This is a genomic window from Microbulbifer variabilis, from assembly GCF_052467165.1.
The window spans coordinates 4810859-4868529 of sequence record NZ_CP174301.1 but is presented as its reverse complement, the minus strand read 5'-3'; the positions used below and the strand labels follow the sequence as shown (position 1 = coordinate 4868529).

50 protein-coding genes and 1 tRNA gene (2 of these 51 running past the window's edge) are annotated in these 57671 nt (G+C 51.4%); 26 read left to right on the top strand and 25 right to left on the bottom strand.

The annotated features are described in order from the left end of the window. The 3 genes from gpmI to ACJJIP_RS21670 all read left to right on the top strand — a co-directional run. A protein-coding gene (gpmI, locus tag ACJJIP_RS21680) for a 2,3-bisphosphoglycerate-independent phosphoglycerate mutase (protein ID WP_020414075.1) crosses the window boundary here: on the top strand, positions 1–556 show its 3' end. 992 nt of this gene lie to the left of the window's left edge; only the last 556 of its 1548 coding nucleotides appear in the window; its start codon lies off the left edge, out of view; the stop codon is at positions 554–556. Continuing rightward, positions 556–1683, top strand: coding sequence for a murein hydrolase activator EnvC family protein (locus ACJJIP_RS21675; protein ID WP_444945972.1), 1128 nt, complete (start codon positions 556–558; stop codon positions 1681–1683). Before gpmI ends, ACJJIP_RS21675 begins: the two co-directional genes overlap by 1 nt. 293 nt (positions 1684–1976) lie before the next feature. Beyond that, positions 1977–3335, top strand: a complete 1359-nt coding sequence (locus ACJJIP_RS21670; protein ID WP_020414073.1) for a S41 family peptidase — start codon at positions 1977–1979, stop codon at positions 3333–3335. A gap of 80 nt (positions 3336–3415) precedes the next feature. Here the strand turns inward: ACJJIP_RS21670 and hisF are convergent, their stop codons facing one another. Genes hisF through hisB form a run of 4 tightly spaced genes read right to left on the bottom strand, consistent with a single transcriptional unit; the run spans position 3416 to position 6198 of the window. After that, positions 3416–4177 carry an imidazole glycerol phosphate synthase subunit HisF gene (hisF, locus tag ACJJIP_RS21665; protein WP_020414072.1) on the bottom strand — a complete coding sequence of 254 codons (762 nt, stop codon included), beginning with the start codon at positions 4175–4177 and terminating at the stop codon, positions 3416–3418. Next, positions 4177–4908, bottom strand: coding sequence for a 1-(5-phosphoribosyl)-5-[(5-phosphoribosylamino)methylideneamino]imidazole-4-carboxamide isomerase (gene hisA, locus ACJJIP_RS21660; protein ID WP_444945971.1), 732 nt, complete (start codon positions 4906–4908; stop codon positions 4177–4179). Before hisA ends, hisF begins: the two co-directional genes overlap by 1 nt. 52 nt (positions 4909–4960) lie before the next feature. Then, on the bottom strand, positions 4961–5611 hold the full coding sequence (gene hisH / locus ACJJIP_RS21655; RefSeq protein WP_020414070.1) for an imidazole glycerol phosphate synthase subunit HisH: 651 nt from the start codon (positions 5609–5611) through the stop codon (positions 4961–4963). Then, positions 5611–6198, bottom strand: a complete 588-nt coding sequence (hisB, locus tag ACJJIP_RS21650; RefSeq protein ID WP_444945970.1) for an imidazoleglycerol-phosphate dehydratase HisB — start codon at positions 6196–6198, stop codon at positions 5611–5613. The genes hisH and hisB overlap by 1 nt, the downstream gene beginning before the upstream one ends. Before the next feature lie 125 nt (positions 6199–6323). On the opposite strand from hisB, the gene ACJJIP_RS21645 reads away from it, so the two are divergent. From ACJJIP_RS21645 to ACJJIP_RS21610, 8 genes are all read left to right on the top strand, one after another. Continuing rightward, positions 6324–6614 carry a hypothetical protein gene (locus tag ACJJIP_RS21645; RefSeq protein WP_211214936.1) on the top strand — a complete coding sequence of 97 codons (291 nt, stop codon included), beginning with the start codon at positions 6324–6326 and terminating at the stop codon, positions 6612–6614. A 64-nt stretch (positions 6615–6678) separates the two neighbouring features. Beyond that, positions 6679–8832: a TonB-dependent receptor gene (locus tag ACJJIP_RS21640; RefSeq protein ID WP_444945969.1), complete on the top strand. Its 2154-nt coding sequence runs from the start codon at positions 6679–6681 to the stop codon at positions 8830–8832. Between the two features lie 174 nt (positions 8833–9006). Then, entirely contained in the window at positions 9007–11157 is a 2151-nt protein-coding gene (locus ACJJIP_RS21635) for an AsmA family protein (protein WP_444945968.1), read from the top strand. 241 nt (positions 11158–11398) lie between these two features. After that, positions 11399–11926, top strand: a complete 528-nt coding sequence (locus tag ACJJIP_RS21630) for a hypothetical protein (protein ID WP_444945967.1) — start codon at positions 11399–11401, stop codon at positions 11924–11926. Between the two features lie 73 nt (positions 11927–11999). Then, positions 12000–12152 (top strand): hypothetical protein, encoded by a 153-nt coding sequence (locus ACJJIP_RS21625; RefSeq protein WP_353375913.1) that lies wholly within the window; start codon positions 12000–12002, stop codon positions 12150–12152. A gap of 76 nt (positions 12153–12228) precedes the next feature. Beyond that, entirely contained in the window at positions 12229–13314 is a 1086-nt protein-coding gene (mutY, locus tag ACJJIP_RS21620; RefSeq protein WP_444945966.1) for an A/G-specific adenine glycosylase, read from the top strand. A gap of 15 nt (positions 13315–13329) precedes the next feature. Further along, on the top strand, positions 13330–13605 hold the full coding sequence (locus ACJJIP_RS21615) for an oxidative damage protection protein (protein ID WP_444945965.1): 276 nt from the start codon (positions 13330–13332) through the stop codon (positions 13603–13605). A 126-nt stretch (positions 13606–13731) separates the two neighbouring features. Beyond that, positions 13732–13807, top strand: a tRNA-Phe gene (locus tag ACJJIP_RS21610). Positions 13808–13959: 152 nt separating this feature from the next. Here the strand turns inward: ACJJIP_RS21610 and ACJJIP_RS21605 are convergent. The 3 genes from ACJJIP_RS21605 to ACJJIP_RS21595 are packed head-to-tail and all read right to left on the bottom strand — an operon-like array spanning position 13960 to position 14823. Further along, the gene (locus ACJJIP_RS21605; RefSeq protein ID WP_444945964.1) at positions 13960–14106 is read right to left on the bottom strand and encodes a hypothetical protein; all 147 of its coding nucleotides are present in this window, start codon (positions 14104–14106) and stop codon (positions 13960–13962) included. Beyond that, a complete protein-coding gene (locus ACJJIP_RS21600) occupies positions 14093–14281 on the bottom strand; it encodes a hypothetical protein (protein ID WP_252083780.1) in 189 nt (62 codons plus the stop codon). Before ACJJIP_RS21600 ends, ACJJIP_RS21605 begins: the two co-directional genes overlap by 14 nt. Continuing rightward, the gene (locus ACJJIP_RS21595; protein WP_444945963.1) at positions 14278–14823 is read right to left on the bottom strand and encodes a hypothetical protein; all 546 of its coding nucleotides are present in this window, start codon (positions 14821–14823) and stop codon (positions 14278–14280) included. Before ACJJIP_RS21595 ends, ACJJIP_RS21600 begins: the two co-directional genes overlap by 4 nt. 958 nt (positions 14824–15781) lie before the next feature. On the opposite strand from ACJJIP_RS21595, the gene ACJJIP_RS21590 reads away from it, so the two are divergent. The 8 genes from ACJJIP_RS21590 to ACJJIP_RS21555 all read left to right on the top strand — a co-directional run bounded on the left by ACJJIP_RS21590 (position 15782) and on the right by ACJJIP_RS21555 (position 27181). Continuing rightward, positions 15782–16696 (top strand): restriction endonuclease, encoded by a 915-nt coding sequence (locus ACJJIP_RS21590; protein ID WP_444945962.1) that lies wholly within the window; start codon positions 15782–15784, stop codon positions 16694–16696. A gap of 87 nt (positions 16697–16783) precedes the next feature. After that, positions 16784–18475 carry a class I SAM-dependent DNA methyltransferase gene (locus ACJJIP_RS21585; RefSeq protein WP_444945961.1) on the top strand — a complete coding sequence of 564 codons (1692 nt, stop codon included), beginning with the start codon at positions 16784–16786 and terminating at the stop codon, positions 18473–18475. Further along, a complete protein-coding gene (locus ACJJIP_RS21580) occupies positions 18468–19895 on the top strand; it encodes a restriction endonuclease subunit S (protein ID WP_444945960.1) in 1428 nt (475 codons plus the stop codon). The genes ACJJIP_RS21585 and ACJJIP_RS21580 overlap by 8 nt, the downstream gene beginning before the upstream one ends. Positions 19896–19903: 8 nt before the next feature. Next, the gene (locus tag ACJJIP_RS21575; protein ID WP_444945959.1) at positions 19904–21199 is read left to right on the top strand and encodes an FRG domain-containing protein; all 1296 of its coding nucleotides are present in this window, start codon (positions 19904–19906) and stop codon (positions 21197–21199) included. Beyond that, the gene (locus ACJJIP_RS21570) at positions 21196–24360 is read left to right on the top strand and encodes a type I restriction endonuclease subunit R (protein WP_444945958.1); all 3165 of its coding nucleotides are present in this window, start codon (positions 21196–21198) and stop codon (positions 24358–24360) included. Before ACJJIP_RS21575 ends, ACJJIP_RS21570 begins: the two co-directional genes overlap by 4 nt. Positions 24361–24944: 584 nt before the next feature. Next, on the top strand, positions 24945–25370 hold the full coding sequence (locus tag ACJJIP_RS21565) for an acyl-CoA thioesterase (protein ID WP_444945957.1): 426 nt from the start codon (positions 24945–24947) through the stop codon (positions 25368–25370). A 167-nt stretch (positions 25371–25537) separates the two neighbouring features. After that, positions 25538–25966 carry a DUF1810 domain-containing protein gene (locus tag ACJJIP_RS21560; protein WP_020414059.1) on the top strand — a complete coding sequence of 143 codons (429 nt, stop codon included), beginning with the start codon at positions 25538–25540 and terminating at the stop codon, positions 25964–25966. Between the two features lie 225 nt (positions 25967–26191). Next, the gene (locus ACJJIP_RS21555; protein WP_444945956.1) at positions 26192–27181 is read left to right on the top strand and encodes a right-handed parallel beta-helix repeat-containing protein; all 990 of its coding nucleotides are present in this window, start codon (positions 26192–26194) and stop codon (positions 27179–27181) included. Positions 27182–27283: 102 nt separating this feature from the next. Here ACJJIP_RS21555 and ACJJIP_RS21550 read toward each other — a convergent pair whose 3' ends face one another. The 3 genes from ACJJIP_RS21550 to ACJJIP_RS21540 form a co-directional block, all read right to left on the bottom strand. Then, positions 27284–28621, bottom strand: a complete 1338-nt coding sequence (locus ACJJIP_RS21550; RefSeq protein ID WP_051089520.1) for a dicarboxylate/amino acid:cation symporter — start codon at positions 28619–28621, stop codon at positions 27284–27286. A gap of 235 nt (positions 28622–28856) precedes the next feature. Next, on the bottom strand, positions 28857–29855 hold the full coding sequence (locus tag ACJJIP_RS21545; RefSeq protein WP_444945955.1) for a YHYH protein: 999 nt from the start codon (positions 29853–29855) through the stop codon (positions 28857–28859). Between the two features lie 100 nt (positions 29856–29955). Continuing rightward, positions 29956–30876, bottom strand: coding sequence for a LysR family transcriptional regulator (locus ACJJIP_RS21540; RefSeq protein ID WP_353375908.1), 921 nt, complete (start codon positions 30874–30876; stop codon positions 29956–29958). A 108-nt stretch (positions 30877–30984) separates the two neighbouring features. Here ACJJIP_RS21540 and ACJJIP_RS21535 point away from each other — a divergent pair, with 108 nt between their 5' ends. From ACJJIP_RS21535 to ACJJIP_RS21525, 3 genes are read left to right on the top strand one after another with little or no spacing between them, the layout of a single operon-like run. Further along, the gene (locus tag ACJJIP_RS21535) at positions 30985–31899 is read left to right on the top strand and encodes a CmcJ/NvfI family oxidoreductase (RefSeq protein ID WP_020414053.1); all 915 of its coding nucleotides are present in this window, start codon (positions 30985–30987) and stop codon (positions 31897–31899) included. A gap of 58 nt (positions 31900–31957) precedes the next feature. Further along, the gene (locus ACJJIP_RS21530; protein ID WP_444945954.1) at positions 31958–33286 is read left to right on the top strand and encodes an aldehyde dehydrogenase family protein; all 1329 of its coding nucleotides are present in this window, start codon (positions 31958–31960) and stop codon (positions 33284–33286) included. A 26-nt stretch (positions 33287–33312) separates the two neighbouring features. Beyond that, entirely contained in the window at positions 33313–34140 is an 828-nt protein-coding gene (locus tag ACJJIP_RS21525) for a prolyl hydroxylase family protein (RefSeq protein ID WP_282952120.1), read from the top strand. A 47-nt stretch (positions 34141–34187) separates the two neighbouring features. Here the strand turns inward: ACJJIP_RS21525 and ACJJIP_RS21520 are convergent, their stop codons facing one another. Further along, a complete protein-coding gene (locus tag ACJJIP_RS21520; RefSeq protein ID WP_444945953.1) occupies positions 34188–34835 on the bottom strand; it encodes an SOS response-associated peptidase family protein in 648 nt (215 codons plus the stop codon). Positions 34836–35434: 599 nt separating this feature from the next. Between ACJJIP_RS21520 and ACJJIP_RS21515 the strand changes: the two genes are divergently transcribed. Further along, positions 35435–36913 carry a tetratricopeptide repeat protein gene (locus tag ACJJIP_RS21515; protein ID WP_444945952.1) on the top strand — a complete coding sequence of 493 codons (1479 nt, stop codon included), beginning with the start codon at positions 35435–35437 and terminating at the stop codon, positions 36911–36913. Positions 36914–37046: 133 nt separating this feature from the next. Here ACJJIP_RS21515 and map read toward each other — a convergent pair whose 3' ends face one another. Further along, positions 37047–37823: a type I methionyl aminopeptidase gene (map, locus tag ACJJIP_RS21510; protein ID WP_444945951.1), complete on the bottom strand. Its 777-nt coding sequence runs from the start codon at positions 37821–37823 to the stop codon at positions 37047–37049. After that, complete coding sequence (locus ACJJIP_RS21505; RefSeq protein ID WP_444945950.1) at positions 37816–38022, bottom strand: ParD-like family protein; 207 nt, start codon at positions 38020–38022, stop codon at positions 37816–37818. Before ACJJIP_RS21505 ends, map begins: the two co-directional genes overlap by 8 nt. A gap of 151 nt (positions 38023–38173) precedes the next feature. Here ACJJIP_RS21505 and ACJJIP_RS21500 point away from each other — a divergent pair, with 151 nt between their 5' ends. Further along, the gene (locus ACJJIP_RS21500; RefSeq protein WP_444945949.1) at positions 38174–39877 is read left to right on the top strand and encodes a phytoene desaturase family protein; all 1704 of its coding nucleotides are present in this window, start codon (positions 38174–38176) and stop codon (positions 39875–39877) included. A 77-nt stretch (positions 39878–39954) separates the two neighbouring features. On the opposite strand, the gene ACJJIP_RS21495 is transcribed toward ACJJIP_RS21500, so the two are convergent. The 6 genes from ACJJIP_RS21495 to ACJJIP_RS21470 all read right to left on the bottom strand — a co-directional run bounded on the left by ACJJIP_RS21495 (position 39955) and on the right by ACJJIP_RS21470 (position 46972). Further along, positions 39955–40527 carry an OmpA family protein gene (locus ACJJIP_RS21495; protein WP_020414045.1) on the bottom strand — a complete coding sequence of 191 codons (573 nt, stop codon included), beginning with the start codon at positions 40525–40527 and terminating at the stop codon, positions 39955–39957. A gap of 104 nt (positions 40528–40631) precedes the next feature. Further along, positions 40632–41279 carry an HAD family hydrolase gene (locus tag ACJJIP_RS21490; RefSeq protein WP_020414044.1) on the bottom strand — a complete coding sequence of 216 codons (648 nt, stop codon included), beginning with the start codon at positions 41277–41279 and terminating at the stop codon, positions 40632–40634. A 14-nt stretch (positions 41280–41293) separates the two neighbouring features. Further along, positions 41294–41659: a hypothetical protein gene (locus ACJJIP_RS21485; protein WP_020414043.1), complete on the bottom strand. Its 366-nt coding sequence runs from the start codon at positions 41657–41659 to the stop codon at positions 41294–41296. Between the two features lie 52 nt (positions 41660–41711). Then, complete coding sequence (locus tag ACJJIP_RS21480) at positions 41712–42458, bottom strand: 16S rRNA (uracil(1498)-N(3))-methyltransferase (protein ID WP_020414042.1); 747 nt, start codon at positions 42456–42458, stop codon at positions 41712–41714. Positions 42459–42593: 135 nt separating this feature from the next. Continuing rightward, positions 42594–45725 carry an efflux RND transporter permease subunit gene (locus tag ACJJIP_RS21475; RefSeq protein WP_282952117.1) on the bottom strand — a complete coding sequence of 1044 codons (3132 nt, stop codon included), beginning with the start codon at positions 45723–45725 and terminating at the stop codon, positions 42594–42596. Continuing rightward, on the bottom strand, positions 45725–46972 hold the full coding sequence (locus ACJJIP_RS21470) for an efflux RND transporter periplasmic adaptor subunit (protein WP_020414040.1): 1248 nt from the start codon (positions 46970–46972) through the stop codon (positions 45725–45727). The genes ACJJIP_RS21475 and ACJJIP_RS21470 overlap by 1 nt, the downstream gene beginning before the upstream one ends. A gap of 292 nt (positions 46973–47264) precedes the next feature. On the opposite strand from ACJJIP_RS21470, the gene ACJJIP_RS21465 reads away from it, so the two are divergent. Beyond that, a complete protein-coding gene (locus tag ACJJIP_RS21465) occupies positions 47265–49619 on the top strand; it encodes a Tex family protein (protein ID WP_444945948.1) in 2355 nt (784 codons plus the stop codon). 37 nt (positions 49620–49656) lie between these two features. Here ACJJIP_RS21465 and ACJJIP_RS21460 read toward each other — a convergent pair whose 3' ends face one another. The 6 genes from ACJJIP_RS21460 to ACJJIP_RS21435 form a co-directional block, all read right to left on the bottom strand. Beyond that, positions 49657–50118, bottom strand: coding sequence for a hypothetical protein (locus ACJJIP_RS21460; protein WP_444945947.1), 462 nt, complete (start codon positions 50116–50118; stop codon positions 49657–49659). Positions 50119–50251: 133 nt separating this feature from the next. After that, positions 50252–50932, bottom strand: a complete 681-nt coding sequence (locus ACJJIP_RS21455) for a pseudouridine synthase (RefSeq protein ID WP_444945946.1) — start codon at positions 50930–50932, stop codon at positions 50252–50254. Positions 50933–51012: 80 nt separating this feature from the next. Then, complete coding sequence (gene metF / locus ACJJIP_RS21450; RefSeq protein WP_020414037.1) at positions 51013–51852, bottom strand: methylenetetrahydrofolate reductase [NAD(P)H]; 840 nt, start codon at positions 51850–51852, stop codon at positions 51013–51015. A gap of 61 nt (positions 51853–51913) precedes the next feature. Further along, entirely contained in the window at positions 51914–53299 is a 1386-nt protein-coding gene (gene ahcY / locus ACJJIP_RS21445) for an adenosylhomocysteinase (RefSeq protein ID WP_026305161.1), read from the bottom strand. A gap of 103 nt (positions 53300–53402) precedes the next feature. Then, complete coding sequence (metK, locus tag ACJJIP_RS21440; protein ID WP_020414035.1) at positions 53403–54623, bottom strand: methionine adenosyltransferase; 1221 nt, start codon at positions 54621–54623, stop codon at positions 53403–53405. A 71-nt stretch (positions 54624–54694) separates the two neighbouring features. After that, positions 54695–55651 carry a metalloregulator ArsR/SmtB family transcription factor gene (locus ACJJIP_RS21435; RefSeq protein ID WP_020414034.1) on the bottom strand — a complete coding sequence of 319 codons (957 nt, stop codon included), beginning with the start codon at positions 55649–55651 and terminating at the stop codon, positions 54695–54697. 256 nt (positions 55652–55907) lie between these two features. Between ACJJIP_RS21435 and tkt the strand changes: the two genes are divergently transcribed. Next, positions 55908–57671, top strand: the 5' portion of a protein-coding gene (tkt, locus tag ACJJIP_RS21430) for a transketolase (protein ID WP_444945945.1). The gene runs 237 nt beyond the window's last position; the window shows 1764 of its 2001 coding nt (coding positions 1–1764); the start codon lies at positions 55908–55910; its stop codon lies beyond the right edge, outside the window.

Genomic DNA, 57671 nt, shown 5'->3' with positions numbered 1-57671 from the left:
CATTGCCGAGACTGAAAAATACGCCCACGTTACTTTCTTCTTCAGCGGCGGTCGCGAAGAGCCCTACAGCGGTGAAACCCGCGAACTGATCAAGTCCCCCGACGTAGCTACTTACGACCTACAACCGGAAATGAACGCGCCGAAAGTCACCGACAAGCTGGTGGCGGCGATTGAGAGCGGCGCATATGACGCCATTATCTGTAACTACGCCAATGGCGACATGGTCGGCCACACAGGGGTATTCGAAGCCGCTGTAAAAGCCGTGGAAGCCCTGGACCAATGTGTGGAACGTGTCGTAGATGCTGCCCTGGCCGCCGGCGGCGAAGTACTGATTACTGCTGACCACGGCAATGTAGAAGAAATGTTCGACGCCAACTCCGGCCAGGTCAGCACCCAGCACTCCACCCTGCCGGTACCATTTGTCTACATCGGTGAACGCAATGTACAAATGTGTGACGGAGGCAGTCTGGCGGACGTGGCTCCAACCATGTTAGCGTTGATGGATCTGCCACAGCCGGCAGAGATGACCGGCCACAGTTTGGTAAAAATGGACTGATGAAAACTCTCGTACTCTTCCTGATTGCCCTGCTGTCACTGCCCGCCTGGAGCCAGGCAGAAGCGGACCAGCAGGCACGCCTCGCGGAAATCAAGCAGCGCATCGAATCCCTGCAACTGGAACTTAACCAGGTGCGCGGGCAGCGCGACCAGCTGCTCAAGGATCTGGAAGAGAACGAGAAGGACATCTCAGGGCTTCACCGGCGGATAAACCAGATTAAAAAAGATATGCGCAGCCGCTCGGACAAGTTGCGTGAACTGCAGCGGGAACAGAAGCAGCTGCAGGAGGCGCGACGAAGTATGCAGCGGCGGGTCGAACAGGAGATCGCCGCCGCTTACCGACTAGGCCGACAAGAACAGATCAAGCTCCTGCTCAACCAACAAGATCCCCAGAACATCGCTCGCCAACTCCGCTATCACGATTACTTCCTCCAAGAACGCAGCCACACCATTGACAGCTACCTGGAAACCCTCGCGTCACTAGAGACCGTCAGCAGTTCTATTGAGCGTGAGCAGCTAGTTCTGCAGGGAGAACGGGAACAGCTGCAGGAGCGCCAGAGTAAGTTGCGCAGTGCCCAGAAGAATCGCAAACGCACCCTGGACAAGCTGGCTGCGAAACTCGCTGATGGCAGTGGCGAGCTTAAGCAATTGCAGGGCGATCGCTCACGCTTGCAAAAATTGATTGATGAAGTTGGCCGCGCCATCGCCTCTCTCGTGAATCCTGGGGATCAAAAGCCCTTTGCTCGCCAGCGAGGCAAGATGCAGTGGCCGGTAAAGGGGCGCCGCGCCAACGCCTATGGACAGCGCCGCACCAATGGCATCACCTGGAAGGGTGTAACTATCCGCGCAGCCGAAGGAGAGCCTGTGCGTGCTATACACCGCGGGCGAGTGGTATTTTCTGACTACCTGCGCGGCCACGGCATGCTGGTAATTCTCGATCACGGTGACGGCTATATGAGCCTCTATGCACACAACCAATCCCTTACCCGCAATATTGGCGAGTGGGTGGAGAGCGGTGAAACAATCGCGCGCGTGGGCAATACAGGCGGGCTTACTCAGAGCGGTGTCTATTTTGAGATCCGCCATCGCGGTAAGGCGAAAGATCCAACTGCTTGGTGCCGATCCTGATAAACTATCGGCGGCAGAGGCCCAATCTTTTGTCGCCATTTCACAACAATTGCTGTGATGAATAAGGTTTCAAGTGCACTTTCTTCTATCGAGTGTCCTTGCCTAACAAACCGCTAGGCCAGGAAGTCCAAAGACCCCGCCACCAGCTACTCAGCCCACCTGTAAGACAGTTCGTTTTATCGCGACTAAGCCTATGACATCGTAGAAATTGGCGTCATCTTAGAATCCCTGCCAATCTCTGCGGTCTACACTTTCGCAAAGCAGCGAAGAAATAAGGCAGAGGTCACAACAACATGTTCATACCCAAGGCGCTGACCACCTTTCTCGGCGCGGCCACCCTCGCAACCCTGCCTTTGATGGGTCTTAGCGAAGGAGGCAAGCAACCCGATGTCATCGCCGAGGCCGCCGGGCGCCTACCTCTAGAAGACTTACGCAGCTTTGCCAAAGTATTCGAGCAAATCCGCCAGGGATATGTCGAGGAAGTAGACGATCGTACCCTGCTTGAATATGCCATCAAAGGTATGCTGCAGGGCCTCGACCCTCATTCTTCCTACCTCGACCGCCGCTCCTTCGATGACCTGCAAGCCAATACCACCGGCGAATTTGCCGGCCTGGGTATCGAGGTTGGTATTGCGGATGACCACATTACCGTGGTGACACCGATGGACGATACTCCTGCCTCGCGCGCGGGCTTAAAGGCCGGGGATGTCATATTGCGCCTTGCGGGTAAATCCATGAAGGGTGTCAGCCTGGATGAGGCGGTGGAATGGATGCGTGGCCCCAAAGGCAGCAGTGTCACCCTGACTATCGCCCGCAAAGGCCACAAAGAACCTTTCGATGTCACCCTCAAACGCGACACCGTGCGTGTGCGCAGTGTGCGCAGTAAAGTACTCGATGAAGGCTACGGCTATTTACGTATCAGTCAGTTCCAGCTGGATACCGGCACCGATGTGGCGAAAGAGTTAATCAAGCTGCAGAAAAAGGGCCCTCTCAAAGGCCTGATTATCGATCTGCGCAACAATCCAGGTGGTGTCCTGCAATCTTCGGTTGAAGTAGTGGATGCTTTCCTGGAAGAAGGGCTGGTCGTCTATACCGAGGGCCGTAATGAATCCTCCAATCTGAGCTACTCTGCCGAACCCGGAGACCTGACAGAAGGTGCTCCACTAGTAGTGCTGATCAATGCCGGCTCTGCCTCGGCAGCGGAAATTGTCGCCGGAGCTCTGCAGGACCACCGCCGCGCCGTAGTAATGGGGACTGATAGCTTTGGCAAAGGCTCAGTGCAAACAGTGATTCCCATCACTAACGAGCGCGCAATCAAACTCACCACTGCACTTTATTACACCCCCAATGGACGTTCGATCCAGGCCCAGGGCATCACTCCGGATATTGTGGTGGAAAGGGTAAAGATCACCCGCCTGGAAAATTCCAAGCGCCCCACAGAAGCCGACCTTGCCGGACACCTGAATAACGGCAACGGCGGTGCCGATCGCACCTCTGAGGATCGCGCGCGGGAGCAGGAAGAGCGGGATAACTGGCTGGATCGTGACAACCAGATCTTCGAAGCACTCAATGTGCTCAAAGGGCTGAATCTCTACGCTCACAGGGACAGGGGTCTGCGCGAACGCTTCGCCCGCACAGACGAAAAGCTGTAACTGGCGCGCGGCGGGCCTCCCGGCCCGCCGCCAGCGCATAGCCCCGATTTAAACTCTGAATTTTCCCGCGATATACCTGGCTACAGGCGCATCTCTATCCCAGCTTCCTGCATATACGCCTTGGCCTCGGCGATGCTGTACTCACCAAAATGGAAGATACTGGCAGCCAACACCGCATCGGCACCACCCTGCAATACGCCTTCCGCCAAATGCTGAAGGTTGCCGACCCCCCCCGAAGCAATCACTGGAACCGGCACTGCCTCAGTCACGGCACGAGTCAGAGCCAGGTCAAAGCCATTCTTGGTTCCATCACGATCCATACTGGTGAGCAGTATTTCTCCAGCACCATACTCCGCCATCTGCCGCGCCCAGGCCACTGCATCAATGCCGGTCGGCTGACGCCCACCGTGGGTAAAGATTTCCCAGCGGTTTTCCCCCACCTGCTTGGCATCAATAGCCACTACGATGCACTGACTGCCAAAGCGTTCTGCCGCCTCGCGCACAAACTCAGGGTTCTTCACCGCAGCAGAGTTAATCGCCGTCTTGTCCGCACCAGCGTTGAGCAGATTGCGGATATCCTGCAAGGTGCGAACGCCACCACCGACGGTAAGTGGAATAAAAACCTCATGGGCCATTTTTTCCACTATATGCAGGATGGTATCTCGCTGCTCATGGGTAGCCGTGATATCTAGGAAAGTCACCTCATCGGCACCCGCCTCGTTATAGCGGCGGGCAATTTCCACCGGATCACCGGCATCGCGGATATCGACGAAGTTCACGCCTTTCACTACGCGGCCGGCATCGACATCTAGACATGGGATAATACGTTTCGCCAGAGCCATTATTTCTTCCGTTGATCGCAAAGCTGCTGCGCAGCGCGCAGATTCAACTTGTCTTCGTAAATTGCCCGGCCGGTAATCGCACCATATATCTCGCCGGTATCCAACAATTGTTCAATATCCTCAATACTGCTGACACCACCGGAAGCGATAATCGGCACCTGTACCGCGCGCGCCATTTCCAGAGTGGCCTCGATATTGACGCCCTGCATCATGCCGTCGCGGGCAATATCTGTGTACACGATCGAGCTGACGCCACAATCAGCGAAACGCTTGGCCAGTTCTGTAGCTTTCAGCTCAGATACCTCAGCCCAGCCCTCGGTAGCTACCAGCCCATCTTTGGCATCGAGCCCGACAATAATATGTCCTTCGAACTCACGACAGGCTTCCTCTACCAACTTGGGATCTTTCACCGCAGCAGTGCCAATAATGGCCCAGGTAACACCGGCATCCAGGTAGCGTTCGATAGTATGTAAATCCCGGATACCACCGCCGATCTGTACCGGCAGATCGGGAAACTGTCTGGCGATGGCAGTAACGGCCTCACCATTTACAGGGTTGCCGGCAAAGGCTCCGTTCAGGTCCACCAAGTGCAGGCGCCTGGCTCCCTCGTTTACCCAATGCTGGGCAGTGGCTAGGGGATCATCGGAAAATACGGTGGCGTCGTCCATTTCACCCTGGCGCAGGCGCACGCATTGGCCGTCCTTGAGGTCGATAGCGGGAATTACAATCATGCTCTGTCTTTCGTCGGCAGTAGTTATTGGAGTCAGGAAAATATGGCAAGCCTCAGGCCCGGCCATTCCAGCTGACAAAATTCTTTAGTAGTTGCAGGCCAGTATCGGCACTCTTTTCCGGGTGGAACTGGGTAGCAAAGATATTCTCTTGTGCTACTGCAGCCGCCAGAGGTACGCCATACTCAGTGTGCCCGGCGAGTACAGTATTATCCCCAGCCGGCACATAGTAGCTGTGCACGAAATAAAAGCGGCTGCCATCAGCTATGCCTGCCCACAGGGGGTGTTTGCGTGTCTGTTGCACGGTGTTCCAGCCCATATGCGGCACTTTCAGTCGCTCGCCATCCTGTACCACCGGCAGGTCACTGCCAAAAAATTTCACTGGCTGTGGGAAGATACCCAGACAGTCGACACCGTTATTCTCCTCGCTGTAGCGCATCATAATTTGCATACCCACGCAGATTCCCAGTATCGGGATATCGGCGGCGATAGCATCTTTGAGTAGCGGAGCAAAGCCCGCTTCAACAAACCCTGCCATGCAATCGCGAATGGCGCCGACTCCAGGGACTAATATGCGTTCTGCGCCCTCAGCCTGCTGAGGAGTTTGCGCCAACACAACCTCGACCTCCGGAGCCACTTTATTCAAAGCGCTGGCAACCGAGTGCAGGTTGCCCATACCGTAATCGAGTACTGCGACCTTACCCATCACAAGACTCCTTTGGTGGAGGGCATGGTGCCGGCCATACGCGGGTCCGGGGTTAGTGCCATACGCAGGGCGCGGCCGAAGGCTTTGAATACCGTCTCTACCTGGTGGTGGGCGTTATGGCCGCGCAGGCAATCGATATGCACCGTCACCAGGGCATGATTGACGAAGCCCTGGAAGAATTCAAAAAACAGTTCGGTATCGAAATTGCCGATACGCTTTTGAGTAAAAGGCACTTCCATCACCAGGCCTGGGCGCCCTGAGAAATCAATCACCACCCTGGAGAGGGCCTCATCCAAAGGCACATAGCTATGGCCATACCGGGTCATGCCCTTCTTGCCTCCCAATGCTTGGGTAATGGCCTTGCCGAGGGTAATGCCGATATCTTCCACCGTATGGTGGTCGTCAATATGAATATCGCCGTCGCAGCTAATGTCCATGTCGATCATGCCGTGGCGGGCAATTTGATCAAGCATATGCTCAAGGAAGGGAACCCCAGTCGCGAACTGGCCATGGCCCTGGCCATCCAGATTAACGCTGACTTGAATCTTGGTTTCCAAGGTGTCACGAGTGACGCTAGCTGTACGCATCGAAAGCGATCCTTATTTGCACGATAAGACAGAGGGCGCAAATTATAGGATGAATGACACCCCCTGTGGTCCGCTAGTGTCAGATGAAACTTGATTCATAATCACAACTACATATCATGCGCGGTATGGTTACTCTAAAGCGCCGAAAATCCCATTACTGGGCCAGCCTGTTTCTGTTACTCGCCGTAGTAGCAGCTCAGCCGCTGTGGGCGGAGCACTTCCACCTGGGCAACACCCAGGTGGAGATGTGTGACCTGTGCTGTATGCATTCACCTGCAGCACTCGGCAGCGAGCCATTGCTCGTACAGGCTGAGCCCCAAAGTCACTACGAACGGCCCTCTGCGCCAACAGCCCACAATTGCCAGCCAGAGCGCCAGAGTGCGCGCGCCCCTCCCTTCCCCCTGTCACTCAGTTAATACCCAAGAACCGATAATTTTTTAGTGAATGCCCACGCTGGAGCGCGTATGGCATTGTCCGCCTGTGACAGGAAAAAAACCAATGATTAAGTTCAATACTCTGGCCCTGGCCATTGCCAGCCTGGCCGCGCCCGCTATTTACGCCGCTGAAAACAACTCGACCCTGGAAGAGGTCAATGTCACTGTCTCGCCGCTGGATAAGCCCGCCGACGCAGTGGCAGCTCCGGTTTCTATTCTCTCCGGGGACGCATTGCGCAAATCCGCCGCGGCAACCCTGGGCCAAACTTTGCAAGACCAACCCGGTGTAGCCAATGCCTCCTTCGGCAGTGGCGTGGGGCTGCCGGTTATCCGCGGCCAGAGTGCCAACCGTGTAAAGATCTTGAGCGATAACCTGGATGTATCCGACGCTTCCAACACCAGCGCCGATCACGCCGCCAGTATCGAGCCACTGCTTGCGGAACGCATCGAAATACTGCGCGGTCCCGCCGCCCTGCGCTACGGCAGCGGTGCCGTGGGAGGGGTGGTGAACATCATCGACGGACGTATCCCCACTGCCGTGCCAGAGAAAGTGGAGGGCGCAGTTGAGCTGCGCCACAACACCGCCGACGGCCAGGACGCCTCAGTATTTCGTTTCACCGGTGGTGCTGGGCAGCTGGCGTGGTATGTAGACGGGGTTTATCGGGAAAACGACAATACCGAAATCCCGGGCCTGGCCATCGTTGAGCACGATGAGCATGAAGAACACGACGAACATGAAGAGCACGCCGGCGAAGAAGGCGAGCACGAGGACGAGTTCAACACCGATGGCTTCGTGGGCAATACCAATGCCCGCGCCCACAGCTATAGCGGAGGGGTTTCCTGGATCACCGACAGCGGCTTTATTGGCTTCTCCGTAAACCGGCTGGAAAACAATTACGGCATCCCCTTGGGCACTCATGAGCACCACCACGAAGATGAGGACCACGCGGGTGAAGACCACGACGACCACGAGGAGCACGCCGAGGCCGGTGAGGTCGATGCGGTACGTATCGACCTGGTACAAACCCGCTATGACCTGAAAGGCGAGCACCGCTTCGACGGCGATTACTGGGACAAACTGAGCCTGCGTATCGGCTACAACGATTACGAGCATGTGGAGCTGGATGCCGGCAATCCGAGCACCCGCTTCACCAACGAGGCCTGGGAGAGCCGTGTTGAAATAACCCACGATGCCGGCAACGGCTGGCGCGGTGCCTACGGACTGCAATTGACCGACAAAGACTTTGCCGCAAAAGACTTTTCCACAATTGGCAGTCACTCCTTTATCCAGCCCTCACATACCCGCAGTGCCGGCTTCTTTACTATGAAGGAGCGCCAATGGAGTAGCTGGCACTTAGATCTGGGCGCCCGGTTGGAGAGAGTGGATATAGACCCAGAAATTGGCAACGACCGCGATTACAATCTGATCGGCGCCAGCGCCACGCTGCAGTATTTCCTCGCCGAGCACCAGCATCTCAGCTTCGGCGCCACCCACTCCGAACGTGCACCCGTGGCCGAGGAACTGTTTGCCGATGGCGCGCACCTGGCGGAATCCCGCTATCTATTAGGCAACAGCGAGCTGGACAAAGAGAGCGGCGTCAACTTGGAGTTGGGTTATCACCACCATAACGAAGCGGCTAGCGGCTGGCACGCTGCGCGCATTGAGGCCAGCGTTTTCTACAACCAGATCAGTGACTACATCTACGCGCAGAACACCGGCGGCGAGGAAGAGGAGTTGCCGGTCTATGCCTATGCCAACCGTGATGCGACTTTCTATGGAGCCGAGGCCTCAGTGACCTTTCCCTTGCAGGGCGGCCACTATATAACGCTGTTTGGCGACATGGTGCGCGCTAGCTTCGATGATGCGATCATCGGTGAAAGCTCCGATGTACCGCGTATGCCACCGCTTCGGATGGGCGTGGCCCTGGGTGCCGATTACGACCAGTGGGGTTGGGAGTGGCGCACAGTCGAAGCTGCGGACCAGGATCGCGCCGGCGCCTACGAAGAGGAAACCGACGGCTATACCCGCATGGACCTGAGCGCCGAGTACAACCTCAATATCGGCGGCAGCAATGCGGTGCTCTTTGCCAGTGCACGCAACCTGCTGGACAAGGAAATCCGCAACTCCACCTCACTGCTACGCGACTATGCCCCGGCACCCGGCCGCAGCATCGAAGCGGGCGTACGGTTTATTTTCTAAGGCACAACTGCTTCAATGAGCCCCGCGGCGCGCCCAGCTCCACGGGGCTGCATCTCCTACACTTCCCGCATAACCTCTTTATAGAAGTGTGCGGGAACATCTAGTCGCACCGCGGCGTCTGATGTGTATCTGCACGACAAATCTTCTACGGAATAAACAGGGACAATCCACTCCATGGCCTGGATCAAGCGCACTTTTATCGCTCTATTGGTCGTTTTCCTGCTGCTCGCCGGTGCTGTCGCCTGGCTGCTGGCCGGCCTCGACGTAAACCAGTACAAACCACAGCTGGAAAAGCTCGCCGCCAAGCAGGGGATCTCCCTGCAATTGGAAGGTGATATCGGCTGGCAGTTATGGCCACAGGTTGGCCTGCAGCTGCGCGATGTAGCACTGGCACCGCTACAGCTGCCCAAAGAAACCCTGGTGCGCGCCGATAAAATCGCCATAGGTGTCGCCCTCAGGCCACTGCTACAGCGCCGCGTGCAGGCTCAGGAGATCGTACTGCTGGCGCCACAGATTGAACTCAGCGTTGACAAGGAAGGGCGCGGTAACTGGGAGCTGATCAGTGAAGCCCTGGAGGCTCAGAGCAAGCAACCTCCCAAACTGGAAATCCCCAGGGAGACAGAAGAGCCCGCCGAGCAACAAGTGCAGCTTAGCCTGGACAAGCTGCGTATTGAAAATGGCCTGGTATCTTACAGTGACGCCCGCACCGGAAAAGCCTACAAGGTCGAAGACCTGCGCGTGATAGCCGACAACCTGGTGCCAGGCGGCGAACCTGGGCAACTGCGTGCCGATGCCAGCATAAGCGGCAGTGACCTGCGCCACCCCCTCAATCTGACATTAGACAGCACCCTGGCCCTGGATGAAGGCCTCAACGGCCTGCGCCTACAACCCCTGCAGCTGACCTTTACTGCCGATAACAGTGCCAAAGCCACGATTCACTTGCGCGGTTACGTACGTCGTGACAACAACAACCAGCCCTGGCGCATACAGATGAATCTAAATGCCAGTGCCGACCCCCTGCGCCCCTGGCTTGAGCTGACCGGCACCGAAGTGATTACTCGCGATAGCGCTGTATTACAGAAGTTGAATATTGAAGCCAGCCTCGAAGGCACTGAGCAGAAACTCGATCTGACCCCACTGCAACTGCAGCTCGACAACACGACCTTCAGCGGCAATGCCCAGCTGCGCAACGCGGAGATGCCTGGGCTGGATCTGAGCCTGCGCGGCGGCGCTTTCAATTTGGATAGCTACCTGCCTCCTTCCAAAGAAAAGGAAGAAAAGCAGGGGGAAACCGCCCCCTCCTCCGAAGTAACGGCTCAAGACGAACAGACTACACACACTCAAACCGCACCTGAAACAGCAAAACCGCTGCAGGCGGAGAAGCCCACAACTAATGAACAACAGTTATCAGCCCAGCCGGTACCTGCAGAGCCTCTGCCTCTCAGTGCACTGCGCGGCTTTAATGCCAATATCAATGTGACCCTGGACCAGCTACTGGCAGCGGACCTGCAACTGGACAGTCCGGAAATACAACTCACCGTGGATAACGGCCTCTACCAACTGCAAAAACTCAGCGCAGACATCTATGGTGGACAGCTCAATAGCAATGGGCAGTTCAACGCCCGTGCCCAAACGGCTGAAGGCCAGGTACGTGGCGGCCTCAGCAATGTGGATATCGGCAAGGTACAGAAAGCGCTGTTCCCCAGTGAGAAAGTGCAGGTAGCCGGTGAAGCCAGTGTCAATTGGGATGGTCGCACTAAAGGAAAAACCTCCGAAGATCTGCAAAAAAACCTGGTCGCAGCCGTTAATATTTCCAGCAAGGAGCTCTCCATAGCCCCATTCAACCTTGAAAAGAGTATGTGCCAGCTATTTAGTTATGCGGAAAACACGCCTCTGCCAGACAGAGACTGGCCAGCACAGACTGGCCTGCAGGATGTGCGCGCTACTATTGCCGTGAAAGGCGATGAAGTGAAGGTGACCGAAATCCTTGCAGGAATCGAGAATATCGCCATGACAGGTGATGGCGAGATAGATTTACAAAAACAGGACTTCGACTTCGCTCTCGGCCTCGCCCTGGTCGGCGAGAGCACCTCCGCCGACGGCTGTACAGTGAGGAACAAGCGCTGGCGGAACCGCCCGTTGCCTTTACGCTGCAAGGGCGACTTCGATGATGTAGGCCCAGGCACTTGTAAACCCGACAGCCGCCGCCTCGACGACCTGGTACGTGAGGAACTGAAATACAAAGCCAAGAAAAAATATGGCGATAAGGTAGAAGAAAAAGTCGATGAGCTGAAAGAAAAATTGAAAAATCTCTTCGGTCGTTGATCAGAGCCGCACCGGGCCTCGCCCGGTGCGCAACTCCGGTCCTACTATCCCACTCCACTCAAGCTCTCACTACCTCCAACTCCAAATTAGTTTCAAGATTCCGCTCAGGGGGCAGCATTGTTGCAGGCTGCTTAGATTTTTTTTCCTACCACACCTCAACTTCCCTACTGTTTACACATTCTTTTCCCAATATCAGCCCGATCTCAACGAAATCAATTGGTCAGATAAAGGGAATAACAAAATGCCAATAATGGTCCGAGAGAAAGACAATAACTCCAAGCAGGTAATCGCGAGGCTGGCCACTGCTACCAAGCACCACAAGCCTGATGAGGTAGAGTGGGGTAATGACCGCGTTAACTGCTACGCCTGGGCTGCGAACTGCGAGACCCCAAACTCGGGCAAGCCCAATCCCGGCTCCAACGCCGGCTATGTCGCAACTTTGGAAGATGCCAGCCTGATTGAGGGAGCCAAGCGCGATGGTATGGCCTATGTGGCCAATGCCCCAGCAAACAAGCCACCGCCTTTTTCAGAGGGTTGCTACTGCGTTGCCCTGTATAAGTCCGCAACCGATCACCACTGGTACCGGCGGGACCCGAAAACCGGTACCTGGACTCACAAACCAGGTCCTCATGGGGTGAGAAACTACGGCCCCAATTTTGTGGTTCTGCCCGAGCAGCTGGAAACGGCAAACCATAACTACGGCCTGGCTGCCACCAATTATCGTTTTGTGGCCTATTTCTATGTGGTGGAAGAGGGCATTCAGGTCTGATGACTGCATCGTGAAGAACTAGTGCCGAGGCAACCGCCCACTGCCCCTCCGCTGCAAGGGCGACTTCGATAGTGTGATCCCAGGCTCATGCATACTCGACATCCGCCACCTGGACAACCTGATACGCGAGGAGCTGAAATACAGAGCCAGGAAAAAATATGGCAATAAGATGGAAGAAAAGGTCGACGAACTGAAAGAAAAATTGAAAAATCTCTTCGGCCGTTGATCATAGCCGCACCGGGCCCCGCCCGGTGCGCAACTCCGGCCCCAATATCCCACGCCAGCAACCTCGCAGTACCTTCATGACTCCAAAGCAGTTCCAAAATGCCGTTCTCAAGTGGTTCGATAAACATGGACGCAAGGACCTGCCCTGGCAGCAGGATATCAACCCCTACCGCGTATGGGTTTCCGAGATCATGCTGCAACAAACCCAGGTAAGCGCTGTAGTCCCCTATTTCGAGCGCTTTATGCGGAGCTTCCCCACCCTGGAAAGTCTCGCCGTTGCGCCGCTGGATAAGGTACTGGCCCACTGGAGCGGCCTCGGTTACTACGCCCGCGCGCGCAACTTGCACAAATGTGCGCAGACAGTTTTGCAAGAGTACGACGGGGAATTTCCACAGGATGTAGAAGCACTCATCGAGCTGAGCGGTATCGGCCGCTCCACTGCCGGCGCTATCGCCAGTATCAGCATGGGGCTCAGGGCACCGATCCTGGATGGCAACGTAAAACGGGTACTGGCCCGCTTTCACGCCGTGGCAGGCTGGCCGGGACAGACTGCGGTAGCCAACAAGCTGTGGGAACTGGCCGAGATTTATACCCCAGACAAGCGCGTCAACGACTACACCCAGGTCATGATGGACCTGGGTGCTACCCTGTGCACCCGTTCCAAGCCCAGCTGTAGCGACTGCCCACTAAAAAAATCCTGCGTGGCCCACGCCCAGGGCAATCCTCAAGATTACCCCGGCAAAAAGCCGCGCAAAGAAAAACCGGTGCGTAGCGCCACAATGCTACTGCTGGAGTACGAAGGTGAGATTTATCTGGAGCAGCGCCCCGCTACTGGAATCTGGGGCGGCCTATGGTGCCCTCCCCAGGCGGAAGATGCCAAGGCCTGGCTCAGGCAACAGCGCTGGCGCGCCAGTGAAATACAAGCGCTGCCGGTACTGCGCCATACCTTTACCCACTTTCATCTGGATATTTCCCCTGTATGGGTACAGCTCGACAAAGTCACCACACAGGTAGCGGAGAACGGCGCTGGCTGGTATAAACTGCGGCGTCTAAACCGCGCCCGCGCGGCCCAGGAACTGGGGCTACCCGCCCCGATCGTAAAGCTGGCAAAACAATTACTGGCGCTGCAGGCTCCCCTGCTCGCCCCAACGACGGCCGACTAAAACCAGGAGGAGTCCATGTCTAGAACCGTATTCTGCCGCAAGTACCAAGAGGAATTGGAAGGCCTGGACGCACCGCCCTTCCCCGGCCCTAAGGGCATGGACATCTTTGAGCATGTTTCCAAGAAGGCCTGGCAAGAGTGGATGTCTCACCAGACCATGCTGATCAACGAAAAACACCTCAACATGATGGAACCCTCCAGCCGCGCCTACCTGAGCGAGCAGATGATGAAGTTCCTAAGCGGTGAAGAATACGACGCAGCGGAAGGCTACGTTCCCCCGGAACAGCAGTAGCGGAGCCCTGTTTTCAACCCCCGCGAAAGCAAAAAAAACTTTTTACAATCAAGGGGTTGACTCCAGCATAAGGAACGGCTTTAATACGCGCCTCGCGACGCCGGGGAAGCCCAGCAAGATCGCAAAGCCCGGATAGCTCAGTCGGTAGAGCAGGGGATTGAAAATCCCCGTGTCGGTGGTTCGATTCCGCCTCCGGGCACCATATTCAAACCCGCGCAAGCACTCGCTTTCGCGGGTTTTTTAATGCTTGATCAAAGCACTAAAGTTCCCGGCAGCGCCTGGTTCAATTCCACCAAGCCCCCCGCCCCATCAACTAGAGGGTTTGTCAAAGAGGCATCAAATAGCAGCTACTGCCTATTTTTTCTTTCGGCTGTCACTAGCAAAGCGATTTTGATCTTTCATCAACTTCAATCCAAGCTCCACCTTCTTAGCTTTATCCTTCAGCACGGATTTTCTACTTTTTAACTGTGACTGAATATCTCTAATCTCATCTATCTTCATTTCGCTTTAAAATCCTTTTTACATGTATCTCACTAGGGTTTGTAAGCTTGCCTCTCGGCTCATTATCGACATCTTTTTTTGCAAGCTCTTTCAGCTCTTCTATCTCTGGACGTAGTTTTTTAAGAGATCTTTTTATCTCTTCTCGCCCTTCTTTTGTTGTTGGATCATGCTTCATAACAACCTTCTCTTTTTCATCTGTCCGGGCACCTTTTGATGGTAGTAGGTGCGAGGACCAAAACCTACTGACTTATAAGTCTCTTCTAAATGGACAAAAGGCTCAATTACCCATATTTCATCTGCACCGACAATATCAGCGAACAGGGTCGCGGCAGCGGAGATTACCGGAAGAGATCTCATCCCCAAAGGACTAGGCCTTACCGGTGTTGATTCAATAAAATCCAAGCGTACTTTTGAGCCGGCTCTAGAAGTTTGGCCATATGCCAGCGCACCCAATGTCCCAGCTGAAGTAAGAGCAATTTCGAACCGATTTGGCTTATTCTGATAAGATTTAAATAGCTCAACCCAATCCCAACCACCCCTATCTCTTCTATATCCTTTGCCTTGAAGGTTCTCCCAGTTATTTGCAAGCTGGCAATCTCGCAATGTCACTCCTTTAGCATTAACACCAAAATCATTTCGAATTTCTTCAAATACAATTTCCCGGATAGCATTATATTTCTGCTCCTTTATATTGTGATCATGGCGACGTGGATACACGCATACTCTCCTTTTATCTAATTAACCCATGGTGCTTCTTGCAGGGATAAGACTTACAAGTTTATCCAGGAGTATGAGGAGCTAGAACCATAAAGAAATTTAAAAAATAGTTTTATGACCACCTTGAGAACCAGGTCTCACCCAAGTATACATACAATAATTAATAGGCTAATTACTCATGCGCAACGTACGTACCACCTAAGTGTGTTTATCACTTTTACTTTCAGTACAAGAATACAATGCTCCGCAATCAGGGAAAGCTATGGACTCACCCCCACACGGAAGGCAAATGGAAAAAAACGTACAATTTATAATTCAATACGTGGTTAATAGGTTTATTTATGGGTATTTAAAAATACATTCCAGAAAAATTTAAAGACTTAACTGATTATAAGTGCCTGAAAAAATTATTGAAAATGGATAGGGAGGGTCACCAAAACAGCCCCTGAAGCACTCACACCATCTAAAGAAGATTTAAAAATATGAAGAAAAATGAAAATCTTGGGCTATTTAGCACAGTGCAAAAATAACAGCATAAACTGATGTCTTTGCTAATATGAGGAGACAATACCGTTCCTTCAATACTCCACCCCACTATATTGAATAGCGCTCAATTTTCTCCACTCAAACATCCAAAATATTTGACTACGAGAAAAATACTGCCATTTAGACCTGGCAATTTATTCTGCAAGCACCATTATTTCTTACTCTGTAGGCGCCGTAACTTGAAAGCCGTTTGCACTCTCATTCATCAAGCGGGCTCCACCAGCAACGTAAAGCTTACGCAGGCTCTCACTCTAGCTAAGTGGGCTTTGCTGTAATGGCTCCACCCTAACCCGTCGCTCAGGAGCAACAAGCCACTGCCGCAGCATGCAGTAATCCACATCTCCAAATACCCCAGCCTTCCCCAAAAATTTATGGTATTTTCTATTGCTAAAAACGGCGTCACTAAACCAAAATGCCAATCCCAACCTACCAGCAAATATTCCGCCCCTTGTTAGCCGCAATCGAAGATGGCCAGGTACACAGCGTGTCCGACCTTCACGACCGGATAGCTAACGCAATTGGGTTAACCGCAGAGGAAATCCAACAACGCGTCCCCAGCGGCCGACAAACCTATTTCCGCAACCGCCTCGGCTGGGCCCGCACTTATCTGGGCAAAGCAGGACTTATCGAAATCCCCGCACGCGGTAGCTACAAAATTACCGACCGTGGCCGGCAAGCATTGCTCGACTGCCCCAATGCCATTAGCAATGCCTACCTGCGCCAATACCCGGAGTTTCTAGAATTCACCCGCGGCTCCCGTGAAACCGCTGATAGATCCCAGGCAACCACCACCGACAACGACCTAACCCCAGAAGAACGGCTACGCAGCGCCCACGCCGAGCTCAAAGACACCCTGGCAGACCAGTTGCTTACCCATATCAAGCAGTGCAGCCCGCAGTTCTTTGAGCGTTTAGTCGTCGACCTGATGCTCGCTATGGGCTACGGCGGTACCGCCGAAGACGCGGGCCTTGCCACCCAATACAGCGCCGATGGCGGTATTGATGGCATTATTAAGCAAGATCCGCTGGGGCTAGACAGTATCTACCTGCAAGCCAAGCGCTACACCGAAAACACCATTGGCCGCCCAGAGATACAAAAATTCTGCGGCGCCCTGGATATGTGCCGCGCAAAGAAAGGGGTATTTATAACCACCAGCCGCTTTAGCCAGGAAGCCCAAGCCTTTGTGGGCATGATTGAAAAGAAAATTATCCTGATCGACGGTGACAAACTCGCCGACCTAATGATCACCTATGGACTAGGCACCAGCGTCAAAGAAACCCTGACCCTACAAGCCATAGACTCCGATTACTTTAGTGAAGACGATTAATACGGGCTCAAGCAAGCCCCAACAATCGATGCAAGTACTGGCGAACACACCGAACAACCACAAGATTTAACCAATAGCCGTAACTCCATGACCAACAGCGAAGAACAACAGTTTCTCAACGACCTCGAGAAAAAGCTCTGGAATGCCGCCGACAAGCTGCGCTCCACCCTGGATGCCGCCCAATACAAACACACCGTACTGGGCCTGATCTTCCTCAAATATGTCTCCGATGCCTTCGATATCCGCCGCGATGAACTCAAGCAGCAGCTCACCGACGCCGACCATGACTACTTCCTCGACCCAGACGACTTTGGCGGTGCCGACAGTGAAGACTACGCAGCAGAAATCGATATCGAACTGGAAGTGCGCGACTACTACCTGGAAACCAATACCTTCTGGGTGCCGCAGCAGGCCCGCTGGCAGTTTCTGCAAGACAACAACAAGGCCGTGATCGGCGGTGCCGAACTCAGCTTCCAGGACGAGCGCGGCGAGGACAAAACCCTCAAAATCAGCTCCGTCGGCCACCTGATCGATAACGCCCTGGAGGCCATCGAAGCCGACAACCCCAAGCTTAAAGGGGTGCTCAACAAACGCTACACCCAGCTGCAAATCGACCAGTCCAAACTGGGCGAGCTGATCGACCTGATCGCCACGGTGCCGTTCAACCACGCGAGCCTCAACAGCAAAGATATTCTCGGCCATGTATACGAATATATGCTCGGCCAGTTTGCCCTGGCCGAAGGCAAGAAGGGTGGCCAGTTTTATACGCCCAAGTCTATCGTCAGCCTGATTGTGCAAATGCTCGAACCCTTCAAAGGCCGCGTATACGACCCGGCCATGGGTTCCGGCGGCTTCTTTGTACAGTCCGAGCACTTTATTACCGAGCATCAGGGCAAGATTGGCGAAGTCTCTATCTACGGCCAGGAATACAACCACACCACCTGGCAGTTGGCCGCGATGAATATGGCCATTCGCGGTATCGACTTTAACTTTGGTAAAGAGCCGGCCAACACCTACACCAACGACCAGCACCCGGACCTGCGCGCCGACTTCGTTATGGCCAACCCGCCGTTCAATATGAAGGAGTGGGATACCGGCGTCGCCGAGGATGACAAACGCTGGCAATACGGCAGGCCGCCATCGGGCAACGCCAACTTCGCCTGGCTGCAACATATGCTGTTCCACCTGGCCCCCAACGGCAGTATGGGCCTGCTGTTGGCCAACGGCTCCATGAGTTCCAACACCAATAACGAAGGGGAAATCCGCAAGCGCCTGATTGAGGCCGACCTGGTGGAGTGTATGGTGGCCCTGCCCGGCCAGCTGTTTACCAATACCCAGATCCCCGCCTGTATCTGGTTCCTGAGCAAAAACAAAGGGGCGCGCGCCTCCGCTGCCGGCCGAAAGCTGCGCGATCGCCAAGGCGAAGTACTGTTTATCGACGCCCGCAACCTGGGTTATATGAAAGATCGGGTACTGCGGGATTTCGCCCAGGAAGATTTAAACCAGGTTACCGAGACCTACCACAACTGGCAGACCGGCGAAAACTACGAAGATGTACCGGGCTTTGTTAAAGCTGCCAAGTTGGAAGAACTACAAAAACACGATTTTGTGCTGACTCCAGGCCGCTATGTGGGCGCCGCTGCGGAGGAAGATGACGGTGAGCCCTTTGCCGAGAAGATGGCGCGTTTAACTGGCCAGCTGACAACGCAGTTTGCAGAATCGGATCGTCTAGAAGCGGAGATTAAAAAGAACTTGGCGGGGTTAGGTTTCGATGTCTGATTGGAAAGAATATCGAATTGAAGATATAGCCTTTAATTCTCCTCATGCAATGGCAACCGGCCCTTTTGGGTCTGCGATCAGTTCAAAATTCTTCCAGGATGAAGGGGTTCCCGTCATACGTGGAGGCAATTTGAGCACCAACGTGACAGAGCGGATGTCAGACGAAGGTCTAGTTTTTGTAAGTAGGGAAAAGGCTCGTGAGTTTAAGCGCTCACTTGTCAGAAAAGGCGATCTAATTTTTACTTGCTGGGGAACTATAAATCAGGTTGGCCTTATTACCGAAGACCTGAAATACCCTGAGTATATTATCTCTAATAAACAGATGAAGCTTACTGTAGATCCAAAAAAAGCTGATCCGTTATATCTTTACTATCTATTTTCGAGCCCATTAAAACAGGCAGAAATACTTAATAATGGTATTGGTGCTGCGGTTCCTGGATTTAACTTGGGGCAACTGAAATCACATATTGTCAGGCTACCTCCGGTTGAATTACAGAAAAAAATTTCAGCACTACTTAATTCTTTTGATAGAAAAATCAGCCTCAACCGCCAAACCAACCAAACTTTGGAACAGATCGCCCAGGCCCTTTTTAAAAGCTGGTTTGTCAACTTCGAACCCACCCGCGCCAAAATTGCCGCGAACCAGGCCGCCCAGCTGCGCCAGCAAGGCCAAAGCGACAGCGAAATTTTAAGCAAAATCCAGCAAGACCCACGCTGGAGCAGCGCCCAGGTCGCCATCATCGCCCAAGGCAACCCCGAGCAAGCCGCCATCGCCGCCCTTAACGGAGGCCAAGCCTTCGATACCCTAAGCGAAGCTCAACAAGCCAAACTTAAATCTACCGCTGCTTTGTTTGCGGATACGCTGGTGGACTCTGAGTTAGGTGCAGTTCCAAACGGATGGCAAATTAAACAAGTAGGGGATGTGGTAGAAAGATTAAAACCCTCTAAGCGTTATACAAAAAAGCAAGTTAAACCATTCGGTTTGATACCTGTTTATGAGCAAGGCACAAGTATACTCTTGGGCTATCACAATGATGAACCAGGCTTTCGTGCAACAACAGAAGAACCCTTGTTTATTTTCGGTGACCACACATGTGTAATTCATTTATCTTGTGAGAATTTTGATATATCTCAAAACGTAATACCTCTTTCTGGTTTCGAATATCCGACCATTTGGGTTTACTACGCCATTCAGGGAAAGCAAAATTTCCAAGAATATCGCAGGCATTGGTCAGAATTCGTTATCAAGAATGTAGTTTGCCCGGAAAAATCTCTGGCAAAAGTATTTTCTGATACTGTTACGACCTTATATAAGAAAAAAGAACAATCCGTTAGAGAAAATAAAGAACTGGAGCAGGTTCGTGATGCCCTATTGCCGAGGTTGCTCTCAGGGCTGATTGAAATTGACGAGATCGCGTAAAGTAAAATATGGATAACTACGATTTTGAAAGAATACCCCTATGGAATGGTGAGCAAAGCGATTTTGATATTCTTTCAGATGAAGTTAATGGCCGCATTCCTGTAACTCGGCTTGAAAGCTGGAAAAACTTTGCGGAGCTATTGGAAACAAGTTTCTTTAATCGCCCTAAGACTCAACTTATTTTTAGAGGTCATCGCCGCTACGATTGGGGGCTAATGCCAACACTGGCCAGAGTTCCTGAATCAGGAGTGATCGATCGAAAACTAGCTGATAGCCAGCTGGACTACTTCAAACGCGCAGTTAGGGGAAGACTTGCCGATAATGCCTTGGTATCAGAGGGTGAAGAAGATGAGTTATGGTCAGTTGGGCAGCACCATGGCCTAATGACGCCACTATTGGATTGGACATATTCACCCTACGTGGCACTGTTCTTCGCCTTCTCTAAAGAAGACTCAGAGGAAGAGAAAGAAAACCCCTATCGAGCGATTTATGTATTAAATAAGACTTTTGTAGCTGATGATGATCTTTGTCCTGATGTAAGGATGTTTGAACCTCGTAAAGATGATCATGGGCGCTTAGTTAACCAGGCAGGCTTGTTCACCTTTTCGCCGTACGACTCGACAATTGAAAACAAGCTTATTGACACGCTAGCTGACGAAAACTTCCCTGACGATGAGTTAAGAAATGCAACTTTGAGCGTAGACACCGCCGGAGAAGTACAAGAAGAGCAACAAGCCGGGATATTGGCGAAATATATCTGCAAAATCTATATAAAAAATGAAGATCGTGAAGGATGTATGCGCTACCTCCGGCGTATGAACGTACACCATGCGAGTTTATTTCCTGATTTGATAGGTGCGTCAGAATATTGCAATTTATTAGTTGCTGAAGAGCGCAGAGAATATGAATTTGAATTATCCGCGAAAAGAGTTGTAGAGAAAACCAGCCAAGTAGAAAGTGAGCCCGCTCAAGCACCCATTCAGTATGAAACTAATAATAGCGAAGTCCTAAAATTTGCTCGCGCACTCTCTAAGTATGCAAACACACAAGTTGAGCCTGGAAGAATACAGTTCATTGCTGAGCACCTATCTAAAGAATTGAAACCACTACTGGTTATCGACTGGAAACAACGCGATCCGGCCATTGCCAAGATCCGGTCTGCCATTCGAATTAATTTAAGGAAGTATGGGTATCCAGCAGATAGTCGCGATTCGGCGCTTAACGAGCTTATTGAGAGCTTAATGACAGAAGAGAATATTGCTGAGACTGAAATTGCGGAGGCTAGCAAGGAAGCAGCGGAATGAATATATCAGAAGACCAACTAGAACAACTCTGCTTAGAATGGTTTAACGCCCTAGGCTACAACTATACCCGCGGCTACGATATCGCCCCCGACGGCGATACACCGGAGCGCAGCGACTACCGTCAGATTATCCTGCACGAACGCCTGCTGAGCCAGTTGGAAGTTATCAATCCCCAGGTACCGCTATCCACCCTTGAGCGAGTCACCCAGCAGATCGTCACACCAGAAACGCCCATCCTGATCAAAAACAACAAACAGTTTCACCAGTGGTTGCAGGAAGGGGTCAAGGTCGAGTTTAAGGATAACAACGGCGAAGTAGTAACCGACTATGTAAAGCTGGTGGACTTCGCAAACACCGAGCGCAACGAATTTCTGGTGGTGAACCAGTACACCATTATGGGTACCAAGGGAAGTCGCCGCCCGGACCTAATCGTATTTATCAATGGCTTGCCGCTGGCAGTGATTGAGTTAAAAAATCCCGCCGACAACAGCGCCGATATCTGGTCCGCCTACCAGCAGCTGCAAACTTACAAAGAAGAAATCCCCGACCTGTTTATTTTTAACCAGGCGCTGGTCATCAGCGATGGCCTCAATGCCCGCGTCGGCTCCCTCACCGCCAGCAAAGAGCGGTTTTTGCCCTGGCGGGTGGTCAATAACGAGCACGACAAACCGCACTTTGAGTATTTCTTAGAAACCCTGGTAAAAGGCTTCTTTAAGCCTGAACTGTTGTTGGACTATATCCGCCACTTTGTCCTGTTTGAGCAAGACGGCGATCAAATCGTTAAAAAGATCGCCGGCTATCACCAGTTCCACGCGGTGCGCCAAGCGGTGAAAGCGACCGTGATTGCCGCCGAGCGCTCCAGCGCGGTGACCGAGCCACGAGCGAACTATGCCAATAAAGTAATACCCGGTTCCGGCAAGGCCGGGGTGGTTTGGCACACCCAGGGCTCCGGCAAGTCCATCTCCATGGTGTGTTACGCCGGCAAGTTGCTGGCACAGCCCGCCATGAATAATCCCACTATCGTAGTTGTCACCGACCGCAACGATCTGGATGGCCAGCTGTACAACACCTTCTGTATGGCCGCCGATGCCCTCAAGCAGACCCCGGTACAGGCCGGCGACAGAGACGAGCTGCGCCAGATACTCGCCGCGCGCCAATCCGGCGGTATCGTGTTTACCACGGTGCAAAAATTTGCCCTACTCGGCGAGGAAACCAGCCACCCGGTATTGAGCCGCCGCCACAATATCGTCGTGGTCAGCGACGAGGCCCACCGCAGCCAGTATGGCGACAAGGCCAAGTTCAACGCCAAAAAGGGCACTTACACCTTCGGCTATTCCAAGCATATGCGCGATGCCCTGCCGGCGGCCTCGTTTATCGGCTTTACCGGTACCCCGGTCGACTCGGCCGATAAAGATACCCGCGCGGTATTTGGTGAGTATGTCTCCATCTACGATATTCAGGATGCGGTAGACGATGGCGCCACGGTGCCCATCTATTATGAATCGCGCCTGGCCAAACTGGATATCCACGCGGCCGATATCGAGGCGCTGAATGAGAATGTCGAGGAGGTTATTGAGGACGAAGAAGATGTGGCCGAGCGGGAGAAAACCAAATCCCACTGGGCCACGCTGGAAAAACTCGTCGGCAGCCAGCCCCGGGTGGAGCAGGTGGCCAAAGACCTAATCCAGCATTTCGACAGCCGCAGCGCCTCCATGCCCGGCAAGGCCATGATCGTGGCGATGAGCCGCGAGATCTGTGTCGACCTCTACGATGCCATAGTCGCTATCAAGCCGGAGTGGCACCACCTAGACACCGACAAAGGCGCGATCAAAATTGTGATGACCGGTTCGGCGTCGGACAAAGCCAAGTTGCAGCCGCATATCTACAACAAGGAAACCAAGAAAGCATTTGAAAAGCGCTTTAAGGATGTGAACGATCCATTACAGCTGGTGATTGTGCGGGATATGTGGCTGACCGGCTTCGATGCCCCCATTTGCCACACCATGTATATCGACAAACCCATGAAGGGCCACAACCTGATGCAGGCCATTGCGCGGGTTAACCGGGTGTTTAAAGACAAGCCCGGCGGCTTGGTGGTGGACTACATCGGCATTGCCAACGAGCTGAAGCAGGCACTCAAGACCTATACCGGCGCTAACGGTAAGGGCAAGCCCACCCACGACGCCAATGAAGCCTACGCCATTCTGCTGGAAAAGCTCGGCGTACTGCACGATATGATGCACGGCTTTGATTACAGCCAGTATGAGACCCAGGCCCTGCAACTGTTGCCAGGCGCCATGAACCATATTCTCAGCCTGAAAAACCCCGGCAGCGGCGAACTGGATGGCAAACGGCGCTTTCTCGATGTGATGGCCGCGCTCAGCAAGGCCTACACCCTGTGCAGCACCCTGGAGGACGCCGCGCCCTACAAGAAAGAGATCGCCTTCTGGGGTGCGGTGAAAAACGCCATCACCAAGTTCACCACCATCGACAAGCGCCGCACCGATGAGGAAAAGAACTCCGCGCTCAAGCAGATTATCGACAATGCCATCGTCGCCGACGGTGTGGATGATATCTTCAGCATGGTGGGTCTGGACCGGCCGAATATCGGCTTGCTGTCCCCTGAGTTTATGGAAGACGTCGCCAATCTTAAGGAAAAAAACCTAGCGGTTGAGCTGCTCGAACGGCTACTGCGCGACGAAGTAAAAGCGCGCATGAAAACCGATGTGGTGTCGGAGAAAAAATACTCCGACCGCATTATGGAAGCCCTGCGCAACTACCACAATCGCGCCATCGAAACCGCCCAGGTTATCGAAGAGCTGATCCAGATGGCCAAGGACATGGCGGAAGATGCGCAGATGGCGGAAGACTCCGGCCTGAATACCGACGAAATCGCCTTCTACCGCGCTTTGATCCAAAACCAGTCGGCGGTAAAAGAGCTGGGGGATAACAATCTGCGCGAACTGGCCAAATACGTTACCCAGCAGCTGCGCAAATCCACCACCGTGGACTGGCAGGTGCGCGATAGCGTGCGCGCCAAACTGCGCAACCTGGTGCGCCGCGCACTGCGCAAATGGAAATACCCACCGGATGGGGCGGATGAGGCAGTGCAGCTGTGCTTGCAGCAGGCGGAGACATTGAGTCATAGCTGGAGTGCTTAGGTGCTATAGGAAGCCTCTGGCTTACAGAGCGGTCACAACCAAGGCGCGGTTGAAATGCAGGGTGGCAGAACGGAATAAGCTCGTTCACCACCTTACCTTGCTACCTGCATTCAGCAGAACATGCCCCGAAAGCTATGCAACTCTGGGCGAGAAATTGGGCAGGTAGCGGGGAAAGACTGTGCAAGTGTCCTATTCCGATAGGAAAAACCTATTGAGTAATTCCTTCACGGGAGCCGAGGAGCTCGCCCTTGCCGTAATTATGATAAATATTAATTAACAATTTGATGCCAGCTATTTATTGCTGATTCCTTTTACTAATCAACCCCCACAACGTAGGGGTAACGATAATCCTAACTCATATCAAGTTAGCAACCTATTTTAGGTAAATTAAATCCAGAGCTGCCTGGCAACTCACAAAATAAGCTCCAATTAAATTCCTGTTAATAAATAAGAAAACTAAAGGCAATATTGACGTTTTCTTGCAGCCATTCACTCACTTTAGAATTTAAAATATAAACCTACTCACAGCCCCAACAGCCCATTACAATTCACAGCTTTACTGTTTTGATTTAAGTGTAATAACAATGAGTGAAGCCCCCCGCAACCTTCTATATCAGGAAACCTTAGCTGTACGCTGGGGTGATATGGACGCCTTAGGACATATCAACAACGCCACCTACTTCACCTACTTTGAGCAGTGCCGCTGCAGCTGGTTAGCGGCTATTAAACGCTCCGGCGCGGTAAGCAGTAACCAAGGGGATGGCCCGGTACTACTCAATGCTTCGGCCAATTTCCATTTACCGCTGGTATTTCCAGCCAACATTACTGTTAGTATGTATGGCGGCACTCCCGGGCGCAGCAGCTTCAATAGCTACTACGAAATTAGAGAAGCAGATAATACCGACAACCTTTACACCACAGGTGAAGCTAAAATCGTCTGGGTGGACCACAGAACCGGAAAATCGATTCCCGTGCCGGATGATATTCGAGCACTGCTTCCAAATAATTAAGATAGAAAGCCCTCATCGGCGAGGGCTCTTATTGCCTTCTCAGATATTTTGTAAAAATTTCTTTCATCCTGACTTAAAATAACCATCTGGCCTTCAGAATTATCCATTTTCCCCTCCCCTGCTATTCTGAAATTCAACCATGACTTTACCAGTGCCGGATGACTTAAATGAAAGAAAATTTTGATTTAGAGCGTTTTATTAAAGCGCAAGAACACTCTTATGAAGATGCACTTTTAGAGTTAAAGAATGGAAAAAAGCGATCTCATTGGATGTGGTACATATTTCCACAAGTTGTCGGCCTTGGGCACAGCTCCATGGCTCAAAAATATGGAATCAAGAATCTGGAGGAAGCAAAGGCCTATTTAGCCCAACCCACGCTTGGGCAGAGGCTGAAATCCTGCTGTCACGCCCTACTCGACATCCATGATCGCAGCGCTCATGACATTTTCGGATCTCCAGATGATATGAAACTAAAATCCTCCATGACCTTATTTTCGCTTGCTGAAAAGGAGGAAAGCCTATTTAAGGACGTACTTGATAGGTACTATAACGGCAAGAGTGATGCTCACACCCTGGAGCTACTCGGTTTGAACTAATAGATGTCGAGTACGCAAACACTATGTAAAAATCACTTTTTAATAGAAAAGTTAGAGTGCGGAGTTTGCTGCCATTCGTAGAGATTAAAAGATCAGAAGCCCACTTTAAGTGCCAAACATATTTATTAATGATTTATATTTCATATTTAAATCTAGACTCATTCTCAGGTTATCAACTTCCAGTCAGCTTAATTAAGCTGAACATAAATCTAAGTGGGATCACTAATGGCAATCTGTATTTCGACGCGGCGTGCAAAATCCTATATTTTTTTGATTTTTGGAATAGGTATATCAATACCATCCATCAGTTTGGCTGTTGATTGTTATGACGAAATCACGTCAACAGTGACACTCACTGGGCACTTGAATTGTGAGTTGAGCGAAGACGAACCTATCGCACTCACTATCATCGGCCCAGGCGGAAGCCTTTCTATGAATGGCTTTGAACTGAATTGTACTTATAACCCAGCCGATCAAGATGAATGGGCCGGTGTCCGTATGGAGGGAACTTCCGGCTCAATTCACGGTGGCAGTATAAATAGCTGCCCCGATGGCATCCATGCAGTAGGATCGGGCTCTCACAGTATTTTCGATATGGAGATTACAGATTTCGAAGATGATGGCGTACTGGCCGAGAGCGATTTCAATAACATCTATGAAAATCTGATTATCGGTCAGGGGTTGGCCATTATTGGTGATGGAGTAGACGCAAATGGTGATTACACCAACATCGTTCACAATACTATCGAAGGCGCTGGAGATGAGGGTGTCGAAATTGACGGTGAATATGTAAACGTCAGTTACAACCATATTAGTGGAAGCGGTCAGGATGGTGTTGAGGTTGATGGGGATTACGCCTCAATCATAGGAAACACCCTGACTAATAACGGCAGTGATGGGATTGAGCTGGAGGAGCAGTTTGCCTTGGTTACACAAAATCACGTATCAGACAATGTAGATGATGGTATTGAGTTTCTGGGTGGATCAGGCAACTATGTTATTCAAAACACTGTAACAAATAATGGTGCAGGATCACTTGACCCAGCTGGTATAGTTGTTAGCAGGGTAGATAGTATCAATAACTTTATTATTGGGAATTTTGCATTTGATAATTTTGGTGATGATTTAAGGGATGACTTTGATCCGGACTGCACCGGATCAAACGTTTGGCAGGGGAATTTCTTCGGTAAAGCATCACCAACCTGTTTAAAATAAGAGCCCCTTTCATACTAAGCAGCAGGTAAATTTTTTGCCTGCTGCTTTGTAATCTCCAATCCCTTCACACCTGAATAAATCCCCCCCATTTAAAGAGGTATCTCAAGCCACCTGAGTAGTCACTTCCTCCAGGTTATCGCTACCCAAAAGCTTATCCATAACCAGGCAGGCAGTCAGGTCACCAGTGACATTCACCGCAGTCCGGCACATATCCAGAATCCTATCCACACCAATAATCAACGCAATCCCCTCTGGAGGTACGCCAATCCCAGCGAGGATAGTCGCGAGAATAACAATGCCCACACCCGGCGTACTGGGCGAGCCGATGGAGGCACCTACGGTAGTTACAGTCAGCCCCACCAATTGGGCAGTGCTGAGGTCAATTCCGTATACCTGGGTCAGGAATACTGCCGCTATCACCTGATAGAGTGCGGTACCGTCCATATTCACTGTAGCGCCCAGCGGCACAATAAATTTAGCGATTGAGGGTTTCACTCCAAGGGAGCTCTCCGCAGTTCGCATAGATAACGGCATCACTGCCGCAGAACTGGAAGTGGAAAATGCGAGAAGTTGTACACCGCTAATACGCTGAAGGAATCTCAGCGGTCCGGCCGGGGAAACCAGAGAGACAATTACCAGGTAAAACATCAATAGGATCAGCAACCCTAGAATTACCGTGCCAACATAGACCGACATCCCAAGAATTGCGGTCAAGCCAACACGAATGGCGATATCCGCCAATAAACCAAATACGGCAAGGGGCGCAAATAACATGGCCCAGCCGACTATCTTCAGGGCAATCTCCTGGACGATACCAAAGGCGTAAACTGCCGTCTCACGCTGCTTCTGTGGCAGCAACATCACAGCCACGCCAGTAAAGATGGCGTAGACCACCAGCTGCAACATATTACGCATGGCAATGCTTTGGTTCAGGTTGGCTGGTATCAGCTCGGCAATGCGCTCGGGCAGGGGTTTTGGTTCCAGTAACTGAGGAGCAGTAGTTCCGGGTAGTTCGGTTGCTGCAGTGAGCAACGATTCATCAATATAGTTTCCAGGTTGAATCAACTGGACCAATAGAATGCCGATAATAACGGCAACTGTGGTTGTGGCAATAAAATAGGGCGCAATGCGTAAACCCACCCGCTTTAGCTGGCTCACATTGCCGCTACCACAAAGCCCGAGGATGATAGATGAAACAATCAGGGGAATAACCACCATCTGAATCATATTCAGGAATAGTGCGCCGGGCAGCTTGAACCAGCTGGCCAACACTACACTGAGATCCTGATTCACCAGGGCTGCACCTTCCGGGGAAAGCAGTAGGCCCACCCCCAATCCCAGAACCATAGCTACCAAGATCTGCATCCACAGGCGCTTTCGAACCAGCAAGCCGAGGGATTCAACCATTCTTATCAGGTAAATATTGGTGCTGTGATGCATAAATTGAGTACCGGTTTCCAAGTGGTTCATCATCAGTGGAAGAAAAAGGAGGATTATGCCCCTGACCTGGCTCGATACCTTTGGGTCAGATCAAGCCCTGAGGAGAAAGTAGCGTATCTTTACGGGCGATGGTATTTCCATTGAAGGAGGGTAGGAAGTAAAAGTTTCAGGTTTATAAGCTGCCCGATTTTGGTGCAGCATTTCAAACATTCATAGTAATTTTTGATGTTGAGTTCTATTCAGGTTTCTGTAGTTTTGAGGCCCTGCTGCCGGAAAAATTGCACTGGCTCTGGTTTTTGCCCAGCGCACAGCCCCTCTCTCCCTTTAGGCAGTGCAGGATATCGTTTTCCGCTGCGAGATTGACGTGATAGTGATATCCAAGATTGGCAAACTCGTGGCCACGGCATTCATCCAGATCTTTTGGCTCCCTGCCATCGGTATTTTCCCTTGCATAAATCAGGTAGCCATCTATCGCGATGCCGATTATTGGTGCATGGCTCGCTGCCGACGGATCGGCCTGACTACAACCGAGCGCTGCGTGGTAGTGGTAGCCCACATGGGGATTAACATGCCCACCACAGGCATCTACAGGCGCCAAGGTATGCGCTCCTAAAATCGCGCCTACCGGGGCACTGATATCAAATTTAACCCCATTGAATGCCACTCCGTAACCGGAGTGGTCATTCGAACTTTGCGGGGATTTTGCTGTAAGTGGCTTTATGGGAATCAGGTAGGTCATATAGAAATTATCACCCAAATAGCTGGCCAGACACTCCACGCAATAATTATTAAACTCCGGAGCTACATCCGGCCTTGCTGCCAGCTCACAGGCCCTCTTGGTATCAGTCACCTTTACCCGCCCGGTCTTCTCGTTATACAAAACCCATTTGGGATCGGAGAAAAACTCAGCGGCATTTTTTACGAAGGGGCCGTCGGTGGCGACAACCTGCTGCTTGATGAACATCATGCCACTTGCCGTGATCGGATCTCGAATTGTTCTGGGGCACCAGGGACCCATATGGTGACGAGGTGCGGCTTTCAACTTAAGCTGCCAGCAGCGAGATTTGCTACCCTCCGACAAAGTACAATCCACTGCACGGATATCTTCCACCAGTGCTTCCCGGTTAAAGAGGGCGGGGAGGTCTATATTTGCGGCGAAGTCGGTGTGGGCTCCATCGCTATGGGCAGAGACTAAGACGCTATGGAAAGCCAAGTACAATATCCCAATTCTCATGATCCCCACCCCCGGGTAATTGCCAACCCCAGTGTAGCAAGTGATCTCACATTGGCCGGGCCGGTATTAAGACCCTCGGGCGGCACTATTTCACGGCGGCTTACGGTGTAAATTGCCCGGCTAACAGTTGCCTTACCCACTTGTGTAATGGGTCCTGCCCACTGCGAGTGTGCCAGGCGGCGACCACATCAAAGCCAGGTGGCTGCTCACTAATCGGTAAGGTATGCAGGCGCGGATCAGGTAACAGGCGAGACGGCAGAAAAGCGACTGTATTTGTGGAGGCGATACATTCAGCTGCGGCGGCAAAGGAGGGAACCGACAACACAACATTACGCTTTAAACCAAACTGCTCAAACCAGCTATCCACCATGCCACGCAAGTCACCACGAGAAGGCGACACAACCAGTTGGGGAATCTCTGCCAGCTTGTCCAAGCCCAAGGGTTCTCGACTTTCCAGTTGCACCCCTGTATGCCGGCAACACACGCATACGTAATGTTCACGATACAACAACATACTGGGGCAGCTATCCGGCACAAAACCCGGTGTGCTGAACACCAGATCCACCTCACCGGTTTGCAACTGCTGGGCCATACGGTCAATTTCAAGCTTTAGCACCACCACTTTGAGGCCCGGTGCCTGCTCACGCAGCTGCTTAAGCAGGGCCGGCAACACCACTCGCTGCTCAAAGTCGGTGGCGCTGATAGTGAAGATCCCGTGATGCTCCGCAGGGGCGAATTCATCGCCGCGCAATAGAGCCGCGATATCATTAAGGATACTATCCAGCTTGGGCGCCAAGCGCTCGGCTAAGGGCGTTGGAATAACACCATTGCTGGTTCTAATGAACAGCCGGTCATCAAATAGCTCCCGCAGACGCTTCAGCTGTTCGCTAACTGTCTGCTGGCTAACCCCTAGCTGATCTGCCACCCGCGACAGGTTCAACTCCCGCAAAATAGCCTGCAATAAGCGCAACTGTTTCAGTTCCAGCCTGCCCAGGCGATCAATACCATGATTTCTGCTCAAACCTGTATCACTCACAACTGTTACTTGATTTTCATTGTATCGAGCTGAACCTAGCATTGCCCATAAGACATGATTTATTTGCCATCAACCCTTTGGGAGGAAGCCACTATGCTGACCGCGACTCTGCACTCATCGCCGAGCCGGCTGCTCAAGGCGACAATCAATTACGCAAATACCGATAGTGAATTGGTATACGACCAGCGGCAGGCGGGGCCTGGTCCCACCCACCTGCTCGATCAAGTAAACCCACAGTCTATGTCGATTGAGGATGGCCGCACCCTGCAAGTTATGGGGGAAAAATTCAGCTTGGATATTCAGGGGTTTGAGCTGGTGAAGCCACAACTAACTATCGACCTGCACCAGTTTGACGATGCCCTGTTGGCTCTGGATGACCACGCTGCAGATAGAACAGCTCCAACTAAACGCGATGATTTAATCCGCCGAGAATGGTATCCGGCTATCGAAACCTGGATCGCAAAACGCCTGGGCGCAGCCCGTGTACTCACCTTCGACCACACCCTGCGGGCACAGCCCTCCGCAGAGGGACCCACCGAGCAGAGTCGCAGCCGCCGCTCTCCGGTGAAGACCGTGCACAATGATTATACGCCTTGGTCCGCAGACAGGCAGCTCCGGCAGACCCTGCCTGAACACGGATTAAATACGGCAGATTTCCCTCGCTATAAATTCATTAATTTATGGCTGCCATTACTGCGCACAGTGAAGGAATCACCTTTGGCAATGGCAGATTTACGCAGTGTAGGCGAGGCAGACTTCCACAAGATGCGCCTGATTTACCCTGAGCGGGAGGGGCAGATCTCGGTGATCAGCGCCAATCCGAAGCACCGCTGGATCTGGTTCAGTGATATGCAGCCGGGGGAGGGCCTGCTGCTGCGCGTATTCGATAGCGAACACCAGGGTCCCATCACCGGTGTGCCCCACACTGCATTTGATCTTCCTGATAGTTCCGGTGCCCCGCGCCGCACTAGTATTGAATTGCGCACCATCGCCTTATTTAACGATTGAGCACTGAGTTACGGGGTGAATAAAACACAACTCCGCAGCATTTATTTGAGACCAAGGTATGACCCAAACTCTATTTTCTATCGATCCCCTTACCGGTGAACAGGTTGGCAGTGTTGCAGTGAGCAACCGGGATTCCATTTCCAAGAAAGTTGCCAAAGCCAGGGAAGCCCAGATTGATTGGGCCAGTCAATCATTGCAGCAACGTGTACAGGCTCTGCAACATGCCTATGAAAAATTGCAGCCACTACAAAGTAACCTGGCACAACTTATCAGCCGTGAAATGGGTAAGGATACTCGACGTGCAAATTACGAAGCCGGCGGTGCTATTCAGGGTGGTATTTGGTTGGCGGAGGACGCCGGCAAAGCTTTAAGGGGACAATGCAACGGCGGCAGTGAAATCCAATACCGTCCGCTGGGTGTCGTGGCCGTAATTTCCCCATGGAATTACCCACTGGCCATGGCCAATAACCTGCTCGTACCCGCTTTGGTGGCCGGAAACAGTGTAATACTCAAGCCGTCAGAGGAGTCTCCTCTGGTAGCAGATCTCCTGGTAAAAACCCTGAATGAAACTCTGCCCGAGGGCATCCTGCAAATTGCTCATGGAGACAGGCACACCGGTGAAGCCTTGGTACAGTCGGATATTAATATGATCGCCTTCACCGGCTCACGGACAACCGGCCAGCAAATTATGACTAATGCCGCTCCTGCGCTGAAACGCCTGGTGATGGAGCTCGGCGGTAACGACCCCATGATCGTATTGGCCAGTGCCGATATTCAAAAAGCCGCCCAATTTGCGGTGGCCTCCAGCTTCGAGAATGCAGGCCAGATGTGCACTTCCACAGAGCGTATTTATGTGGATGCGAGTATTGCCGATCAATTCGAAAAAGCAGTGACTTCCATCGCGCGGCAATATCACACAGGGGGCTGGCAGGACCTACAAGCCGATATTGGCCCTCTGGTCAACCAGCGCCAACACCAAAAAGTGGTTGATCATATTCAGGATGCTTTAAAAAAAGGCGCAACGCTGCTGCTTGGAGAAAAAGCACCAAAACCACCCTTTATTCCCCCCACGGTGATTAGCGGAATACAACCGGGTATGCAGCTGGAGGATGAAGAAACCTTCGGTCCGGTAGTTGCAATCGACCGCTTCAACAATGTGGAGGACGCCATCCAAAGAGCAAACGATTCAGTCTATGGGCTCGGAGCTGTGGTTTTTGGCGGCGCAGATGCTGTACAAGTAAGTAACCGACTGCAAGCCGGCATGATCGGGATTAATCAAGGCGCTGGAGGCACACCCTGGGTCGGAGCAAAGCAAAGTGGTTTCGGTTACCACGGCGGTATCGACGGCCACCGCCAATTTGCCCAATTAACCGTTATTAATCTGTAAGAATATGTTGAGCGGAATTTGAAGTAATGAGCACAGTAACTTTAAAAAAGACACCGGCAGTGACACCGCAGGGTTTATCCAAACTACCGATTAAAGATTTTTATGTGATTGCCAGGGAACCAGGAGCGGAGCATCCATCCCTGCCCACCTGGGCTACCCATCTGGAAAATCCGGCGTCACTGTCAGAGCATATCCCTTCCAATATAGAAAGGCGCGATATCCCCGAAGTACCTGGTGCTTTTCAACTGCTGAATATATTCTCTGCTGAGGAGTGCCAGCGCCTGATTGAAATTACAGAAGCCGTTGGTTACTTGCCAGATGCCGCGGTATCTCTGCCCAGGGACGTTCGCCACAATGACAACCTGACCTGGGTTGTGGACGAGAGCACTGAGCGCCTTGTATGGCAGCGTGTACAAAATTTGATGCAAGACCCGGAAAGTTATTTTGGCGGGCGCAAACCAGTGGGACTAAATCAGCGATTTCGCTTTTATCGCTATGGGACTGGAGATTATTTTAAATTCCATACCGACGGTGCCTGGCCGGGCAGCAGAATTATTGATGGACAATTGGTCGCCAATGGCTACCCGGATTGCTTTAGCGAAATGACTTTCCTGGTGCTACTCAGCGAGGATTTCGATGGTGGAGCCACTCGCTTTAGAGTCAATGGGGATGATCCCCTCCACCAGCCTACAGGCAGTTCCATGAAAGACGTGGATGTACGCACTCCAGCAGGGTCCGTCCTCTGTTTTCCCCATGGAATGCACCCACTGCACAGGGTACATAGCTCAACACCTATAGAACGTGGGGTTAAATATATAATCCGTACAGATATATTATTTCACCAAGATGGTTAGTGTTACCAAACAACAGTGAACTAAGCCTGCCGTCGAATTTAGCAAATCTATTTACTTACAATTACAGGGTCACCTTTATATTCTGTTGATGTGGCCCGCGCTACCGGCCTAACTGTCAGCTGACAGTGATCGTACTCTATCTTAGGCTGCAAAAAATCAGTAAATTGATCGGTATGCGTACTGCCGCTCAGCCATTTGCTCACAAAACCTGAATCTTTTGGAGCAATCATTGGTAAAGATTTTTCATGATAGATTTTCGTCGCCGAATGGGCATCCAGGGTAATAATTGAGCAGCTTAAAGTGGAACCCCAGATTTTATACAGGCCACAGAAAAAATAGGGCTCGCCATAACTGAATTCCACCGGGTGCTTACCACATAAACTCTCCACCCAGGCAGTCGCAGGAATCAGGCAACGGGATTTTCGATACTCCGGGCGACTGTCCAGTTTTTTCCAATTGCTATTGATCGACCAGTATTTTTTATGGGGTTTCCAGCTACCCCCTTCCTTTTCCAGATACAAGTGCCAGATCGCATTTCCCACTTGGGGCTCACCATGCCTGCTAGTTACAATCGATACCTGTTGAGTGGGCCTGCGGCGACGACCAAATATCATACGCTCGGGATGCTCTACACCGTAGATATCGAGAAAGCGCTCCATTTCCGCCTGTCTATCTACATCAAAAATACTGCACATACCCTGCTTCCTATTCAGCTATTGATAGCTTTTCCCAGAATACCTCGCAAGCTACTCAAGGCTAGTTTCCACAGCCCACATTTATTGTAAGATCAAACATATTCTTGACGTAAATTAATACCAACGGCTACCGGAAAACAACGAACATATTTCTTACAGATTATAATGATGACCGCGTACATAGTTTTATTGTTACTAGTAGATCGGTAACAACAGAGCTAACGGACTCACCATCAAAAATATTGCCTTAGAACATACACCTAAAAGCTTTAAATAAAATTGTATATAGACAGCTTATATTAACAAGGAACGGCCAAGATAACTTATATCCAGAAAATAAGGTATCTACGAATATCTACTTACGAAATAGTTGTCTGTACACGAATCAACAACTGGATAAGTGCGTAATCCGACCAGGATGTCATCTAATGGCAAGCAGGAGAAAAAACATACACAAAGAGTGCTCAAAAATAGACCGATAACCAGATTACTATCTTGAGAGCATATTTATCCCGTATAATTTGATTATCCCATCAGGCAAACGCCTCAAAAGATTTACACTCAATTTTAAATATTTCATGAAATTTAGAATATCCAGTTTGTTAGTTATTTTTTTATATATTTTATCCAGCTCAGCTCATAGCCGAGACTGGTATGAGTATAAAAGCGAAAATTTTACTGTTTACTCAGATGTATCTGCCAAAAAAGCTAAAAAGCTACTACTTGATCTAGAAAAGTTTCGCAGAGCCTCACTCCTACTCACGGGATTGGAAAACAGGCCAGAAAATTCAAGGCTCAAGGTATATCACTTCAAAAAGTCCAGAGATTTCGATGAATTATCTGGAACAAGACGTACAGTTGGATTTTACACAAATACAATTAATGGCCCTTTGATTTTTTCCCAGGAAAACAATCGGGGAATACTGAATGGCGGAGAAATCATGTTCCATGAATATATCCACCATCTTATGCGAGAACGTGGTGGTATGCGCTATCCCAAATGGTACTCCGAAGGATTTGCAGAACTATTAGCAAGCGCTATTATTAAAAAAGACTCTATAGTAATCGGAAATCTCCCCAAGTGGAGGCTTTATGGCTTGGAGCAAGGCCCGTTAAAAGCCAAACAAATAATCAAGCCAGATCTAACAAAAAAAGGCGGAGAATATAATAACAGGTATTACGGCAGCGCCTGGTTACTACTTCATTACTTATTTTTTAGCGAAGACTCCAGGAAAAGTTCGTACAATCAAGCCACAAAGGAATACCTAACAAAAATTAATGAAGGGGGCGATGCCTTAAAGCAATTCCCCATATATTACAATATTGAACTGAAAGAATTAGATGTTGCATTAGTCCACTATCTACGAGAGCGTAAACTATCTGGGTATGAGGTCAAACTCACAATAAATGATATTCAAGTTAATAAAAGAAAAATCAGCAAAAATGAAAAACTGCTACTTTTAGCAGAAAGGGCCATCGATCTGGAAAAGTACGATCTCGCTCTTAGATACTTGGAAAGAGCAGAAAGACAGTCAACCTTAGATCCTGCAATTGATTCTCTTAAATCCAATCTTTTGTTTTATAAAAAGAATTATGAATCGGCAAGTACACTTATCGAGAAGCTAATAGCGATAGGTGAGATAGACTATCGGGTAGCTACGAATTTAGCCATATATTACTTCAATCGACTGGAAAGTAATCTTGAATCCAATCAATGGGACGATAAGAGCTACTCCAAAATCTTGGATTATGCTGATATAGCTATAAAACTAAATCCAAATTCACTTTCGGCGTATCAGTTTAAATGGATGGCTCAGCAGAGAAAAGGCTCTACTATCGACGCCTTAAAGACCATGATGGCCGCTTACCAACAAAATCCAAATAGCATTGAAATCAATGGCTCTATTGGTTTTTTTCTGGCTGAAATCAAAAAACCAAAGCTAGCCAAGCCTTTCCTTGAGAGGACTCTGGCTTGGTCCCACGATGCAAAAGTCCGCGTACGGACAAAAAAACTACTCAAGCGGATTGAAAATGAGTCTGTCATCGAAACCGAGCCAACTGCAAAAAAATCGACGTAACCCTATACTCTAAGGGCATTTTATCTAAGCCCCTATTTTAACTTTATGAAGATTAAGATGGGGCATAAATTAAGAATTTTCAAAATACTAAAGACCTGACTGATGCGTAACCTGGGAATAGTAATTTAGTAGACTAATGCCCTTTTTCTTCTTCTCTCAAGGTCAAGACTTCATAGCCATCCGCAGTAACCAAAACTGTATGCTCCCACTGGGCCGATAATTTTCCGTCTTTGGTCACAACGGTCCAGCCATCTTTTTTCAACTTTGTCTTTCGATTAGCCTGGTTAATCATAGGCTCTATGGTAAATGTCATCCCTTCCTGCAGAATGACCCCACTGCCAGCACGGCCATAATGTAACACTTGCGGCTCCTCGTGCATTTCCTGTCCGATGCCATGCCCACAATATTCACGCACCACACTAAACCCCTGTCGCTCCGTATAGCGCTGTATTGCATTCCCAATATCACCCAGAGTTGCCCCTGGCTTAACTGTACGGATTCCTGCCCACATAGCTTCGTAGCAGCTCTGTACCAACTTTTTCGCAATAGGAGTGACACTGCCGATCATGTACATTTTGCTGGAGTCTGCGATATAGCCCGATTTTTCCAGGGTAATATCCACATTCAAAATGTCACCATCGCGCAGCACCTGCCCCTGTCGCGGCATACCATGACAGACCACTTCATTAACTGAAGTATTGAGAGCGTAAGGGTAGTCGTACTGACCTTTACTGGCTGGCCGTGCTTTTAGTTCCCGAACAATAAACGCCTCCACCTGATTATTAATTTCCATGGTGGTAATGCCCGGTTTCACGAAATCATCAAGCATGCCAAAAACACGGCTGAGTAATTCACCGGAGACACGCATCAACTGCTGCTCTCTTACACTCTTGATCTTAATATTACTCACGAACCAACTCTTCCAAAGTGAAAGACTCAGTGCGCAACAACTTCTTACATAACTGGCTGTAAGTCAGCTCCGGATTCAGCTCAGCCAGCATGCCAATCTTTATCCAGTACTCAGCCTGAGCGTTAATTGAACGCGCCAGGGTTGCACTGGCTTTGCGAATCTCATTGTGTAAATCATCAGAAATTTTGACAATACCCATTTATACAATCCATATTCGTTTCATATACATAGTGTATAGCTGTTTTTCTAATTCGTATAGGGAGTTGAGGCAATTGCATTATGCAACTTATTGCATAGAGGTTAAGGGGGCGATATTGTTAACGAATAACAACAATAGCTATGAGGCCACCATGACCGATACCATCGAAAAGAAGCGCAGTGCACCTAAGCCGAGCCGCCTTCGTATTGGCCGGCGCTATCGCCCAAGCCGTTTGGAAGGGCCCTATGACGCCCTGGTAATAGGCTCGGGGATAGGTGGCCTCACTACTGCAGCAATGCTCAGCGCTACCGGTAAAAAAGTGCTGGTGTTGGAGCAGCACTACACCGCAGGCGGTTATACCCATGCCTACGACCGCAATGGCTATGAGTGGGATGTTGGTGTGCACTACATCGGCGATGTAGGCCAACATCCCACCATGACGCGTAAAATCTTTGATTTTATCTCCGGCCACCAGCTGCATTGGGCGCCAATGGATGAAATTTACGACCGAATTTGTATAGGCGAGGAGCAATTCGACTTACGTGCAGGACGCCAGAACTTTATTGACGAGTTGACGAAGCATTTTCCCAATGAGCGGGAAAATATCGAACGTTACCTTGGCCGCCTCAATGAAGTAGCCAAATCAATGCAGCGTCTAGCACTGGAAAAACTTCTTCCCTCCTGGTGCACCCCTTTAGTGCGCCTGTGGCGGAAGCTACGCGACCCCTCATGGCTGAACAAAACTACCCGTGAGGTGCTGGCCGAGATTACCCAAAATGAAAAACTGATTTCAGTGCTCACAGGCCAATGGGGTGACAACGGTATGACCCCTGCCGAGAGTAGTTTTATTATTCATGCATTAATTGCCAAGCATTACTTATATGGTGGCTATTACCCAGTTGGTGGTGCCAGTAAAATTTCCGAAACCATTATTCCTCAAATACAAGCCAGTGGTGGTGAAGTCTTCACTTATGCCACTGTGGAGACCGTTCTCCTGGATGGTAACCATGTCCGCGGGGTTCATATGTCCGATGGCACGGAAATAGAAGCTCCACTGGTAATTTCCGGGGCCGGAGTTTTCAATACTTTTGAAAAACTGTTGCCACAAAGTGCTAGCGAGCGCCTTGGGTATACGCGCGATCTCAAAACTGTTAACCGCTCCATGTCCCACCTCTGCCTTTATATTGGCTTGGAAAAAACTGCGGAAGAGTTACAGCTACCCAAAACCAATTACTGGCTATACACCAGCGATAATTATGAGAAAGACATGCAGGAATTCCTGCAGGACAGCAGCAAGGATATTCCTTTAACCTACATCTCCTTTCCTTCGGCCAAGGACCCTACCTTTACTCAACGCTATCCGGGACGTGCCACTATAGAAATTGTGGCTCCAGCCAACTATGACTGGTTTACCCAGTGGCATGAAAAGCCCTGGGGCAAACGGGGTGATGATTACGAAGCCTTGAAAGAAGAATTTAGCCAGCGCCTGCTGGAGCATCTTTACAAGCACTTCCCACATCTGCGCGGGCAAATTGACTATTACGAGCTATCCACACCACTCTCTACAGACTATTTCTGCTTTTATCCCCAAGGTGAGATTTACGGACTTGATCACGACCCAAACCGCTTCGAGCAAAGCTGGCTGCGCCCCCAAACCCGACTCAAAGGCTTATATCTAACCGGCCAGGATGTAATGAGCTGTGGTGTTGCCGGCGCTATGATTTCAGGTGTACTAACCGCACAGAGTATCCTCGGCTGGCGTCAGGGAGCCAAACTAATGCGCCAGGTATTTACAAGTAAACCAGAACAGAAAGGAAACAATGAGGCAGAGGGGCTTAGCAAAGCTACCGGTTAATCAAGACACCTAACCTTACTACTAAACCTGGCTGCGATACGCTGGGTTTAGTTTTAAAGGGAACAATTAAGCCGAAGCTATTGGCGCCTTGGCAACTTGCTGGGCACCCGATCAAAATTCAAAACCCTGATTACCAAGCGGCGATTCTCTCTCTGCCCCTCTTTACTGCTGTTATCGGCGATCGGGTCAGTATCGCCATAACCCTGGGCTTCCATACGTTCAGTCGATATCCCCCTTTCCACCAGAAAGTGCCTTACCCAATCGGCTCGCCACTGGGACAGATGCAGATTCTTCTTGGGGTCGCCATCATTGTCGGTATGTCCTTCGATGGTGATTCGCAGGTCTGGGAAGTCACGCATGATAACCAGCAGGGCTTCCAAGTCGCCAATACTATCCATGCGTGGAGCGAAACCGCCTGGATCAAACTCCAGGCGCAAGATAAAAGTATCGCCACCCTTTCGAGGATTCCCACGCAGAAAGCGCACCAGTTCATCTGCAAAAGGGGCTGCTTGGCGCGCAGCCTTTTCACTCTCACCCGACTGAACCTCGGTTAGGGGTTTCAGCGCATATTTCTTATTGGGATCGGGGCAACCGGCGATAAGTATCACCAGTAGGGAAAAACAGCAGACGAAAGTGTATTTGCCCGCCATAAACAGGACTTCCGGTTTCTAGACGTCAGATTCAGTGTAGACGCCCTGAAATCCTCAAAGCAGAGGCGGGACAATCGCTGGCAGTTACAGGCCGCACGGCTCCCTCATATAAAATTCAAAACCGCCATCATATCGCTCACCACCCGCGCCCCCTGCTTCTCGAGCTGAGGCGCACGTACAGGGTGGCCACTAAAGCCCACTACGCGCATACCCGCCGCCACTGCGGCCTGGACACCGGAAATGGAGTCCTCCACTACCAGGCAGCGCCCGGGGACAACCCCCATGGTATCAGCCGCATGAAGGAAAAGTTCTGGCCATGGTTTGCCACGGGATACATCTTCGGCGCTGAATATTCTGCCGTCAAAATACTCGTACAACCCGGTTTTATTCAGGGTTAGCTGCATTTTCTTATGAGAACCGGAGGAGGCGACACAGCTGCGCAAGCCTATCTTCTGCAACTGATCGAGCAAGCCTTCAATACCGGCTACAGGCTGCAATTCTGCATGGAAGGCCTCACGAATCAGGCGTTCCGTATTGCCAAAGTAGTGATCGGGCAGGGGGCCACCGTAACGCTTCTCGATCTCCAGCAGGCAGTCCTTGGCGGGCCGCCCACTGAACTGCTCATCCAACTCCTCTGCGGTAGTGGATATTCCGAGCTTATTCATTTCCTCCGCCAGTATGCGACAGACGATACTCTCGCTATCTACCAGCACACCGTCACAATCGAAAATAATTAAGTCTGTGGAAGACATGGGACCCCATCAAATCATCGCGCAGAGAGCAGCATCAGGCCGAGTATCACACCGACAATACCACCTATGCGCAGGAAGTTTTCGTTGCCATGGGAGATCTTGATCGCCAACGCCTTGCTGCGCTCAAAACCAATCTGCAGCATATAGGCGCCGCTGAGCAAAACCAGCACACCCAGCGCATTAAACAGGATATACCAGTGGCGGGTATCTGCGATCAGTAACAGGATTAAACCGATTATAATTCTTGCCCAGGCGGAAAAGGCAAAACCAGTTTCATTTAAGCGCTCACTGAGATCCCGTGCCAAATTAGGGCGGGCAATAATCGCAGCAGACAATACGATAATTGAGATTCCCAGCAGCCATATAATCACTTTAATCATGCTTTCCCTTCCCTGAATACACTTAAATTCATTTTATCCGTCAGGTATCCGCTTACAAATCCCCCCATTGGAACTGCAACACTGACAGTGCGGCTATAGGCGCGGTCTCTGTACGCATCACCCGCGGCCCCAATCGTAGCGGCATGAAGTTCTGGGCCAAGGCCATATCGATTTCTGCCTGGGACAATCCACCCTCAGGACCCACCAGTAGCAACGCAGAATCTGGTTTGCCACGCTCGGCCTGCCACTGACGTAAATCCAACTCGGTGCGGTGATGCAGCACCAACCTGGCCACAGAGGATGACTCTTGAGTAGAGACTTGTAAATATTGTGTCAGTTTTACCGGCTCGGCAATCTCCGGAACCAGGTTTCGCTCACACTGCTCACAGGCACTAATCGAAATCTGGCGCCAATGCTTGAGCTTTTTTTGCAATCGCTCGCCAGATAATTTTACTTCACAGCGTTCACTAAACAGCGGCTGGATTGTCGCTACCCCCAGCTCTGTAGCCTTCTGCACCACCCAATCAAAGCGTTCTCCACGGGAGATACCGATAGCCAAAGTCAAGGCAAGTGGAGACTGGCGGTCTTTGCCACGAAACTCCCCGGTACGTGCCCGTGCTCGCTTACCGGTTTCAATCAACTCTGCACTGTATTCGCCTCCATGACCATCGAAGAGCGTCAGCGGATGGCCAGTACCCAGCCGCAGGACTTTGACCAGGTGGCGTGAAGCGGACTCATCCAGTTCCACCTCCTGTTGTGTAGTCAGTGGCTGACTGGAAAAAATACGCGGGATGCGCATGGGGATAAATCCTATAAAAACACCATAAAAAAGCCGACTGGAATGTCGGCATTTTGCAGGCAGTTAGTTTAGGCATTTATGCTCTGGAGAAGCAATGGCGGAGTATTTCCACCATTGCTGTGGGTGTGGTGCAGGTCACACTGTCTCCAGTGAGACCGGGGCCTCTCCCTCTCCCAGGCGCTTACTTTTTGGACGAATCACCTCTATCACTTTGTACAGATTTGGCACCAGGATCAGGGTTACTGCGGTAGCAAACAATACGCCGAAAGCGAGACTGATCACCATCGGGATCAGGAACTGTGCCTGGATAGAGCGCTCGAACATGATTGGCACTAAACCGATAAAGGTGGTAATGGAGGTCAAGATAATCGGCCGGAAACGGTCACGTCCCGACTGAACCACCGCATCCATCACTGCCCAGCCCTGGGCACGCAGCTGGTTGATACGATCCATCAGTACCAGGTTATCGTTCACCACTACCCCCGCTGCAGCCAGGAAGCCGAGCATGGACATAATGCTGATGTTATGTCCCATCAACAGGTGTCCAACCACAGCCCCAAAGAATCCGAACGGTACTGCAGTAAGAATCAGCAGCGGCTGCGAGTAGGAGCGGAAGGCAATAGCCAGCAACGCATAAATCGCAAACAACGATAGAACGAAGAAAGCCAGGATAGCGCCGTTAAACTCCTCTTCTTCCTGCATTTCACCGGCAGTTCTCAAAGAAAAACCGGGGAACTGGCGCTTCAGCTCAGGCACCAGAGTTTCGCGCATATCCTTAAGGATTTCCTGCGCAGAGGAAGTATTAGGGGTGATCTCGGCGAAAACCCGCACTGTACGCTCGCGGTTATTGCGGCGAATAGTGGTGTAACCCGGTACATAAACCGCATCTGCCACGGCCGAGAAAGGTACCTCACCTTCCGCCGTACGAATGCGGACCCGATCCATCTGTTCCTCACTGGCGCGCTCTTCCTGGGGATAGCGCACCATCACCCGTACATCTTCACGACCGCGGGGAATACGCTGCACTTCTTCACCATAGAAACCCTGGCGCACCTGCCGGGCCACATCTGCCAAATTGATACCCATGGTGGTGGCATAAGGCTTCAACTGGATTTCAATATCGCGGCGGGCACTGGTGAGGTTGTCACGAACATCATATACACCGGCATAGGTATTGAGCTTCTCCTTTACCGCATCCGCAGCGGCACGCAATTCATCCATATCTCCGGAAGCGGTGCTCAAGTTCAGGCTCATACCGTTGCCCCCATCGTTGATGGTGGCATCGATATTCAAGTCTTCAACACTGGCCGGCATTTCGCCGATGAGTTGACGCCAGCGCAATGCCAGAGTTTTGGAGGTTACATCGCGCAGTTCGCCGTCAGTCAGCTGCAATATCACAAAGATATTGCCTCGCCAGTTGAACACCATAGAGTTTTGAACAAAGGGCTCGCCGTTATTTTGCTTTAGCATTTCCTCATCAGCCGCGAGCTTATCTGCCGCAGCCAGCACCTGGTTCATCACCCGTTCTGCTTCATGGAAGGGCTCACCAGAGGCCATGCTGGCCCGTAATTCCAACAGATCCGAAGGTACCTGCGGCGAGAAGGAGGAACCCACATAACCGCTCATAAAAACACTAATGGAAAGCCCGAGAGCCGATATAAAGATCATTACCGTGCTGCGGCTGTTACCGAGCGACTTCTTCAACAAGGGCAGGTAGTACTTATCACCGGCAGTCTTCATCGCTCCGGCAAAATGCCCACGAAGTTTCTGCAGTTTGATACCCACGCGGGTCTTAGCAGGCTGCTCTGGCTTCATACCAACCAAATGCGCCGGCAGAATCAGCAAAGATTCCACCAGGGAAAATGCCAGACACAGTAACACCACCACTGGCAGAGCGAGCATCATCTGTGCTGTATAACCCGGCAGAAACAGCATGGGAATAAAGAACACCATGGTGGAGGTCACGGCAAAAATTACCGGAGCAGAAACCTGCTTTACTCCTTCCTCCGCAGCTGCCAGGCCTGTGACACCGCGATCGTGAGCTGCGTGTACTGCCTCTCCCACGATAATTGCATCGTCCACCACAATCCCAAGAATCAACAGGAAGGCGAAAAGTGACAGCATATTCAGGCTGACACCCGTGATCGGCAACAGCCAGAGGGCACCGAGAAATGCCACCATAATGCCCACCGTCACCCATATTGCCAGGGCCGGGCGCAGGAACAGCATCAGCATTACAAATACCAGGACAAAACCACTCAGGGCATTCGTAGTCAGCAGGTTCATGCGACCTTCAAAGGCCTTGGAGAAGTCGAACCAGATATCAAATTCCATCCCCGGGGGCAGCTGGGTTCGAGCCTCTGCCATAAAGGTCTTGATCCGCTCAGCGGTACCCACAACATCCAACGGCTCACCTTGGACCACTCGCAGGTTCATGGCCGGGTTGCCATTAAAGAGAATGACGTTGTTGTACTCTTCAAAGCCGTCTCGAACCGTAGCCACATCACGCAGAAGTAATACCGAGCCATCGGCGCGGCTGACTACGGGAATACGCTCAAAGTCCTCAGCACTGTATGCCTGACCGCGCGTCTGAACCTGGATATCCCCGCGATCCGAACGCACCATACCTGCCGGCAAATCCAGGGATGAGCGACGCACCGCATCAGCGACATCGTTAAAGCTCAGGTTGTAGCGGCGCAGATCCAATTCGGAAACTTCAATCGACAGCTCATCGGGGCGTTCACCCCAGATATCCACACTGCGCACACCGGGGATTAGCGTCAGTTTGTCACGCAAATCCAGGGCTGTTTCCTTGAGCTGACGCTCGGAAACCGGGCCGCCGATGGCGATCATCATCAGCTGGGTATCCCACTCTTGCAGTCGGATTATTGGGCGCTCAATCCCCTCAGGAAAAGTATTGATGCTGTCCACCTGCACCTTGATATCGTTGAGCAGGCGCAGCTCGTCATAACCATCTACGGCCTGAACTTCAACTGAAGAGTGGCCACGGCGCGAGGCAGAGTTGACCTCTTTAATTCCCTTGACCTCAGCGATCGCCTCTTCAACACGCACAGTAACCTGCTGCTCTACTTCCGCAGGGCCAGCACCAGGGTAGGAAATATTCACCTCTACAATGCCCGGCTGAATAGCCGGGAAAACTTCGCGATCGATACCGCTAATACCAAAAATACCGCCGATGATGATCATAATCATCAGCAGGTTCGCGGCCTTACTGTTGCGCACGAACCAGGGAATGATGCCGTTCATCACTGACCTCCCTGTGAGGCGTTATTCGCCGCCGCAGTCTCACTGACCGCTGTAGCAGCCGCATCAGAGGTGCCCTCGACACTGTCAATTAACCCTGCGGGCTTCTCATTAAGAGGATTGGCAGTGAGTGCCATGCCCTCGCGGGAATAACCCAAGCTGGAAACCACCACGCGATCACCAGTAGCGATTTCACCACGTAACCAAACCTTGTCACCAATGCTCTGCAGTAACTCCACTTCTTTGAATATGAGCTTGCTCTCTTCATTCAAAACCAAAAGGTGGTCTCCTTCATGCAATGCCTGGCGTGGCAATTCCACCACATCATCGAAGGTCCTGCCGGCGATATCCGCCTCAACAAAAAGACCATTCATCAGCGGTGCATCGCCTTTGTAAGGGTTCTGTACCTGGGCCACAGCAAAAATAAAGCGACTATTAGGATCGATGCTCGCCTCGGTACGTACGAGCTTCGCACGCCACTCCCGTTCACGCCCAGCCACTACTGCCTGGAGCCGCACTTCAGGGCCATTTTCAATTGTTTTACCCAATGGGAGATCGAGTAGGGCAAGTTGCTGATCAGTCAGGGGCAGACGCACTTCGGCAATACCGGTACTGTGGATTTTCGCCAACCTGGTTCCAGGGGTGATGTACTGACCCAGATCGACATAGGTTTCAACCACACGGCCTGCAAAAGGCGCTGTTATCGTTGTGCGCTTCAAGTCCAGTTTGGCTTGATCGCGATCCGCGCCCGCTGCTGCCACGGCGGCCTCTGCTGCTGCCAGGTGGGGCTTACGCAAGAACAGGGCATTTGCCTCTTCACTACCCAAATCGCGCCATTCACGCTTGGCCTGCTTGGCACGGCCTTGCTCCTGAGCCAGGGCTGACTTAGCGTCGGCTAACTGTGACTCAGCGCGAGTTACTTTGTAAATGTAATCGGCTTGCTCAAACTTCAGCAGGGGCTCCCCTTTTGAGAAAAATCCACCGGGTACAAAGGCATCGGCAACGCTTTCGATAACACCACCAACACGAGCCACCACTTCAATTTCGTGGCGGGCATGCACTGTACCCTGGCTGGGCACCAGCAGTGTCTGGCGGCCTGGCTCCACATAGAGAACATCCGCAACTGGCGGCACCACCGCTTCCGGTGGTTTCTCCTCAGGTTTGGGCTTCAGTGCAACCACCAAGGAAATTGCAGCCGCCCCAATGGCCACAACGATAAGTAACAGCTTGTTCTTGCTCGACACTTTCACAGGCACCCTCTACCCCATTTTGTGACCGAAACTGGTCAAATTTTAATTAGCGCGCATTTTACAGATGTTCGACGCAGATAAGCGTGTATTTGGATGCAGGTTGCCGCACGAGTTTGTGCCCTATCGCAAACCTTTCTCGCAACGCTCTGGTAACGCATAATGCCCGACCCAATTTACCGTTGTAGGAGAGACAGGCGGGCCGCACAAAGCCAAGGAAACCGATGGGCTAGTTCCCGGTCAAACCCCGCTCCTAGAGGTACGAAATCCCCCGGAAAACGGATGTAAACATCAAATGCTGGATATCAACGTTCGCATCGCCGAAGAACTCAATGTACGCCCACAACAAGTCACGGCCGCAGTATCCCTGCTCGATGAAGGCGCCACTGTGCCATTTATCGCCCGCTACCGGAAGGAGGTGACTGGGGCCCTGGATGACACCCAATTACGCAATCTGGAAGATCGCCTACGCTACCTGCGTGAACTGGAAGAGCGCCGCGCAGCCATCCTGAAAAGTATTGATGAACAGGGCAAACTCTCTCCGGAGCTGGCGCAACAGATCAACAGTGCCGACACCAAAAACCGCCTCGAAGACCTCTACCTTCCCTACAAACCCAAACGTCGCACCAAAGGACAAATTGCCATAGAGGCGGGACTGGAGCCACTGGCTAATGCGCTGATTAACGATCCCAGCCTAGACCCTGCTGTAGAAGCTCAGCAATATCTCAACACCGACCACGAAGACGCCTCCCTACAAGTAAAAGACATCAAAGCTGCCCTGGACGGGGCCAAATTCATCCTGATGGAACGATTCGCCGAGGATGCCGAGCTTCTGGGCAAACTGCGCGAATTCCTCAAACGGGATGGGCAGGTCAAATCCAAACTGCTGGATGGTAAAGAAGAAGAGGGAGCCAAGTTCCGCGATTACTTCGAGTATGCCGAAGACTGGTCCAAGGTTCCCTCTCACCGCGCCCTGGCAATTTTTCGCGGCCGCAATGAGGGCATCCTCGCTATCAGCGTAGGTTTGCCAGAGGAGGAGGGAGCTCCCCCCACCGCCGGCCACCCTTGTGAAACCATGATTGCGAGACACTTCGATATTAGCGATGAAGGACGCTCTGCAGATAAGTGGCTCGGCGAAGTAGTGCGCTGGACTTGGCGTATCAAGCTGCTTACCGCACTGGAAACCGACCTGCTGGGTGAACTGCGAGAAAAAGCCGAGGAAGAAGCGATCAAGGTATTCTCCCGCAACCTTAAAGACTTGTTATTAGCGGCACCTGCTGGACAAAAAGCCACTATCGGCCTGGACCCAGGCCTGCGCACCGGCGTCAAAGTAGCAGTGGTAGATGCCACCGGTAAAATACTGGACCACACCGCTATCTTCCCCAACCCACCACAGAACCGCCATCAGGAGTCCGCTGCTGTTATCGCAGCCCTATGCAACAAATATAATGTGGGCCTGATCGCTATCGGCAACGGCACCGCCAGCCGTGAGACCGATAAGTTTGTAGGCGAAACTATCAAGCAATACAAACTCAGCGCGCAGAAAGTAGTGGTGAACGAGGCTGGTGCATCTGTGTACTCTGCCTCTGAATTTGCCGCTCGGGAATTCCCTGACCTGGACGTGACTATTCGCGGCGCTATCTCTATCGCCCGCCGTCTGCAGGACCCGCTGGCAGAACTTGTAAAGATCGAACCCAAATCCATTGGTGTTGGCCAATATCAACACGATGTGTCACAGACACAGTTAGCGCGCTCCCTCGACGCTGTAGTAGAAGACTGTGTAAACGGTGTCGGTGCAGAGCTGAACTCCGCCTCAGCACCACTGCTGGCCAAAGTTTCTGGCCTGACTGCCTCTATCGCCAGCAACATCGTCAGCTATCGCGACCAAAACGGTGCCTTTAAAAATCGTAAACAACTGATGAAAGTCCCTCGCCTTGGCCCAAAGGCCTTTGAGCAAGCCGCCGGATTCCTGCGCATTAACAATGGCGATAACCCCTTGGATAAATCCGGCGTACACCCGGAATCCTACATTGTGGTAAAACGCATCGCCGAGAAAAGCAGCCGTGAGATCAACAGCCTGATCGGTGACTCCGCCTTCCTGCGTCGCCTGAATCCAGCGGACTACACCGACGAAAAGTTCGGGGTACCCACCGTTACCGACATCATCGCCGAACTGGAAAAGCCCGGTCGCGACCCGCGTCCGGAATTCCGCACCGCTCGTTTTGAAGAGGGCGTGGAGGAAATCAAGGACCTGCGCCCGGCTATGATTCTTGAAGGTACCGTAACCAATGTCACCAACTTCGGTGCCTTTGTGGATATCGGTGTGCACCAGGACGGCCTGGTGCATATTTCCGCACTCTCAGAAAAGTTCGTCAAAGATCCCCATGAGGTGGTTAAAGCCGGCGATATTGTAAAAGTAAAAGTGATGGAAGTGGACGTTGCCCGCAAGCGTATTGGCCTTTCCATGCGTCTCTCCGACGAACCAGGAGAACAGGGAAGCGGAGGTGTTAAAAAAGGTGATCAACGGGAAAATCGTCAGGCTCAGCGCTACAACAAACAGCAAGGCAGTCGACAGCAGAAGGGGGCCCAAGCTAGCAGCCGTGGTAGTATGGGGGATATTCTGGCTGCAGCCATGAACAAAAAGAAATAACTAACCGACTACAAACATTAAAAGAAAAAACGGTCCTTTAAAGGACCGTTTTTTCTTTTAATTCGCCTTGTGGTTTAACCTCTGGCACAACTTCTTGCTTCTCAGCCATATTTACTATTACTGAGGATGGGTATTTATAAAATGCATTATTTACTCCATCAATAATACAAGAAGCTGTCAGGATGCACCCGTCCCAAACGAGATCCAAAAGCAGCCACTGCGCCTGAAAGCTAGGGCTTGCACTACCTGTGCCCTTCTGACTCTCATTCTCACACTCTACTTGTAACTGGTTGCCATCTTTATGGATAACTGAAGTTGTATTGGCAATGACACGCCACTCTCCCTCTTCATTTTTAATATTGCAGAGTGTTTGCTCTGGAGAGTTATCGTTTAAGGTAGATACAATGATATCCTGGTTAGCTCCATCAAATATGGTGGCACAGCCCGCCAAAGTAAAAGTCCCTGCAATAGTACATACTGTAAATATTCTTTTAATCACTACTAAATCCTGGAATTACAAAAAACGCAAACCACCAAAACTAAACAGCATGGTGCGGACGGCGCAATATTGCTCTGTGTCGGTGTATCCCGTCAAGCCAGATATTGAATATATAAATCTCTAATAAGATTCATCAGTAGCCTCTTTCTTGCTCCGCACTGAAAGATACTGGTAGAGGAATGGAAAAATGCAGTTTTTCCCCTGTATCGGGGTGATCAAAATCAAGCTCATTGGCATGAAGCAATAGCCTTGGAGCTGCACTTAACACTTCAGAAGGAGCATAGAAAGGATCACCTAAGATCGGATAACCCATCGCCTGCATATGTACTCTCAATTGGTGTGACCGCCCAGTTATTGGATTTAGGCGTATTAAACTACTACTATCCGAACTGGATACCCTTTCCCAATAAGTGAGGGAAGGTTTACCTACTTGGAAATCCACTTTTTGCCTCGGCCTATTTGGCCAATCACAAATAAGCGGCAAGTTTACTTCTCCAGATTCCTCTTCAGGAATCCCCCATACTCGAGCTAGATAAGTTTTATTAACTTCACGAGTTTGAAAAAGAATACTGAGTTTCCTATGAATCTCAGGGCCACGTGCCATCACCACAAGTCCCGATGTATCCATGTCCAGGCGATGGACAGTCAAGGCTTCCGGGTAGCGCTGCTGAACCCGGCTGGCCAAACTATCTTTGTTGGCAGGATCACGACCAGGCACGCTAAGGAGTCCGCTCGGCTTATCCAATATCAGCAAGGAACTATCTTCAAAAACCACAGAGAGATAGGGTTCTGTGGGAGGGTTGTACTTGCGCATCACTAACTCTTAAAAAATGCTATCTGATACCAATCCCTTCCTGCGGTTTGAGAACCCAATATTCCTTCAAAAGCGAGAGGTCATTTTGCCCCTAGGCCTAGAGATTTCAGAATATGTGCAGAGGTATCAACCTGATTCATCGTATAAAAATGCAACCCGGGTGCGCCACCCTCCAACAGGGTTTCGCATAAATCAGTAACCAATTCCAGCCCTAATTTACGAACATCCTCTGGACTTTGGTAACTCTCCATCCGCTTTTTCAGCCATCGTGGAATTTCAGCACCGCAATTGCGTGAGAAGCGTACTAAATTATCAAAATTGATAATCGGCATAATTCCTGGATAAATCGGTGCATCAATGCCAGCCTTTTCACACTGGTCAACAAAATAAAAATAAGAATCGGGGTTGTAAAAATATTGGGTCAGGGCACTGTTGGCACCTGCCTCAAATTTTCCCTTTAAATAACGTATATCATCGTCATAGCTATTGGACTCCGGATGTATTTCCGGGTAAGCGGCAACTTCCAGGTGGAAATGATCGCCTGTATGGCGACGAATAAAAGCCACCAACTCATTCGCATATACCAGTTGCGCCACAGCTCCCATACCAGAGGGCATATCACCACGAAGTGCTACAATACGGTTTACACCTGCCTCTTGGTATGTATTCAATAAACCGAGTATTGTCTCTTCATTATCACCACCGAAAGATAAATGGGGTGCAATTGAGATACCATCGCGACGCATATCAGTGACGATATTCGAGGTGGTCTCTCGCGTAGTGCCACCAGCACCATAAGTGACAGAGAAAAATTCAGGGTTAAACGCCTGTAAAGCCTCGCGGGTTTTATACAGCTTTGCGCGACCTTCGGGGGTTTTGGGTGGGAAAAATTCGAAACTGATGCGAATGGAGTTTTTCATTTTATTTTCCAGGCCCTCCGAAATTTAGGCACCGGCTAAGCCGGTGCCTTTGATGAGGATATTAGTATTTGTAACTTTCTGGTTTGAACGGACCGTCCACGGAAACACCGATATATTTAGCCTGCTCTTCTGTCATACGGGTAATCACGCCGTCAAAACCTTCAACCATATAGCGTGCTACTTCTTCATCGAGGCGCTTGGGCAGTACTTTTACATACAGTGCAGATACTTTTTGGTCTGCAGGTAGGTCAGCAAACTTCTCTTCAAACAAGTGAATCTGCGCAAGAACCTGGTTAGCAAAAGAGCCGTCCATAATACGGCTGGGGTGACCAGTAGCATTACCAAGGTTTACCAGGCGGCCCTCGGATAGCAGCAGCAGGTGATCATTGGTCTCACTGTTGCGCACCACTTTATGTACCTGGGGCTTAACTTCCTGCCACTCCCAGTTCTCACGCATAAAGGCAGTATCAATCTCGTTATCAAAGTGACCGATATTCGACACAACTGCGCCGCTCTTCAGAGCTGAAAGCATATGCGCATCGCATACATTGGCATTACCGGTAGTCGTTACGATCAAGTCAGTATTGGCCAGCAACTCCTTATTAATACCTTCCGCAGTGCCGGTGTTGATACCGTCAATGTACGGGGACACCAGCTCAAAACCATCCATGCAGGCCTGCATAGCGCAAATCGGATCTACTTCAGACACTTTTACAATCATGCCTTCCTGGCGCAGGGAGGCCGCTGAACCTTTACCCACATCACCGTAACCGATAACCAATGCTTTTTTACCAGCCAACAGATGGTCGGTAGCACGCTTGATCGCATCGTTCAAACTGTGACGACAACCATATTTATTGTCGTTTTTACTCTTAGTAACAGAGTCATTTACGTTGATTGCCGGTACCTTTAAGGTGCCTTCACGCAACATGTCCTGCAAGCGGTGTACACCAGTGGTAGTCTCTTCACTAATACCGTGACAGTTATCGAGAATATCAGGGTACTTACGATGCAGCAGTTCGGTAAGATCTCCACCATCATCGAGAATCATATTCGGCTGCCAGCCGGCGACATCGGCACCAACAGTGCGCTCCAGACACCACTCATACTCTTCCTCAGTCTCGCCCTTCCAGGCAAATACCGGAATGCCACTTGCGGCAATGGCCGCAGCAGCGTGATCCTGGGTTGAGAAAATATTACAAGAAGACCAGCGCACTTCTGCACCCAGGGCAACCAGAGTCTCAATCAGAACCGCGGTCTGGATGGTCATATGAATGCAACCCATGATACGCGCACCTGCGAGGGGTTGGTCTGCACGATATTTTTCCCGCAAAGTCATCAGTGCCGGCATTTCGCCTTCAGCGATTTCGATTTCACGGCGGCCCCATTCAGCCTTGGAAATATCCGCGATCTTGAAGTCTTTAAATTCAGTACTCATCTGGTTCATGCTATTTAATGTCCAATAAAAATTGTTATTACATTGGAGCTTTATCGCTCCAATTTAGTAGCTCCCAATTCAGAAATAGGAGCCACCGCCTTAAGAAGTGAGATCAAAGTCCGGCCTGGACGCGCAGGGCATCCACCTTGTCAGTTTTTTCCCATGGGAAAGCGGTGAAGGTCTCACTGCGCTCCTGACCATTACTGTCCACCCAGTTATAGGTATGGGTGAAAGGATCACGCCCAAAGTGGCCATAAGCCGCTGTCAGCTGATACATGGGATGCAATAGGTCTAAGGACCTGGAAATAGCAAATGGGCGCAGATCGAAATTCTCACGTACCAGTTCGGCCAGTTTCTCTTCTGGAATAATGCCGGTACCAAATGTATTGATAGCCACAGACGTGGGCTCAGCTACACCGATGGCATAGGAAACCTGGATTTCACAGCGCTTGGCCAGGCCCGCAGCGACAATATTTTTTGCCACATATCGACCGGCGTAGGCCGCAGAGCGATCCACTTTAGAAGGGTCCTTACCGGAGAAAGCTCCACCACCGTGACGTGCAGAACCGCCGTAGGTATCCACAATAATTTTACGGCCAGTCAAGCCACAGTCGCCTACAGGACCGCCGATAACAAAGTTACCGGTTGGGTTGATATGGAACTTAGTGTCCTTGTGCAGCCACTCCACCGGCAGGGTGTGATGTACGATCAGCTCCATCACAGCTTCACGCAAATCAGCCTGGCTGACATCCGGATTGTGCTGAGTAGAAAGAACAACAGCATCAATCGCACAGGGGCGGCCCTGTTCGTCATAGCGGAAGGTCAACTGACTCTTGGCATCCGGGCGCAACCATGGCAGCAGGCCGGACTTGCGCGCTTCCGCCTGGCGTTCCACCAGGCGGTGGGAGTAGTAGATAGGCGCCGGCATAAAGGTCGGGGTTTCATTGGTGGCGTAGCCAAACATCAGGCCCTGATCACCGGCACCTTGGTCTTCCGGTTTGGCACGGTCAACACCCTGGGCGATATCTACAGACTGCTTGCCGATCACATTGATCACACCACAAGTCTCGCCATCGTAACCCACATCGGATGAGGTGTAGCCGATATCGGTGATTACTTTACGCACCAGATCCTCAAGGTCCACCCAGGCAGAAGTGGAAATCTCGCCGGCGATCACCGCAATCCCGGTTTTTACCAGGGTTTCACAGGCAACACGGGCCTGCTTGTCGCGGGCCAGCAATGCATCCAGTACCGCGTCGGAAATCTGATCGGCAATCTTATCCGGATGCCCTTCGGACACGGATTCTGATGTAAACAATCTATATTCACTCATGTGAGAGTCTCCATTTATTCCGCCGCGGGCGGTTAGTAAAATTCTGCTTCTGACAATACGTTCAGACGCCGTCAGGGTTTTATAAATTCTCGTATCTGGATCTGGAAACCGTTACGCAGTGCACTGTATACACTGCGCCCATCCCTCAGCCCGGCACTCTGTGCCCAGTCACTCAATTGCTCCGGGGTAAAGCCCAGCCATAGATCACCACAGGCCTCCCTGGCCCAGTCCTGACCGTGCTCTTGCAATTCAGCCACCAACAACTGGCCGCCAGTTTTTAACGCGCTCTGCAAATCATGAAAGATCTGCGCGGGATCTGGGGTGTGATGCAGCACCATATTTACCACGATGGTATCCGCACTTGCCGGGCGCGCCGCGGCGGCACGTGTATCGCTGCAGACAAACTCAATATTGGCCAGCCCCTGCTCATCGGCAAAAGCCTGGGCACGCTCCAACATAGCTGATGACAGGTCCAGAGCCGTTACCGTGCCAAAACGCAGGGATAGTTCCTGCAAAAACTCGCCTTCACCTGGGCCCACTTCCAATGCGTGGCGCCCAGAAATAAGCAGTTGGGCCACCTGTGGTCCATAAACGCTGTAGCTAGCGATCAGCTCCTGTTGCTCGCGGAACCGGTTACCGTAATCGGCAAAGAAACGGCGTGAAGCCTCAGCCCGCTCCTCAGAAATTCGCGCTACCGACTGGGCCCGTTCATCGGACAATGACAGAAGATCCAGATTCACAAATAACTGCTCGAGTAGCGGGGTGCCCCCCGTGCGCCGGTAAAAGATGTTGTTACCTTCGCGGCGCTTAGTCACCAGCCCAGCTTGGGCAAGGACTTTTAGGTGGTGGCTCAAGGCGGGTTGGCGCAGATCAAAAATTCGACACAATTCCAGCACACTGTAGGAGTCTTGACTGAGTAGACGCAATATCTCAAGTCGCAGGGGATCTCCTGCAGCCTTTAAGGTCATCGCCAGCTGCGAAATTTCCGCACCGGGACCGGATTCAAAGGTGGGCTGGGATTCAGACATGGGGACGAGTCTAGCAGGCACAAGATGCTATATCAAAAGATTTTGATATAGCTCCATAAAATTATTTTGATGTAGATACTTTTAGGCAATTCCAGAACCCAGATTAGGAAAATTGCTGCTGTACTTGGTGGCAATTTTTCCGGCAAGCCTTTGCGTGGGGCAGGTCTTTACGGGAAAATACGCCCCCATTTTGTCCTCGCGGAAGCTGCCAAGAGAGCGGTACCGCGGCCTACCCGAAAATCAGAGAGCTCTTCCTATGTCTTCTACCCCCTCTCGCACAGACATGGCCAACGCCATTCGCGCCCTGTCCATGGATGCGGTCCAGAAAGCCAACAGCGGCCACCCAGGTGCGCCTATGGGTATGGCAGATATCGCCGAAGTCTTATGGAATGACTACCTGAAGCACAACCCGGCAAACCCTGAGTGGGCCGACCGCGACCGCTTCGTGCTCTCCAATGGCCATGGCTCCATGCTGCTGTACTCATTGCTACATCTTTCCGGCTACGACCTGCCGATTGAGGAGCTGAAAAACTTCCGCCAAATGCATTCCAAGACTCCGGGCCACCCGGAATACGGTTATGCGCCTGGCGTCGAGACCACTACCGGCCCGCTCGGCCAGGGTATAACCAATGCGGTGGGCATGGCTCTGGCAGAGAAAGTACTGGCAGCCCAATTTAACCGCCTCGGTTATGAACTGGTTGACCATCACACCTATGTGTTTATGGGCGACGGCTGTCTGATGGAGGGTGTCTCCCATGAAGCGTGCTCCTTAGCCGGCACTCTGGGCCTGGGCAAACTGATCGCCTTCTATGACGATAACGGCATCTCCATCGATGGCGAAGTGGAAGGCTGGTTTACCGACGACACACCCAAACGCTTCGAATCCTATGGCTGGCACGTAATCCCCAATGTAGATGGCCATGATGCAGCCGCGATCAAAGCTGCAATTGAGGAGGCCCGCTCAGTTACCGACAAGCCCACCATCATTTGCTGTAAAACGGTTATCGGTTTCGGTTCGCCAAATAAACAGGGCCGCGAAGAATGCCACGGTGCCCCCCTAGGTGACGACGAAATCGCACTGGTGCGCGAGACCATTGGCTGGGCCCACGCACCTTTCGAAATCCCCGAAGGTATCTATGCCGGTTGGGATGGAAAAGCCAAAGGTGAAGCTCAGGAAGACGAGTGGAAAGACATCCTGACTGACTACCGAGAAGAATTCCCTGAGCTGGCCGCCGAATTCGAGCGCCGTATGAGTGGCGAACTGCCGGCAGACTTTCTGGTGAAAGCCGATGATTACATTAAACAGTGCCAGGAAGACGCGCAGAAAATTGCTTCACGAAAGGCGAGCCAGAATGCACTCAATGCCTATGGCCCGTTGCTACCCGAGATCCTCGGCGGCTCTGCCGACCTGGCAGGCTCCAACCTCACTATTTGGTCTGGCTCCAAGGGTGTGAGCGCTGAAGATGCCTCCGGTAACTATGTCTACTACGGTGTGCGTGAGTTCGGCATGAGCGCCATGATGAACGGTATCGCCTTGCACGGAGGTTTCGTACCTTATGGCGCAACCTTCCTAATGTTCATGGAATATGCGCGCAATGCCGTACGTATGGCCGCACTGATGAAGCAGCGTGTTATCTTCGTCTACACACATGACTCGATCGGCCTAGGCGAAGACGGCCCTACCCACCAGCCTGTAGAACAGCTTAGCGCCTTGCGCTCCACCCCGAACCTACACACTTGGCGCCCCTGCGATGCCACTGAATCCGCCGTGAGCTGGAAGATGGCTATCGCGCGCAAAGAAGGCCCCAGCACCCTGGTATTCAGCCGTCAGGGGCTGGCTCCTCAAGCGCGCAATGCCGCACAGCTGGCGCAGATTGAAAAAGGTGGCTACGTACTTTCCGACTGTGAAGGCACTCCCGAAGCAATCATTATTGCTACCGGTTCTGAAGTCGAGTTGGCCATGGCCGCACAGGAAAAGCTCGCCGGCAAGAATGTTCGCGTAGTTTCCATGCCTTGCGCG

Excerpts from the sequence above, each read along its gene's own strand:
- ACJJIP_RS21675 (WP_444945972.1), top strand. The coding sequence starts at position 556 with ATGAAAACTCTCGTACTCTTCCTGATTGCCCTGCTGTCACTGCCCGCC.
- ACJJIP_RS21670 (WP_020414073.1), top strand. The coding sequence starts at position 1,977 with ATGTTCATACCCAAGGCGCTGACCACCTTTCTCGGCGCGGCCACCCTC.
- hisF (WP_020414072.1), bottom strand. The coding sequence starts at position 4,177 with ATGGCTCTGGCGAAACGTATTATCCCATGTCTAGATGTCGATGCCGGC.
- hisA (WP_444945971.1), bottom strand. The coding sequence starts at position 4,908 with ATGATTGTAATTCCCGCTATCGACCTCAAGGACGGCCAATGCGTGCGC.
- hisH (WP_020414070.1), bottom strand. The coding sequence starts at position 5,611 with ATGGGTAAGGTCGCAGTACTCGATTACGGTATGGGCAACCTGCACTCG.
- hisB (WP_444945970.1), bottom strand. The coding sequence starts at position 6,198 with ATGCGTACAGCTAGCGTCACTCGTGACACCTTGGAAACCAAGATTCAA.
- ACJJIP_RS21645 (WP_211214936.1), top strand. The coding sequence starts at position 6,324 with ATGGTTACTCTAAAGCGCCGAAAATCCCATTACTGGGCCAGCCTGTTT.
- ACJJIP_RS21635 (WP_444945968.1), top strand. The coding sequence starts at position 9,007 with ATGGCCTGGATCAAGCGCACTTTTATCGCTCTATTGGTCGTTTTCCTG.
- ACJJIP_RS21630 (WP_444945967.1), top strand. The coding sequence starts at position 11,399 with ATGCCAATAATGGTCCGAGAGAAAGACAATAACTCCAAGCAGGTAATC.
- mutY (WP_444945966.1), top strand. The coding sequence starts at position 12,229 with ATGACTCCAAAGCAGTTCCAAAATGCCGTTCTCAAGTGGTTCGATAAA.
- ACJJIP_RS21615 (WP_444945965.1), top strand. The coding sequence starts at position 13,330 with ATGTCTAGAACCGTATTCTGCCGCAAGTACCAAGAGGAATTGGAAGGC.
- ACJJIP_RS21605 (WP_444945964.1), bottom strand. The coding sequence starts at position 14,106 with ATGAAGATAGATGAGATTAGAGATATTCAGTCACAGTTAAAAAGTAGA.
- ACJJIP_RS21600 (WP_252083780.1), bottom strand. The coding sequence starts at position 14,281 with ATGAAGCATGATCCAACAACAAAAGAAGGGCGAGAAGAGATAAAAAGA.
- ACJJIP_RS21590 (WP_444945962.1), top strand. The coding sequence starts at position 15,782 with ATGCCAATCCCAACCTACCAGCAAATATTCCGCCCCTTGTTAGCCGCA.
- ACJJIP_RS21585 (WP_444945961.1), top strand. The coding sequence starts at position 16,784 with ATGACCAACAGCGAAGAACAACAGTTTCTCAACGACCTCGAGAAAAAG.
- ACJJIP_RS21580 (WP_444945960.1), top strand. The coding sequence starts at position 18,468 with ATGTCTGATTGGAAAGAATATCGAATTGAAGATATAGCCTTTAATTCT.
- ACJJIP_RS21575 (WP_444945959.1), top strand. The coding sequence starts at position 19,904 with ATGGATAACTACGATTTTGAAAGAATACCCCTATGGAATGGTGAGCAA.
- ACJJIP_RS21570 (WP_444945958.1), top strand. The coding sequence starts at position 21,196 with ATGAATATATCAGAAGACCAACTAGAACAACTCTGCTTAGAATGGTTT.
- ACJJIP_RS21565 (WP_444945957.1), top strand. The coding sequence starts at position 24,945 with ATGAGTGAAGCCCCCCGCAACCTTCTATATCAGGAAACCTTAGCTGTA.
- ACJJIP_RS21560 (WP_020414059.1), top strand. The coding sequence starts at position 25,538 with ATGAAAGAAAATTTTGATTTAGAGCGTTTTATTAAAGCGCAAGAACAC.
- ACJJIP_RS21555 (WP_444945956.1), top strand. The coding sequence starts at position 26,192 with ATGGCAATCTGTATTTCGACGCGGCGTGCAAAATCCTATATTTTTTTG.
- ACJJIP_RS21550 (WP_051089520.1), bottom strand. The coding sequence starts at position 28,621 with ATGCATCACAGCACCAATATTTACCTGATAAGAATGGTTGAATCCCTC.
- ACJJIP_RS21545 (WP_444945955.1), bottom strand. The coding sequence starts at position 29,855 with ATGAGAATTGGGATATTGTACTTGGCTTTCCATAGCGTCTTAGTCTCT.
- ACJJIP_RS21535 (WP_020414053.1), top strand. The coding sequence starts at position 30,985 with ATGCTGACCGCGACTCTGCACTCATCGCCGAGCCGGCTGCTCAAGGCG.
- ACJJIP_RS21530 (WP_444945954.1), top strand. The coding sequence starts at position 31,958 with ATGACCCAAACTCTATTTTCTATCGATCCCCTTACCGGTGAACAGGTT.
- ACJJIP_RS21525 (WP_282952120.1), top strand. The coding sequence starts at position 33,313 with ATGAGCACAGTAACTTTAAAAAAGACACCGGCAGTGACACCGCAGGGT.
- ACJJIP_RS21520 (WP_444945953.1), bottom strand. The coding sequence starts at position 34,835 with ATGTGCAGTATTTTTGATGTAGATAGACAGGCGGAAATGGAGCGCTTT.
- ACJJIP_RS21505 (WP_444945950.1), bottom strand. The coding sequence starts at position 38,022 with ATGGGTATTGTCAAAATTTCTGATGATTTACACAATGAGATTCGCAAA.
- ACJJIP_RS21500 (WP_444945949.1), top strand. The coding sequence starts at position 38,174 with ATGACCGATACCATCGAAAAGAAGCGCAGTGCACCTAAGCCGAGCCGC.
- ACJJIP_RS21495 (WP_020414045.1), bottom strand. The coding sequence starts at position 40,527 with ATGGCGGGCAAATACACTTTCGTCTGCTGTTTTTCCCTACTGGTGATA.
- ACJJIP_RS21490 (WP_020414044.1), bottom strand. The coding sequence starts at position 41,279 with ATGTCTTCCACAGACTTAATTATTTTCGATTGTGACGGTGTGCTGGTA.
- ACJJIP_RS21485 (WP_020414043.1), bottom strand. The coding sequence starts at position 41,659 with ATGATTAAAGTGATTATATGGCTGCTGGGAATCTCAATTATCGTATTG.
- ACJJIP_RS21480 (WP_020414042.1), bottom strand. The coding sequence starts at position 42,458 with ATGCGCATCCCGCGTATTTTTTCCAGTCAGCCACTGACTACACAACAG.
- ACJJIP_RS21475 (WP_282952117.1), bottom strand. The coding sequence starts at position 45,725 with ATGAACGGCATCATTCCCTGGTTCGTGCGCAACAGTAAGGCCGCGAAC.
- ACJJIP_RS21465 (WP_444945948.1), top strand. The coding sequence starts at position 47,265 with ATGCTGGATATCAACGTTCGCATCGCCGAAGAACTCAATGTACGCCCA.
- ACJJIP_RS21455 (WP_444945946.1), bottom strand. The coding sequence starts at position 50,932 with ATGCGCAAGTACAACCCTCCCACAGAACCCTATCTCTCTGTGGTTTTT.
- metF (WP_020414037.1), bottom strand. The coding sequence starts at position 51,852 with ATGAAAAACTCCATTCGCATCAGTTTCGAATTTTTCCCACCCAAAACC.
- ahcY (WP_026305161.1), bottom strand. The coding sequence starts at position 53,299 with ATGAACCAGATGAGTACTGAATTTAAAGACTTCAAGATCGCGGATATT.
- metK (WP_020414035.1), bottom strand. The coding sequence starts at position 54,623 with ATGAGTGAATATAGATTGTTTACATCAGAATCCGTGTCCGAAGGGCAT.
- ACJJIP_RS21435 (WP_020414034.1), bottom strand. The coding sequence starts at position 55,651 with ATGTCTGAATCCCAGCCCACCTTTGAATCCGGTCCCGGTGCGGAAATT.